This is a genomic window from Streptomyces polyasparticus, assembly GCF_014493765.1.
Lineage (GTDB): Bacteria > Actinomycetota > Actinomycetes > Streptomycetales > Streptomycetaceae > Streptomyces > Streptomyces polyasparticus.
In genome coordinates this window covers 113,796-169,814 of sequence record NZ_JACTVJ010000014.1, presented here as the reverse complement: position 1 = coordinate 169,814, position 56,019 = coordinate 113,796, and the positions used below count along the sequence as shown (strand labels likewise).

At 71.0% G+C, this 56,019-nt stretch carries 55 protein-coding genes (2 of these 55 running past the window's edge); 31 read left to right on the top strand and 24 right to left on the bottom strand.

From position 1 onward, the window contains the following. The 11 genes from H9Y04_RS28585 to H9Y04_RS28535 all read left to right on the top strand — a co-directional run. Positions 1-124, top strand: partial view of an acyl-CoA desaturase gene (locus H9Y04_RS28585; protein WP_187816939.1) — the final stretch only. 794 nt of this gene lie to the left of the window's left edge; the window shows 124 of its 918 coding nt (coding positions 795-918); its start codon lies beyond the left edge, outside the window; the stop codon is at positions 122-124. A 4-nt stretch (positions 125-128) separates the two neighbouring features. After that, positions 129-1,082, top strand: a complete 954-nt coding sequence (locus tag H9Y04_RS28580; protein WP_187816938.1) for an acyl-CoA desaturase — start codon at positions 129-131, stop codon at positions 1,080-1,082. Positions 1,083-1,136: 54 nt separating this feature from the next. Further along, positions 1,137-1,436, top strand: a complete 300-nt coding sequence (locus H9Y04_RS28575) for an acyl carrier protein (RefSeq protein WP_187816937.1) — start codon at positions 1,137-1,139, stop codon at positions 1,434-1,436. Between the two features lie 2 nt (positions 1,437-1,438). Continuing rightward, a complete protein-coding gene (locus H9Y04_RS28570) occupies positions 1,439-2,530 on the top strand; it encodes a fatty acid desaturase (RefSeq protein ID WP_187817092.1) in 1,092 nt (363 codons plus the stop codon). Then, a complete protein-coding gene (locus H9Y04_RS28565; protein ID WP_308801135.1) occupies positions 2,527-3,363 on the top strand; it encodes an alpha/beta fold hydrolase in 837 nt (278 codons plus the stop codon). Before H9Y04_RS28570 ends, H9Y04_RS28565 begins: the two co-directional genes overlap by 4 nt. Beyond that, on the top strand, positions 3,360-3,551 hold the full coding sequence (locus H9Y04_RS28560) for a rubredoxin (RefSeq protein WP_438818157.1): 192 nt from the start codon (positions 3,360-3,362) through the stop codon (positions 3,549-3,551). The genes H9Y04_RS28565 and H9Y04_RS28560 overlap by 4 nt, the downstream gene beginning before the upstream one ends. Before the next feature lie 90 nt (positions 3,552-3,641). Continuing rightward, the gene (locus tag H9Y04_RS28555; protein ID WP_187816936.1) at positions 3,642-4,877 is read left to right on the top strand and encodes a cytochrome P450; all 1,236 of its coding nucleotides are present in this window, start codon (positions 3,642-3,644) and stop codon (positions 4,875-4,877) included. Positions 4,878-4,925: 48 nt separating this feature from the next. Next, positions 4,926-5,816 carry an alpha/beta fold hydrolase gene (locus H9Y04_RS28550; RefSeq protein WP_187816935.1) on the top strand — a complete coding sequence of 297 codons (891 nt, stop codon included), beginning with the start codon at positions 4,926-4,928 and terminating at the stop codon, positions 5,814-5,816. Positions 5,817-5,833: 17 nt separating this feature from the next. Beyond that, the gene (locus tag H9Y04_RS28545) at positions 5,834-6,847 is read left to right on the top strand and encodes a methyltransferase (RefSeq protein ID WP_187816934.1); all 1,014 of its coding nucleotides are present in this window, start codon (positions 5,834-5,836) and stop codon (positions 6,845-6,847) included. A 135-nt stretch (positions 6,848-6,982) separates the two neighbouring features. Next, positions 6,983-8,149 carry a thiolase family protein gene (locus H9Y04_RS28540; RefSeq protein ID WP_187816933.1) on the top strand — a complete coding sequence of 389 codons (1,167 nt, stop codon included), beginning with the start codon at positions 6,983-6,985 and terminating at the stop codon, positions 8,147-8,149. Beyond that, entirely contained in the window at positions 8,146-9,303 is a 1,158-nt protein-coding gene (locus H9Y04_RS28535; protein WP_187816932.1) for an NAD(P)/FAD-dependent oxidoreductase, read from the top strand. The genes H9Y04_RS28540 and H9Y04_RS28535 overlap by 4 nt, the downstream gene beginning before the upstream one ends. 149 nt (positions 9,304-9,452) lie before the next feature. Here the strand turns inward: H9Y04_RS28535 and H9Y04_RS28530 are convergent, their stop codons facing one another. Then, entirely contained in the window at positions 9,453-10,265 is an 813-nt protein-coding gene (locus H9Y04_RS28530) for an acyl-CoA thioesterase domain-containing protein (RefSeq protein WP_236071574.1), read from the bottom strand. 213 nt (positions 10,266-10,478) lie between these two features. Between H9Y04_RS28530 and H9Y04_RS28525 the strand changes: the two genes are divergently transcribed. Further along, entirely contained in the window at positions 10,479-11,882 is a 1,404-nt protein-coding gene (locus tag H9Y04_RS28525) for an MFS transporter (RefSeq protein ID WP_308801134.1), read from the top strand. Positions 11,883-11,973: 91 nt separating this feature from the next. Here the strand turns inward: H9Y04_RS28525 and H9Y04_RS28520 are convergent, their stop codons facing one another. Both H9Y04_RS28520 and H9Y04_RS28515 read right to left on the bottom strand, forming a co-directional pair. Then, complete coding sequence (locus H9Y04_RS28520; RefSeq protein ID WP_187816931.1) at positions 11,974-12,489, bottom strand: winged helix-turn-helix transcriptional regulator; 516 nt, start codon at positions 12,487-12,489, stop codon at positions 11,974-11,976. Further along, a complete protein-coding gene (locus H9Y04_RS28515) occupies positions 12,476-13,645 on the bottom strand; it encodes a PucR family transcriptional regulator (RefSeq protein ID WP_187816930.1) in 1,170 nt (389 codons plus the stop codon). The genes H9Y04_RS28520 and H9Y04_RS28515 overlap by 14 nt, the downstream gene beginning before the upstream one ends. A 530-nt stretch (positions 13,646-14,175) precedes the next feature. Between H9Y04_RS28515 and H9Y04_RS28510 the strand changes: the two genes are divergently transcribed. Continuing rightward, complete coding sequence (locus tag H9Y04_RS28510) at positions 14,176-15,219, top strand: hypothetical protein (protein WP_187816929.1); 1,044 nt, start codon at positions 14,176-14,178, stop codon at positions 15,217-15,219. Positions 15,220-15,271: 52 nt separating this feature from the next. Further along, positions 15,272-15,655: a cold-shock protein gene (locus H9Y04_RS47825; protein WP_052579279.1), complete on the top strand. Its 384-nt coding sequence runs from the start codon at positions 15,272-15,274 to the stop codon at positions 15,653-15,655. A gap of 13 nt (positions 15,656-15,668) precedes the next feature. Here H9Y04_RS47825 and H9Y04_RS28500 read toward each other — a convergent pair whose 3' ends face one another. The 4 genes from H9Y04_RS28500 to H9Y04_RS28485 form a co-directional block, all read right to left on the bottom strand. Further along, positions 15,669-16,541 (bottom strand): 1,4-dihydroxy-6-naphtoate synthase, encoded by an 873-nt coding sequence (locus H9Y04_RS28500; RefSeq protein ID WP_187816928.1) that lies wholly within the window; start codon positions 16,539-16,541, stop codon positions 15,669-15,671. Then, positions 16,522-17,199, bottom strand: a complete 678-nt coding sequence (locus H9Y04_RS28495) for a futalosine hydrolase (RefSeq protein ID WP_438818156.1) — start codon at positions 17,197-17,199, stop codon at positions 16,522-16,524. The genes H9Y04_RS28500 and H9Y04_RS28495 overlap by 20 nt, the downstream gene beginning before the upstream one ends. 10 nt (positions 17,200-17,209) lie before the next feature. Beyond that, a complete protein-coding gene (locus H9Y04_RS28490; protein WP_187816927.1) occupies positions 17,210-17,698 on the bottom strand; it encodes a hypothetical protein in 489 nt (162 codons plus the stop codon). A 103-nt stretch (positions 17,699-17,801) separates the two neighbouring features. Further along, positions 17,802-19,166 (bottom strand): MFS transporter, encoded by a 1,365-nt coding sequence (locus H9Y04_RS28485; protein WP_187816926.1) that lies wholly within the window; start codon positions 19,164-19,166, stop codon positions 17,802-17,804. A gap of 278 nt (positions 19,167-19,444) precedes the next feature. On the opposite strand from H9Y04_RS28485, the gene H9Y04_RS28480 reads away from it, so the two are divergent. From H9Y04_RS28480 to H9Y04_RS28470, 3 genes are all read left to right on the top strand, one after another. Beyond that, complete coding sequence (locus H9Y04_RS28480) at positions 19,445-20,392, top strand: DUF3027 domain-containing protein (protein WP_187816925.1); 948 nt, start codon at positions 19,445-19,447, stop codon at positions 20,390-20,392. Positions 20,393-20,884: 492 nt separating this feature from the next. Next, positions 20,885-24,010, top strand: coding sequence for a sacsin N-terminal ATP-binding-like domain-containing protein (locus H9Y04_RS28475; RefSeq protein WP_187816924.1), 3,126 nt, complete (start codon positions 20,885-20,887; stop codon positions 24,008-24,010). Positions 24,011-24,162: 152 nt separating this feature from the next. Continuing rightward, entirely contained in the window at positions 24,163-25,059 is an 897-nt protein-coding gene (locus H9Y04_RS28470) for a hypothetical protein (protein ID WP_306660187.1), read from the top strand. 90 nt (positions 25,060-25,149) lie between these two features. Here H9Y04_RS28470 and H9Y04_RS28465 read toward each other — a convergent pair whose 3' ends face one another. After that, positions 25,150-27,615: a cation-translocating P-type ATPase gene (locus H9Y04_RS28465; RefSeq protein ID WP_187816922.1), complete on the bottom strand. Its 2,466-nt coding sequence runs from the start codon at positions 27,613-27,615 to the stop codon at positions 25,150-25,152. Positions 27,616-27,702: 87 nt separating this feature from the next. Beyond that, positions 27,703-28,053 (bottom strand): DUF2530 domain-containing protein, encoded by a 351-nt coding sequence (locus H9Y04_RS28460; RefSeq protein ID WP_187816921.1) that lies wholly within the window; start codon positions 28,051-28,053, stop codon positions 27,703-27,705. 153 nt (positions 28,054-28,206) lie between these two features. On the opposite strand from H9Y04_RS28460, the gene H9Y04_RS28455 reads away from it, so the two are divergent. Next, positions 28,207-29,652: an NCS2 family permease gene (locus tag H9Y04_RS28455; protein ID WP_187816920.1), complete on the top strand. Its 1,446-nt coding sequence runs from the start codon at positions 28,207-28,209 to the stop codon at positions 29,650-29,652. Here H9Y04_RS28455 and H9Y04_RS46980 read toward each other — a convergent pair. After that, entirely contained in the window at positions 29,622-29,963 is a 342-nt protein-coding gene (locus tag H9Y04_RS46980; protein WP_236071572.1) for a hypothetical protein, read from the bottom strand. The genes H9Y04_RS28455 and H9Y04_RS46980 overlap by 31 nt on opposite strands. 168 nt (positions 29,964-30,131) lie before the next feature. Here H9Y04_RS46980 and H9Y04_RS28445 point away from each other — a divergent pair, with 168 nt between their 5' ends. The 5 genes from H9Y04_RS28445 (at position 30,132) to H9Y04_RS28425 (ending at position 33,739) form a co-directional block, all read left to right on the top strand. Beyond that, a complete protein-coding gene (locus H9Y04_RS28445; RefSeq protein ID WP_187816919.1) occupies positions 30,132-30,569 on the top strand; it encodes a MarR family winged helix-turn-helix transcriptional regulator in 438 nt (145 codons plus the stop codon). A gap of 41 nt (positions 30,570-30,610) precedes the next feature. Beyond that, on the top strand, positions 30,611-31,951 hold the full coding sequence (locus tag H9Y04_RS28440; protein ID WP_187816918.1) for an MFS transporter: 1,341 nt from the start codon (positions 30,611-30,613) through the stop codon (positions 31,949-31,951). Between the two features lie 187 nt (positions 31,952-32,138). Further along, a complete protein-coding gene (thpR, locus tag H9Y04_RS28435) occupies positions 32,139-32,732 on the top strand; it encodes an RNA 2',3'-cyclic phosphodiesterase (RefSeq protein WP_308801133.1) in 594 nt (197 codons plus the stop codon). 477 nt (positions 32,733-33,209) lie between these two features. Next, the gene (locus H9Y04_RS28430; RefSeq protein ID WP_187817086.1) at positions 33,210-33,485 is read left to right on the top strand and encodes a type II toxin-antitoxin system Phd/YefM family antitoxin; all 276 of its coding nucleotides are present in this window, start codon (positions 33,210-33,212) and stop codon (positions 33,483-33,485) included. Next, positions 33,482-33,739 (top strand): Txe/YoeB family addiction module toxin, encoded by a 258-nt coding sequence (locus tag H9Y04_RS28425; RefSeq protein WP_187816917.1) that lies wholly within the window; start codon positions 33,482-33,484, stop codon positions 33,737-33,739. The genes H9Y04_RS28430 and H9Y04_RS28425 overlap by 4 nt, the downstream gene beginning before the upstream one ends. A gap of 49 nt (positions 33,740-33,788) precedes the next feature. On the opposite strand, the gene H9Y04_RS28420 is transcribed toward H9Y04_RS28425, so the two are convergent. After that, positions 33,789-34,778 carry an aldo/keto reductase gene (locus tag H9Y04_RS28420; RefSeq protein WP_187816916.1) on the bottom strand — a complete coding sequence of 330 codons (990 nt, stop codon included), beginning with the start codon at positions 34,776-34,778 and terminating at the stop codon, positions 33,789-33,791. 29 nt (positions 34,779-34,807) lie between these two features. Beyond that, the gene (locus tag H9Y04_RS28415) at positions 34,808-35,506 is read right to left on the bottom strand and encodes an NUDIX domain-containing protein (RefSeq protein ID WP_187816915.1); all 699 of its coding nucleotides are present in this window, start codon (positions 35,504-35,506) and stop codon (positions 34,808-34,810) included. Between the two features lie 47 nt (positions 35,507-35,553). Here H9Y04_RS28415 and H9Y04_RS28410 point away from each other — a divergent pair, with 47 nt between their 5' ends. Continuing rightward, on the top strand, positions 35,554-36,312 hold the full coding sequence (locus H9Y04_RS28410; RefSeq protein ID WP_187816914.1) for a DeoR/GlpR family DNA-binding transcription regulator: 759 nt from the start codon (positions 35,554-35,556) through the stop codon (positions 36,310-36,312). Positions 36,313-36,322: 10 nt separating this feature from the next. On the opposite strand, the gene H9Y04_RS28405 is transcribed toward H9Y04_RS28410, so the two are convergent. Both H9Y04_RS28405 and H9Y04_RS28400 read right to left on the bottom strand, forming a co-directional pair. Then, positions 36,323-37,651, bottom strand: a complete 1,329-nt coding sequence (locus tag H9Y04_RS28405; protein ID WP_308801132.1) for a sensor histidine kinase — start codon at positions 37,649-37,651, stop codon at positions 36,323-36,325. Then, complete coding sequence (locus H9Y04_RS28400; protein ID WP_187816913.1) at positions 37,648-38,316, bottom strand: response regulator transcription factor; 669 nt, start codon at positions 38,314-38,316, stop codon at positions 37,648-37,650. Before H9Y04_RS28400 ends, H9Y04_RS28405 begins: the two co-directional genes overlap by 4 nt. A gap of 131 nt (positions 38,317-38,447) precedes the next feature. On the opposite strand from H9Y04_RS28400, the gene H9Y04_RS28395 reads away from it, so the two are divergent. Together H9Y04_RS28395 and H9Y04_RS28390 are read left to right on the top strand one after the other, a co-directional pair. Beyond that, the gene (locus tag H9Y04_RS28395) at positions 38,448-39,893 is read left to right on the top strand and encodes an ABC transporter permease (protein ID WP_187816912.1); all 1,446 of its coding nucleotides are present in this window, start codon (positions 38,448-38,450) and stop codon (positions 39,891-39,893) included. 1 nt (position 39,894) lies between these two features. Continuing rightward, complete coding sequence (locus tag H9Y04_RS28390) at positions 39,895-40,560, top strand: ABC transporter ATP-binding protein (RefSeq protein ID WP_187816911.1); 666 nt, start codon at positions 39,895-39,897, stop codon at positions 40,558-40,560. Between the two features lie 293 nt (positions 40,561-40,853). Here H9Y04_RS28390 and H9Y04_RS28385 read toward each other — a convergent pair whose 3' ends face one another. Next, complete coding sequence (locus tag H9Y04_RS28385) at positions 40,854-41,531, bottom strand: GDSL-type esterase/lipase family protein (protein WP_187816910.1); 678 nt, start codon at positions 41,529-41,531, stop codon at positions 40,854-40,856. An 84-nt stretch (positions 41,532-41,615) separates the two neighbouring features. On the opposite strand from H9Y04_RS28385, the gene H9Y04_RS28380 reads away from it, so the two are divergent. Continuing rightward, complete coding sequence (locus H9Y04_RS28380) at positions 41,616-42,596, top strand: TolB-like translocation protein (protein WP_187816909.1); 981 nt, start codon at positions 41,616-41,618, stop codon at positions 42,594-42,596. Here the strand turns inward: H9Y04_RS28380 and H9Y04_RS28375 are convergent, their stop codons facing one another. Further along, complete coding sequence (locus H9Y04_RS28375; RefSeq protein ID WP_187816908.1) at positions 42,597-43,007, bottom strand: PPOX class F420-dependent oxidoreductase; 411 nt, start codon at positions 43,005-43,007, stop codon at positions 42,597-42,599. Positions 43,008-43,039: 32 nt separating this feature from the next. Then, entirely contained in the window at positions 43,040-43,843 is an 804-nt protein-coding gene (locus H9Y04_RS28370) for a TetR/AcrR family transcriptional regulator (RefSeq protein ID WP_187816907.1), read from the bottom strand. 110 nt (positions 43,844-43,953) lie between these two features. On the opposite strand from H9Y04_RS28370, the gene H9Y04_RS28365 reads away from it, so the two are divergent. After that, positions 43,954-44,934: an ATP-binding cassette domain-containing protein gene (locus H9Y04_RS28365; protein WP_187816906.1), complete on the top strand. Its 981-nt coding sequence runs from the start codon at positions 43,954-43,956 to the stop codon at positions 44,932-44,934. After that, positions 44,931-45,788 carry an ABC transporter permease gene (locus H9Y04_RS28360; RefSeq protein ID WP_187816905.1) on the top strand — a complete coding sequence of 286 codons (858 nt, stop codon included), beginning with the start codon at positions 44,931-44,933 and terminating at the stop codon, positions 45,786-45,788. The genes H9Y04_RS28365 and H9Y04_RS28360 overlap by 4 nt, the downstream gene beginning before the upstream one ends. Before the next feature lie 59 nt (positions 45,789-45,847). On the opposite strand, the gene H9Y04_RS28355 is transcribed toward H9Y04_RS28360, so the two are convergent. From H9Y04_RS28355 to H9Y04_RS28330, 6 genes are all read right to left on the bottom strand, one after another. After that, a complete protein-coding gene (locus H9Y04_RS28355) occupies positions 45,848-46,465 on the bottom strand; it encodes a class F sortase (RefSeq protein ID WP_187816904.1) in 618 nt (205 codons plus the stop codon). Then, a complete protein-coding gene (locus tag H9Y04_RS28350; protein ID WP_187816903.1) occupies positions 46,458-47,576 on the bottom strand; it encodes a hypothetical protein in 1,119 nt (372 codons plus the stop codon). Before H9Y04_RS28350 ends, H9Y04_RS28355 begins: the two co-directional genes overlap by 8 nt. Before the next feature lie 340 nt (positions 47,577-47,916). After that, positions 47,917-49,035, bottom strand: coding sequence for a phosphoserine transaminase (gene serC, locus H9Y04_RS28345; RefSeq protein ID WP_187816902.1), 1,119 nt, complete (start codon positions 49,033-49,035; stop codon positions 47,917-47,919). Between the two features lie 175 nt (positions 49,036-49,210). After that, positions 49,211-50,176 (bottom strand): EamA family transporter, encoded by a 966-nt coding sequence (locus tag H9Y04_RS28340; protein ID WP_187816901.1) that lies wholly within the window; start codon positions 50,174-50,176, stop codon positions 49,211-49,213. Between the two features lie 106 nt (positions 50,177-50,282). Next, a complete protein-coding gene (locus H9Y04_RS28335) occupies positions 50,283-53,063 on the bottom strand; it encodes an FAD-binding and (Fe-S)-binding domain-containing protein (protein ID WP_214661694.1) in 2,781 nt (926 codons plus the stop codon). A gap of 73 nt (positions 53,064-53,136) precedes the next feature. Further along, positions 53,137-53,670, bottom strand: a complete 534-nt coding sequence (locus tag H9Y04_RS28330; protein ID WP_187816900.1) for a PadR family transcriptional regulator — start codon at positions 53,668-53,670, stop codon at positions 53,137-53,139. Between the two features lie 142 nt (positions 53,671-53,812). Between H9Y04_RS28330 and H9Y04_RS28325 the strand changes: the two genes are divergently transcribed. Continuing rightward, the gene (locus H9Y04_RS28325; protein ID WP_187816899.1) at positions 53,813-54,583 is read left to right on the top strand and encodes an alpha/beta fold hydrolase; all 771 of its coding nucleotides are present in this window, start codon (positions 53,813-53,815) and stop codon (positions 54,581-54,583) included. Between the two features lie 113 nt (positions 54,584-54,696). Here H9Y04_RS28325 and H9Y04_RS28320 read toward each other — a convergent pair whose 3' ends face one another. After that, entirely contained in the window at positions 54,697-55,269 is a 573-nt protein-coding gene (locus H9Y04_RS28320; RefSeq protein WP_187816898.1) for a dihydrofolate reductase family protein, read from the bottom strand. Positions 55,270-55,465: 196 nt separating this feature from the next. On the opposite strand from H9Y04_RS28320, the gene H9Y04_RS28315 reads away from it, so the two are divergent. After that, positions 55,466-56,019 carry the 5' portion of a TIGR03084 family metal-binding protein gene (locus H9Y04_RS28315; RefSeq protein ID WP_308801131.1) on the top strand. It continues 337 nt past the right edge of the window, so only the first 554 of its 891 coding nucleotides appear in the window; the start codon lies at positions 55,466-55,468; its stop codon lies beyond the right edge, outside the window.

Sequence of the window (56,019 nt, the reverse complement as noted above, 5' to 3'; positions counted from 1 at the left end):
GCACCGGTTCTGGCAGCTCGACATCGCCGGTGCGGTGATCAGGCTGGCCGACCGCGCGGGCCTCGTGACGAACGTGCGCTACCCGAGCGGCGGCAGGCACTCCGCCGAGAACGCAAGGAGGTAGTCCCATGGCGACCACCGTCGGTCCGGCGCCGGAGCCGGCCATCGTCAAGCTCGACCCGGCAAGCCGAAGGACCAAGTGGATCACGGCGTTCACGTTGATGACGCTGCCCGCGCTCGGTTTCGCCGCGGCCCTGTACCTGCTCTGGAAGGGACAGGTCAGCGCCCTGGACTGGACGCTCTTCGGCGTCATGTACGCCGTCCACATGGGCGGCATCACCATCGGCTTCCACCGCTATCTCGCGCACAAGTCCTTCAAGACATCCCGCTTCTTCGAGGGTGTCCTCATGATCGCGGGATCCATGGGCGGCCAGGGCCCGATCATGTTCTGGGTCACCACGCACCGCCGCCACCACCGCTTCAGCGACCACGAGGGCGACCCGCACTCGCCGAACCTGCACGGCCCCGGCGTCCTCGGCAAACTGCGCGGCCTCTGGTACGCGCACATGCCCTGGATGCTCAGCGACGAGACCTCCCGCTGGACCGTCTTCGCGCCCGACGTGCTGCGCGACCGCCGGCTGATGTTCTACCACCGCACCTATCTGCACTGGCTGGCGCTCGGCCTGCTGATCCCGGCAGTCGCGGGGCTCGTGATCGGAGGAAGCCTGACGGCCGCCTTCACCGGGTTCGTCTTCGGCGGCCTCGCCCGCGTCTTCGTCGCCAACCAGGCGGCCTGGTGCGTCGGTTCGATCTCGCACATGTGGGGCGGCCGCCCGTTCGACAACGGGGACCGCAGCGCCAACAACTGGCCGGTCGCCGTCTTCACCTTCGGGGAGGGCCTGCAGAACAACCACCACGCCTTCCCCGGCTCGTACAAGCACGCGGTACGCGCCTGGGAGCCGGACCTCTCCGGCTGGGTGCTCACCGCCCTCGGCAAGGTGCGCGTCGTGCGGGACCTGCGCCAGCCGGACAAGGCCACCATCGCCGCCCGCCGCAAACACGCCCGCGCGTCGCAAGCCTGAACCGGCGCTCCGCAAGCCCGACTTGGCGTTCCGCAAGCCTGAAGGAGATCCCTCATGTTCAAGCGCAGTCGCAAGCAGTCCCTGCCCGAGGGCCCGGTCACCGAAGAGGTGCTCCGCGGCTGGCTCGTCGAGCATCTGGCGGGCCGTGTGAACATCGGCGTCGACGAGGTCGACACCGCCGCGTCATTCGAGTCGTACGGCCTCGACTCGCGGGCCGCGGTCCAGGTCTCCGGCGCCCTGGAGAAACTCGTGGAGCGCCGCCTGTCGCCCGCGCTGCTCTACGAGCACCCGAACATCGACGCGCTCACCGGCTTCCTCGCCAAGGAGCTGCGGCTCACCGGACAGGCGGGATGACCATGGCGGCCTACTCCTTTCCCACCGCGCCGGGACCCGAGTTCAGCGAGTTCATGCGCAAGTCGGACCAGCTCAAGGGGGTGCGGCTGCAGGAGGCCGTGCCCAGCGAGTACCTCAAGCCGAACGTGGCCCGCGGTCTGCTCGGCTTCGCCCTGAGCTGGCTGCTGTACGCGGGTGGCGTCGCCGGTACGGCGCTGGCACCCGGCTACCTCTGGCCCGTCCTGTGGACCGTCGCCGGCCTCGGCGGCTGGGGTCTGCACTGCATCGCCCACGACTGCGGGCACGGGTCGTTCTCCCGCTCCCGCCGTCTCAACTCGGTGATCGGACACATCGCCCTGCTGCCGCTCGTCTACCCTTTCCACGCCTGGCGGCATGTGCACAACCTGCATCACGCGCACACCAACAACCTGGAGCTGGACACCGACTGGCGGCCGCTGCCCGGCCGGATGTACGAGGGCATGCCGCTGCGGCAGAAGATCGTGTACAAGGGGACACGGACCTTCGCGTTCTGGTTCGGCACGGTCAACTACTGGCGTGTGTCCGGATTCCGCCCCGGCTTCTTCCCGAAGCGGCAGATGCGCCGTGACGTGGCCCGTTCGATCGTCGTGGTCGCGGCCGTCTGCGCGGTCTATCTCCCCGCGCTCGGCTACTTCTTCGGCGTCGAGGGACTGCTCACCATGTTCCTGGCCCCGTGGCTGTTCATCCACGCCTGGTTCAGCGCCACCACGCTCATGCACCACAGCACCAGCGACATCCCCTATCTGTCGGGGGAGCACTGGACGCGCAACGCCAGCCGCCTCCTTGTGACCACGGACTACACGTATCCGCGGTGGCTGCTCTTCCTCACCCACAACATCTCGATCCACACGGCCCACCACGTGATCCCGGCGGTGCCCTTCTACCACCTGCCCAAGGCCCAGGAAGCGCTCAAGGAGGCCTATCCGGGCATGGTGCGCGAGCGCCGGTTCACGTTCGGGGAGCTCTGGCGGATCCTGCGGGACTGCCACTTCTACGACACCGAGTCCGGCTTCTACACCGACTTCGGCCACAATCCCGTACCGGCGCAGGACCCGTCCAAGGTGTCCGCGGCGTGATCGGGCGCATGGCGTACGCGGTGACCGGCGCCCTCACGCCGGGGGCGGCGGGCCGCCGGGCCACCGACGCGTTCAGCACCACCCGCGCCTTCGGTATCCACCCCGCCGACCTGCCGCCGCTGGGCGCGCGGCCGTTCCCCGTACCGGGAGCGCCGCGCGTACGCGAGGGCTATCTGTGGGGTGACGAAGAGCTGCCCACCGCGCTCCTCGTCCACGGCTGGGGAGCCGACTCCAGCAGCATGCACAGCCTCATCGGCCCGCTGCGGGAGCTCGGTTACCGGGTGGCGGCCTTCGACGCGCCCGGGCACGGGGTGTCGGCGGGCACGCAGGCCACCATGACCGAGTACACGCAGGCGGTGGGGGCGGTCCTCGACACGCTCGGCCCCGTACGGGCGGTCGTGGCGCACTCCCTCGGATCGATCGTGACGGCGGCCGCGCTCGCGGCCCGCCCGGAGCTGCGGATCGACAGCCTCACCCTGGTGGCGCCGACCCGCACGCTCAGCGGGGTCCTCGACCGGTGGGCGGCCGGCCGGCTGCCGGCGCGCACCGCCGGGCTGATCCGCGCCGAACTGCACCGGCGCAACGGCGTTCCCGTCACCCACTGGGACGTGCTCGCGCACGGCCGCGCGCTCACCGCGCCGGTCCTTGTCGTGGCGGATCCGCGCGACCCGGTGGTGCCGTTCGCGGAGGCCGAGGCGATCGCCGCCGGGCTGCCCGGCGCCCGGCTGCGGAGCGTGCCCGACAGCGGACACCTGGGAATTCTGATGTCGCCCGTGACCAAGGAGACGACGGCGGCCTTCGTCGCCGAGCACGCGGAGGAGAGCGTCCTGTGAGCACCCCGACCGGAGTCGTCCGCAGCCGGGCCTGGATGTGCCTGATCTGCGGCTGGGTCTACTACGAGGACCTCGGCCTGCCCGAGGAGGGCATCCCGCCGGGCACCGCCTGGGAGGACATCCCCGACGACTGGAGCTGCCCGGACTGCGGCGTGAGCAAAGCGGACTTCGTCGTGGCCCCGCTGTAATCCGCTCTGCCATCCGCGTCCTACGCGACGCCGGAGCCGCGGCGACCGCAGACCGGCGAGCCGCGCCGCCCCCACAGACCAGGAGTGAACATGACCGCTGCGACCACCCTGCGCGACCCGCTGGACATCATGGTCCAGCTGCTGTCGTACGAGGGGAAGCAGAACCCCTATCCGCTGTACGAGGAGATGCGGGCGCACGGCCCGCTGGTGGACGTGGGCGGCACCCACGTCTTCGTCACCGGTCACGCCGAATGCGCCAAGGCCCTGCGTGAGCCGGCGCTGCTGCTCTCCACCGACGACGCGGTCCAGGATCTGCGTCTTCCTGGTTGGCGCGATCACGCGTCATGGCGCTGGCTGACCAGGAACATGCTGTTCAGCAACGATCCGCGGCACGAGCGGCTGCGCCGCTTCTTCGGCAACGCCTTCTCCGCCCAGCGCGTGGTGGCGCTGCGCGAGATGGTCGACCGGCTCGCCACGGAGGCCGTGGAGCACCTCGCCCGTGCGGGTGCGGACGGCAAGGCCGTCGACCTGGTCGAGGAGTTCTCGTACCGCTACGCGATCGGCGTCATCGGGGAACTCCTCGGCATTCCGCCCGAGGACCAGCCGGGCATGCGGGAGGACATCGGCGCCATCACCCTCGCGCTCGACCCGATCGGCGACCTGAACGTCCTGGTCCCCGGCGACGAGGCCATGGAGCGGTTCGCTGCGTACTTCTACGCGCTCGTCGCCCGGCTGCGGGCCGCTCCGGGACCGGACATGACCAGCGGCTGGATACGGGCCATGGACGACGGCGGTGAGATCACGGAGGAGGAGCTGGTCGCCAACCTCATGCTGCTCCTGGTCGCGGCCACCGAGGCGCCGATGGACCTGATCAGCAACACCGTACGGCTGGCGATCGAGCATCCGGACCACCACGAACGGCTGCGCGGCGACCGCGAGTTCACCGCGGGCTTCGTGGACGAGTCCTTCCGTTTCGACCCCGCCGTGCAGGCGCTGAACCGGGTCGCCTCGCAGGACTTCGAGTTCTTCGGGCTCCCCGTGGCGAAGGGCACCCCGCTGACCCTGCTGATCGCGGCGGGCAACCGGGACCCGCGGCGCTTCACCGACCCCGGGGTCTTCGACCCCACGCGCCGGGACAACCAGCCGCTGACCCTCAGCGCCGGCAGCCACTACTGCCTGGGCGCCGCACTGGCCCGGATGTCCGTCGAGTCGATGCTGCCGCGGCTCTTCGAGCGGCTCCCCGGCCTCGCGCTCGCCCACGGTGCCTCCTTCCGCGACCAGATCGTCCAGCGCGGGCACGAGCGTCTGCCCGTGACCGTCAAGTAGCGCCCGGCTCCGCACAGTCCGACACCCACACGGCACACAGGAGTGCAGATGTCCACGGAACACCCCATCACCGACCAGGAGTTGGCCTCCTCGCTGGGTGCGTTCACCAGCGAGTTCGCCGAGGTCAACGGCGTCCGCCTGCACTATGTCAGCGGGGGCGAGGGTCCGCCGCTCGTGCTCCTTCCGGGCTGGCCGGAGACCTGGTGGGAGTACCGCAAGCTGATGCCCGAACTGGCCCGGCGGCACCGGGTGATCGCCGTCGACATCCGGGGCATGGGCTCCTCCGGCAAACCGGAGTCGGGCTTCGAGAAGAAGTCGATGGCCCACGACATCAAGGAGCTGATCCACCACCTCGGTTACGAGCGGGCCGCGATCGCCGGCCACGGGATCGGCGCCATGATCGCCTACGCCTGCGCGGCCAACCACCCGGACACGGTCACGAAGGTCGCGATCCTCAACACCACCCATATCGACGAGAGCTACTACGAGTTCCCGATGGTGCCGCGCCCGGGTGATGCCCCGCCGCACCGCTGGTGGCTGGCGTTCAACCAGGTCAAGGAGTTGCCGGAGCAGCTGCTCGCCGGGCGGTCCCGGCACATCATCGACTACATGTTCGGCATCAGCCTGGTGAACCCGGACGCCATCACGGACTTCGACCGGCGGGTCTACGCCCAGGCCTATGACGCCCCCGGGGCGATCCGGGCCTGCACCGGCTGGTTCCAGACCTATCAGCAGGACATCGCGGACTTCGTCTCGTACCCGAAGGTGACCGTCGAGATGCTCGGCCTCGCCTACGGCCCGTTCTTCGCCTACATGGAGAAGGCGCTGACCGCCTCGGGTACGAACGTCCGGGTCGCCGAGATCAAGGGCTCGCGCAACTACCTGGTCGAAGAACAGCCCGAGGCCGTCCTTGCCGCGTTCGCCGAGTTCTTCAACTAGCCACCAGGAGTCCGAAGATGGCGCGCTCACCCCTGACCGACATCGCCTGGGAGTACATGTCGGCGCAGATCCTGCACGTGGCGACGGATCTGGAACTCATCGACCGGCTCGCGGAAGGGCCGCGGTCCAGTGCCCGGCTGGCCGAGGAGACCGGCACCCACGCCCCGACCGTACTGCGGCTGCTCCGGTCCCTCGCGACGCTCGGTGTCGTGCGGCAGACGGAGCCCGACCGCTTCGAACTGACCGAGCTCGGCGGCGATCTGCGCACGGGCACCCCCGGCAGCGTCCGGGACGTCTTCCGGTTCCTCTGCTCGGCCGGTGCCTGGTCCTCATGGGGCGACGTGGCGCACTCCTTGCGGACCGGAGGCACCGCCTTCGAGCACAACTACGGCACCACCGCGTTCGCCTACCTCGGCGAGCACCCCGAGGAGGCCGCGAAACTCAACGGCGCCATGGGCCGGATGACCAGCGAGACCGCCGCCGGACTCATCGAGGGCTGCGACTTCACGCGGTTCCACACGGTGGTCGACGTCGGCGGAGGCAGCGGGGTGTTCCTCGCCGAGATCCTCCGCTCCGCTCCGCGGACGGCCGGCACGGTGTACGACATGCCGACCGGCGTGACGGAGGCGGCCCGGACGCTGGCGGCCGCCGGTGTCGGGGACCGTGCCACCGTGACGGCGGGGAACTTCTTCGAGTCGGTGCCGGAGGGCGCCGACGCGTACGTCATGAAGCTCATCCTGCACGACTGGGACGACGAGAAAGCGCTGCGGATCCTGCGCGGCATCCGGGAGGCGGTCAAGCCGGACGGCCGTCTGATCATCTTCGAGCGGGTGATCCCCGATGTCGTCGGTGCCGAGCACCGCCGTGCCCTGCTCGCCGACCTCCTGATGCTCGTCCTGACCGGCGGCCGGGAGCGGACCGAGGACGAGTACCGGGGCCTCCTCGCGCAGGCCGGCTTCACGCTCGACTCGGTCAGCGGCCCGCTCGGGGAGCTGGGCTTCACCCGGCTCGAAGCGGTCCCGTCCGCGTAACGGACCACCATCACCTGGCTCTTCACCCGTACATCCCGTATCCCGCATTCCCCATCCCGCATTTCCCGTACATGCACATCCCGCACGGCTCGCACATCCCGTGCATCCCGTGCAACTCGTATATCTGGAGGACACGTGCGCAACGCAGTGGTCGTCGAGGCCGTCAGGACCCCCATCGGCAAAGGCAAGCAAGGAGGGATGCTGACCGACGAGCACCCGGTCGCGCTGCTCGCCGGCACGCTGCGCGCGCTGGTCGAACGCACCGGCATCGACCCCGCCCTGGTGGACGACGTGATCGGCGGCTGCGTCTCCCAGGTGGGCGACCAGTCGCTGAACCTCACCAGGTCGGCCGTGCTCGCGTCCGGGTTCCCGGAGAGCGTGCCGGCCACCACCGTCGACCGGCAGTGCGGCTCCTCGCAGCAGGCGGTGCACTTCGCCGCTCAGGGCGTCATCTCCGGGGCCTACGACATCGTCATCGCCTGCGGTGTCGAGTCCATGTCCAGGGTGCCCATGGGGTCCAGCGTGCTGCCCGGCAGCAATCCGTTCGCCCCGCTCGACGAGCGCTACCCGCAGGGTCTGGTCGGCCAGGGGATCAGCGCGGAGCTGATCGCGGCCAAGTGGAAACTGGACCGGTCCGAACTGGACGCGTTCGCCCTGCAGTCGCACCAGCGCGCCACTGCCGCCTGGGAGGCGGGGGAGTTCGACCGTGAGGTGACCGTCAAGGGGGTGCGGGACGAGACGGTGCGGCCCGGCACCTCGCTGGAGGCGCTGGCCGGGCTGCGGGCGGCGTACCACACGCCGGAGTACGAGCAGCGCTTCCCGGAGATCGGCTGGCAGGTCACGGCCGGCAACAGCTCGCCGATCAACGACGGCGCCGCCGCGGTGCTCATCATGGGCGAGGAGGTCGCGCAGCGGCTCGGGCTGCGGGCGCGCGCACGGCTGACCGGGTTCGCGGTGGCCGGGGACGATCCGCAGCTCATGCTGACCGCGGTGATCCCGGCCACCTCCAAGGTCCTTGAGCGGACCGGGCTTTCGCTCTCCGACATCGATCTCTTCGAGGTCAACGAGGCGTTCGCGTCGGTCGTCCTCGCCTGGCAGCGCGAAACCGGCGCCGACCTGGCGAAGACCAATGTCCGCGGCGGCGCCATCGCGCTCGGCCATCCGCTCGGCGGCAGCGGCGCCCGCATCCTCACCACCCTGCTGCACGCCCTGGAGGACCGGGACGCCCGGTTCGGTCTGCAGACCATGTGCGAGGCGGGCGGTCTGGCCAACGCACTCGTCCTGGAAAACCTGCGGGCATGAGAATCATCGTGGTCGGGGCCTCCGCCGCCGGTGTGTCGGCGGCCGAGGCCCTGCGCCGGGAGGGGTTCCGCGGGCGGCTGACGCTGGTCGGTGCGGAGCGGCATCTGCCGTACGACCGCCCTCCGCTGTCCAAGCAGTTCCTGTCGGGCGCCTGGCCGGCCGAGCGGACCGCCCTGCGGCCGGCCGGGCGCTACCAGGAGCTGGACGCCGAACTGCTCCTCGGGCGGCGGGCCGTCGGGCTCGACCCCGTGGCCCGCCGGGTCCGGCTCGACAGCGGGGAGCGCCTCGACTACGACCAGGCGCTCCTCGCCACTGGCGTACTGCCGCGCCCGCTGCCGTCGGTGCCGCATCCCCTGGCCGGGGTGCATGTGCTGCGCACCCTGGACGACGCGGTGGCCCTGCGCGCCACGCTGGCCGGGCGGCCGCGTCTGGCCGTGGTCGGCGGCGGGTTCACGGGTACCGAGGTGGCGGCCACGGCACGTGGCCTCGGCCTCGACGTCACGCTGGTCTGCCCCGAGCCCGCCCCGCTGGCGGCGCGGCTCGGACCCGAAGCAGGCGCGCTCGTGGGCCGGTTGCACGTCGAGCGGGGCGTGGCGCTGCGGACCGCGGTGGCGGTCGGCGGTCTCACGTCGGCGCAAGGGCGCGTGACCGGGATCCGTCTCGACGACGGGAGCGTGGTGGCCGCCGAGGCGGTCGTGGTCGCGGTCGGTTCGACGCCCGCGACCTCCTGGCTCGCGGACAGCGGCCTGGAGCTTGCGGACGGCATCGTGTGCGATCCGACGCTGCGGGCCGCGCCCGGTGTCTTCGCGGCGGGCGATGTGGCCCGCGTGCGGCATCCGGTGCACGGACCGCTCGTACGGCAGGAGCATCGCACCAACGCCGCTCTGCAAGGCGTCGCTGCGGCCCGCAACCTTCTCGGCGCCGGGCAGGCCTTCCACGCCGTGCCGTATGTCTGGACGGACCAGTACGACGTACGGATCCAGCTGCACGGAACCTGCCCGCCGGACGCGGAGCTTGAGGTGCTCGAAGGCAGGCCGGGGGACGGGGCGTTCGTCGCGCGCTGCACCCGGGGCGGCGTGACGACCGGCCTCCTGGGCTGGAACAGCCAGCGGCAGCTGGCCGGTTACCGGCGGGAGCTCGTGGGCATCGCCTGAGCGCCGTACGGCCGTACGGCTTCGAGTCCCGCTGTGCGACGTCGAGGCGTGCCGTACGACGTCGAGTCCCGCTGTACGACGACGAGTCCGCTGTACGAAGTCGAGCCCCGCCGGATCGCCGGCGGGGCTCGACTCGTGTGCTGTGTATGTCAGTTGGCGGACGGCGGGCGCACGAGTCGCAGTTGGTAGCCGGAGCCGAGGTGGGTGCCGGACTCGTCCCAGGCGTCGATGTGCTCGTCGACCCAGCCCCCCGCGTCGGCACGGTGGGTCCTGGCGTGCAGCAGGATCCAGGGCGAGGAGGCCTGGGCCAGACCGGGTGCGGGGCGCACGGTGAGCTCGAGCGTGGGTACGAGCCGCAGGTCGGTGAGGACGGCGGCGTAGGACGGCGCGAGCGCGTCGATCAGGGTCAGAAAGCGGCCGGTGTCCGGGGGCAGATCGTCCTCGGTGAACCGGATCCAGGCGGTGAGTTCGGGCTGTGCGCAGCCGGAATAGGGCCGGTTGGGGCCGACGGGGCGGATCTCCATGAAGGTGGAGATCGGCACGAACTCGGGCGGGATGGTGAACAGTTCGCAGTCCTGCGGCGGCGGCGCGGCCGGCGGTGCGGGACTCATCGGCACGGTGCCGGCCGGACGCCTCGGGGCGAAGGTCGCGGTCGCGTCGGCCTCGGGGCCCGGCCCGCCGTCCGCCCGTACGGCGCGGGCGGCGAGCGTGGTGACCGTGCCGGGCCGCAGCACCGTGCTCTCCACGTCGAAGCGGTCGGTGAGCGACCGGTGGAAGCGGGCTGTCACGGTGCGCAGTTCGGCCTCGGCCGGCACCGAGCGGTGCATCGCCGAGGTCAGCAGAGCCAGTGCGAGCCCGCCGTGCAGGCCGCCGAAGCCCCACAGGTGGGGCCCGGCCTCGACCGGGCCGTCGAGTCCGCGCGCCAGCAGGCGGCCGGGTGAATCGGGCAGAGCGGTCGTCAAGGCCCACTCCTCGTCAGTTGGAAGTTGCGACCGACCGTAGGGAAACGGCGCCTCCGGCGCAATGCCGCCTCCTTCAACTGCCGTGTGATGTGGGGAAGTTCACGGTTGCCCGCAGCGGGTCCGAGTCGGTTGCCATGTCCAACGAACCCTGGCTAGCATCGTCCGCGCCCTTATTAGTTGGACTTCCCAACTCACTAGTAGCTGCGAGGTACCGTGACAGTCCAGGAATCGGCGGCCAAGCCGGCGGCCCTTGAGCCGAGCAGATTCGGGCCCGTGTTCGCCGTGGTGGCGGCGGGGGTCCTGATGGCCAACCTCGACCTCTTCATCGTCAACGTCGCCCTGCCGCAGATCGCCGACGACTTCGACAACTCCCCTCTCTCCTCGGTCTCCTGGGTGCTCAACGCCTACGCGGTGGTCTTCGCCGCGCTCCTGGTGCCGGCGGGCAACTTCGCCGACCGGTTCGGCGCGCGGGCCACGTATCTGGCCGGTACCGCCGTGTTCACCCTCGCCTCGCTGGCCTGCACCGTCGCGCCCAACATCTGGGCCCTCGTGGCCCTGCGCGGCCTGCAGGCGGCGGGGGCGGCCGCCCTCATCCCGGCCTCGCTCGGCCTGCTCCTCGCGGCGGCGCCGCCGGAGAAGCGTCTGGGCGCGATCCGGGGTTGGACCGCGGTCAGCGGTATCGCCACCCTGGGGCCCGCCGCCGGCGGACTGCTCACCGAGATCAGCTGGCGCTGGGTCTTCCTGGTGAACGTCCCGATCGGCCTGGCCGTCCTGTTCCTGGGACCCCGCCTGCTGCCCCGTACCCCGGCGAAGACCAAGGCCGATCTGCCGGACCTGTTCGGGGCGGCGCTCTTCACGGCCGCGATCGGCGTGCTCGCCCTCGGCCTGGTCAAGAGCCCCGAGTGGGGATGGACTTCGCCCGAGGTGCTCGGCTCGCTGGCCGGCGGCGTTCTGCTGCTCGGCCTCTTCGTGCTGCGCTCGGCGCGGGCCGCGTCGCCGGTGCTCCCCCTGGAGCTGCTGCGGCTGCCGACCTTCGCCACCGCCTCGTTCGCCAGCCTGCTCTTCGCCGTGCCGTTCGCCGCGCTGCTGCTCTCGTGCGTGCTGTGGCTGCAGGACGTCTGGCACTGGTCCCCGCTCGCCACCGGCCTCGGGCTCGCTCCCGGACCGCTGATGGTGCCCATCCTCGCCATCGGTGCGGCCGGGATCGTCCGGCGCTTCGGGGCGGCGCTCGTCTCCTTCGCCGGCTGTCTGGTGTTCGTGGCCGGTATCGCCTGGTGGCTCGGTGCGATGCACGCGGACTCCGGCTACGCGACCGGGATGCTGCCGGGCATGATGCTCACCGGCATCGGCGTCGGTCTGACGATGCCCACGCTGATCGGCGCGGGCGTCACCGCGGTGCCCCCGCAGAGCTTCTCCACCGGCTCCGCGGTGGTGACGATGGCCCGCCAGCTCGGCTCCGTACTGGGAGTGGCGCTGCTCGTGGCGATCCTGGACGCGGGGTCGGGCGGAGTGCTGCAGGCCTTCGACCGCGGCTGGTGGTTCACCGGAGGGTGCGCCGCGCTGACCGCGCTCGCCTGCCTCTGCGTGGGCCGCACCTTCCGGCGCAGTGCCGACTGAACGGCGGCGCCGGCCGAACGCCCGGGCCGGCAAGGCGGCTTGGCCGCCGGGCCGGCCCGGACGCTCGGTCCTGCACCGGCCCGGACGTTCTTCAGTCCTGCACCGGCCCCGACTTCTCCCAGCCGGGCGCCTGGAAGCGGGGTACCGCGGGACCGCCGCGGGTGTCGAGCCGGCCGCCGCAGTGCTCGCAGGCCGATACGACGCGCAGCTCGTGACCGCAGGTGTGCTCGACGACGGTCGGCTTCTCGTCGACCAGCCAGCGGTCGCCCCAGGTGCGCAGCGCCGCGAGCACCGGGAACAGATCACGCCCCGCCTCGGTGAGGTGGTACTGGTAGCGCGGCGGACGCTCGTTGTACAGGCTCCGGTAGAGCACACCGGCCGCTTCGAGCGAGCGCAGCCGCGCGGTGAGGATGTCCCGGGACGCACCGGTGTTGGTCGCGATCTGGTCGAACCGGTGGTTGCCGAATCCGATCTCGCGGACCGCGAGCAGTGCCCAGCGCTCTCCGACGATCTTCAACGCCGCGGCGATCGAGCAGGGCCTGCCGGGTGCGCCCGGGGTGTCGACGCGTTCCGGAAGCCGGTTCTGCGGAAGGTCAGGAGTTCCCATGGGGATAGGTTGTCATGTCCAACTGACTTGAGGGAAACGGTGGTGCCCCGGATTCCCGGTGTGCGGTCCCGCCTCCGTGCGTCAGCTCGAACGCCTCTGCCGCCAGGACGATTTCGATCATCTCCTGCGGTGACGACAGGGAGCGACGGGTCAGCCGCTCCAGCTTGCGCAGCCTGTACAGAACGGTGTTGCGATGGCAGTAGAGCGCTTTGGCCGCCTCGGCCATCGAACCGTCGGCATCGCGCCAGGCGCGCAGGGTGCCGAGCAGGACATCCCGCGTCGCCTCGTCGAGGTCGAGCACCGGAGCGAGCACCCGGGACTGCATCTGCAGGGCGACGTCGGGGGCCGTCGTGAGCATCGCTTTCGTCAGGCGCCCCTCGAAGTGCGCGACACCGGTGCCGCGCCCCAATGTCCGCTCCGCGAGCTCGGCTTGGCGGCGTGCCCGGCCCAGCTCGGTGAGGCCGGGCACGGCGGCGCTGACCCCGATCCGTGCACCGGTGACCGGCAGGCCGTCCCCGAGCGCCGCGGCGGCGGTGTCCTTCAGGACCACGACACCGAACGCGACATCGTGCTGCGCCCGCCACACGGTGCGCAGACCCGAGATCCACGTGGGCAGTTCGGCAAGCGGCCGCGGCGCACCGCCCGGTGCGCCCGGGCGCAGCACGATCACCGCGTACCGGCCGTGCTCGGGCAGCGCCAGCTCCCGGGCCAGCTCACCCGCCACGACGGCGCTGGTCTCTCCGTTCAGGAGTGCGTGCAGCAGACTCTCCGCGGCCGGGACGGGCGGCAGGGAACGCCACAGCTCCTGGTGGGCCTCGATGGCGGCGCGGCTGTGCTGCTCCGCGACCGTGAGGACGGTGTCCATGAACGCGGCCGACCGCTCCGACGCCAGGCCCTGCTCCGCGGCCCATTGGGCCACGGTGGCGTTGATCAGCCGGCCGCCGACGTGGTAGGCGCGGGCGAGTGCCGCGACCGGCACTCCCTGCCGGGCCCGGCGCGCCCCGGTGGTCCGGGCCACGGGCAGGGTCTCGGCGATCTCGTCCACCGATCCGAGCGACATGGCGTCGAGCGCGGCGCCGACCGACCGGCTGATCCACATCGGCGGCTCGACCGGCGGAATGGTGCCGTTCCGATAGGCGAGCTGCGTCGTACGCAAATCGTTGAGAATCGACTCGGTCAAAAAGGGCAGACGGCTCGTGAGTGCCCGTCGGCATTCTTCGGGAACGGGCACGTACGGATGTTGCTCGGGCATGGTCCCCCCTGGCGTATTCCCGTCTTGATGGCGCGCGAGTTGGGCAGGTGACTTCCTGAGAATGACAGATTTCAAGGGCTTGTTGTAGTGACGTACGCCACCCCTGAATTTCTGCCGCGTGACGGGTGGCCGAAAATCCACTTCGCTCGTCACATCCGCATGAATGCCCGGAGGAGGCCTGTTCCGGCGGCGATTCTTTTCGGTCAGAATGTCCGGGTGTCATTGCGCTGGATCAGCTCTTTGGTATTGAGTTGGCGACGCCATGCGAACCAGTCGGTAACATCCGGTACGTATGGACTCCAATGTGTTGCAGAATTTCCCACCCCTGCCTTGTTGATATTGCTGACCATTTATCTGGGAGTCTCACGGTGATAACCGTCCGCCCTGATTCCTGCCGCCAGTACCCGACGGGCAGGAGCCGGTTCGCACTCGTCATGGAACACAGGCTCTCGGACCTCGTCCGCATCGACCCTCCGCGCCGCTACCAGGACTGGCGGAAGGTGACCGCGAGCCCCGGCAGCACGCTGACCGAGGTGCTGCGCTCGCAGGTCCCCGACGACAGCGATGTGCTCGTCGTGGCCGGTGACGACCCGCTCCTGACGGCGCCCGCGCACGAGGTCGGACCCGGGCGCACGGTTGCCGCGCTGCGCGTCGGTACCGGGCCGCTCACTTACGACCGGCTGCGCGTCCTGCTCCGTTCACTTGAGGCGAGCGACCCGGTGGTCATCCGGCGGACCGCCGAGAAGCTGGCCGACGCGCTCGCCGGGGCGGCGGGCCTTGTCCTGACGGACCCGCTGACCCGTTCGCTGGCGACGGTGACCGGCGCCGGCCTCGGCCCCGTGGGACCGGCCGCCGGAAGCTTCCGGCCAGGGGTCGTGCAGGCGGCGCCGGCCGGCCGCCGGCGGTCGGCCGACGCCGTGGTGGACGGCCGGGTGGCCGTCAAGGGACGTCCGGTGGTGTTCGGCCGCGGGCCCGTGCCGGGACCACGGCAGGAGTGGTACGAGAGGCTCTCCGCGCTCTCCCACTATCCGCTGGTCCTCACGGTCGAGGACGGGACGGTGACCGGGATGAAGGCGTCGGAGTCCGGGTCCGCGCTCGCGGCCGGGGCCCTGTCGGGGCTCTTCGCCGCCGACCCCGGCCATGCCCGCGTCACCGCTCTCGAGTTCGGGCTCAACCCCACGGCGCCGCGGCTGCCCTTCAGCACCGAGTCCAACATCGCCGCCGCCGGCGGCGGAACCGCGTCCGTGCATCTGGTGCTCGGCTCGGAGCTGACCGAGTATCAGCTCGTCCTCGGCTGCGCGACCAGCACGCTCACCGCGGTGGGCAGCCCCGTTCCACTGGCCGGCGCCGGTACGGCACCCGCACCGCCCGCGGACGCCCCGGCTCCGGCGCACCGCCCGTCCGTCCGTGCAGGACAGGGGGCTCTGCGCCTGATGACGGCTGATGGCCTTTGGGATAGCTTTCCCGTGGGTACGTAACCAAGGGCGCTCGGGGCACAAGCACAGAGCGGTAGCGAGAGGGGTCGGTGCTTTGCCTACCGGCAAGGTCAAGTGGTTCAACAGTGAGAAGGGCTTCGGCTTTCTCTCCCGCGATGACGGCGGCGACGTCTTCGTTCACTCTTCCGTGCTGCCTGCCGGAGTCGACGCCCTCAAGCCCGGCCAGCGCGTGGAGTTCGGCGTGGTCGCCGGACAACGCGGTGACCAGGCCCTTTCCGTGACTCTGCTCGACCCGACGCCGTCGGTGGCCGCGGCCACGCGCCGCAAGCCCGACGAGCTGGCGTCGATCGTGCAGGACCTGACGACGCTGCTCGAGAACGTCACGCAGCAGCTGGAGCGCGGCCGCTACCCCGACAAGGCGCACGGCGCCAAGATCGCCGGGATGCTGCGGGCCGTCGCGGACCAGCTGGACGTCTAGGAGACGCCGGCAGTCATACGAGATTCAGCGCATCGCGGCCGAGGGGCGGGACGAGCCCCTCGGCCGCGGCGCGTGTGAGCAGTCCGCGGATCGCCGCGTGGCCGTCCTCGCCGAGGTCGGCCGTGAACTCGTTGACGTAGAGCCCGATGTGCTGGTCGGCGACCGCCGGGTCCATCTCCTGTGCGTGCTCCAGTACGTACGCGCGCGAGGCAGCCGGGTCGTCCCAGGCCATCCGCACCGACGAACGGGCCGCGTCGGCGAGGGACTTGAGCGTCTCCTCGCCGAGCGAGCGCTTCGCGATGATCGCGCCGAGCGGGATCGGCAGACCCGTGGTCTGCTCCCAGTGGACGCCCATGTCGGCCAGGCAGTGCAGCCCGTAGTTCTGATACGTGAAGCGCGCTTCGTGGATGACGAGACCTGCGTCCACCCGGCCGTCGCGCACCGCGGGCATGATCTCGTGGAAGGGCAGCACGACGATCTTTCCCACACCGCCGCCGGGCAGCGTGTCCGCGGCCCACAGCCGGAAGAGGAGATACGCGGTCGACTTCTCGCTGGGCACGGCGACTGTCCTGCCCGTCAGGTCGACGCCCGGCTCCCGCGTGAGCACCAGCGGCCCGCAGCCCCGGCCGAGCGCACCGCCGCAGGGCAGCAGCGCGTACTCGTCGAGCACGTACGGCAGCACCGCGTACGAGACCTTGAGGATGTCGAACTCGCCGCGCTCGGCCATGCCGTTGGTGATGTCGATGTCCGCGAACGTGACGTCGAGCTCCGGGGCGCCGGGGACCAGGCCGTGGGCCCAGGCGTGGAAGACGAAGGTGTCGTTCGGGCAGGGCGAGTAGGCGATCCGCAGCGGTCGCGCGGCGAGGTCAGTCACGGGGTCGGTCATAGGGGTTCCAACTCTCCAGTACGGGCGCCGACTTCCCGAACCCGGCGGTGAGTGCCTGCAGCGCGTCCCCGATCCGCCAGGCGGAACGGTCGCGCGGACCCACGGGGTTGGAGACGGCGCGTATCTCCACGACCGGGATGCCCTGCGCCACGGCGGCCTCGGCGACCCCGAAGCCCTCCATCGCCTCGATCAGGGCCCCGGGATGGCGCGCGAGCAACTCCTCGGCGCGTGCGGCGGATCCGGTGACGGTGGAGACGGTGAGCACGGTCCCGGTGCGTGCTCCGGTGGCGGCCGCGAGCTCCCGTACGAGAGAGGCGGGCGGCTCGTGGCGGACCGTGCCGAAGCCGAGCTCGGTGACGGGCACGAAGCCCTCCGGGGTCTCGGCCCCGAGGTCGGCGGCGACGATCGCGTCGGAGACGGCGAGCGCCCCGACGGGGGCGTGCGGCGCGAAACCGCCGCCGATGCCGGCCGAGATCACCAGCCCGTAGGGCCGCCCGCCGAGTGCGGCGGCGGTCAGCTCACGGGCCGTGGCGGCAGCGGCGGCCGCGGGGCCGACGCCCGCGGCGAGCACGTCGAGGCCGGGTGCGCCCGCGGCGACGGCTTCCGCCTCCGCCGCCACCGCGGTCACGACCAGGACGCGCATCGCCTCGTGCTGCATGGGCGGGCTCTTACGCGTCCGCGTTCTCGAGCTTGAAGTTCCAGACGCCCTTGACCTTCTTGCCCATCTCGTCCTGCTCGACGACGCTCACGTACAGGGTCTTCGGCGCGGGCTGGCCCTGCTGCGGGGCGAACAGGTCGATGCCCTCGAAGGAGTAGTACGTCTTCTTGTACGGGTTCGTGGCCTGCTGGCCGTTGATCCACAGCGCCCAGCCGGTCTCGGCGACCTTCGGGTCCACGCCCACGCGCAGCGTCTCGCCCGACTTGACCTTGATGGTCTTCGTGGACTTCTTGAGGGCGCAGGCCGCGGCTTCCTTCATGCCGAGGTTCTTGCTGTGCTCGTAGCAGGTCGCGTCGGTCGACACCGAGTCGCTGCCGAAGGTGACGGTCGCGACGGGGCTCGGCTTCTCGCACGCGGAGAGCACGAGCAGGCCGGCCGAAACAGCGCCAAGAGTGGCCGCGACGCGGCGGCTCTTGGCAGAGAAGCGCAGGGAGGTCATGGCCGAAGGCTATCGGGAGGCCCGGCGCGTACGGCCAGGTGGGTACGGCGTGGCGATCCTCACGCCCGGAGTCCGCGCGGACGCACGCTCGAAGCCTGCGGCGCTACGCCACCCGTGGGTGGGCCGACCCGTGCCGGGCCGCGCCGAGCAGCCCCCGTACGGTCAGGAGCCAGGCGCCGCCGACGATCGCCGCGGCCACCGCGAAGCCGAGCACACCGTGCAGCGGCAGGACGATCCCGATCGCGCCGCCCACCACCCACGCCATCTGGAGCAAGGTCTCGGAGCGGGCGAAGGCGGAGTTGCGGACCTGCTCGGGCACATCGCGCTGGATCATCGCGTCGAGCGCGAGCTTGGCCAGGGCCTGGGCGGCGCCCGCGACCGCGCCGAGCGCCGCCACCAGCGGGGCGCCGAAGAACACGGCCGCGGTGATCGCCACACCGGTGGCCGCGGCCACCACGGTCACGATGATGAGCTCCGGCGCCCGGCCCTTCAGGGCGGCACCGACCGCCGTGCCGAGTGCGTTCCCGATGCCGGCCGCGACCGCGACCATGCCGAGCGAGACGGCGGCGCTCTGCCCGGGGAACGGGTCCTCGCGCAGCAGGAACGCCAGGAAGAAGATCAGGAACCCGGACAGACAGCGCAGCCCCGCATTGGCCGCGAGCCCGTGCGTGACCCCGGGCCCGACCGTCCGGAGGCCCGGCTTCTTGTGCTCGCGGTGCAGATGGGTCTCGTCCGCCGCGAGCAGCGCCTTGTCCTCGCCCTTCGACGAGTCGACCTTGTGCGGCAGCGTGAAGGACAGGAACGTACCGACGACGAAGACCGAGAACGCGGCGTACAGCGGCCAGCGCGGCCCGAGCTGGTGCAGGCCCGCACCGAGCGGCGCCGCGAGACCGGTGGCGAGCAGACCGCCGAGCGTCACCCGCGAGTTCGCCTTCACCAGCGAGAACCGCGGTGGCAGGAGCCGGGGCACCACGGCGCTTCTGACCACGCCGTACGCCTTGGACGCGACGAGCACGCCGAGCGCCGCCGGATACAGCTCCAGGCTGCCCGTGACGACCGCGCCGCCCAGCATCAGCGCCAGCAGCGCCCGGGCCAGCATCGCGGCGGCCATCGCGGCGCGGCGGCCGTGCGGAAGCCGGTCGAGCAGCGGGCCGATCACCGGGGCGAGCAGGGTGAACGGCGCCATCGTTATGGCGAGGTAGAGGGCGACGCGCCCGCGTGCCTCGTCCGTCGGTACGGAGAAGAAGACCGTGGAGGCGAGGGCGACGGTGACGAGCATGTCGCCGGCGCTGTTCACCGCGTGCAGCTCGATCAGTTTGTTCAGGCCGGACTCGCCCGCGCCGTGCGCGCTGGTGACCTTGCGGATCCCGCGGCCCGTTTTCGCGAAGGGCGCGGTCAGGACGCGGCCCGCGGTGCGGCCCGCCCTGCGCACCGCATCGCCCGAAGCCCGTGAACCCGAGACGGTCACCCCGACATAGTGCCCCAACCCGCCCGGCCCTCACCCCGTGGAGAGCGAACCGACGGTGCCATGTGGGCCTCGGCCCCAGGAGGAGGTAGCGTGCCTAACGCGCCTGCGGCGGTTGGTCTTGGCCGCGCGCCTCTTCGCGATCCCGCAGAATGGATGGCGTAGGTGCGCCCGAGAGTGACCGGGCGCGGACGTCGACGCGGCCCTTCGGTCCGCTCCGTCCGCCCCGTCGCCGGGCTGTGGCGCACCCGAGGACAAGGCGTAGGAGAGAAGCGATACCTGTGAGCGCAGCGACAACGCGAAGCCGCACCCCCGACCGCCTGTGCGCCGAGGCGGTCGATCTCGCCAGGGAAGCCGCCGAGGAGGCGGCCTACCCCGGAGTCGTCGGAGAGCATGTCTCCGCGGTCTCCGAGGGCGACCGGGTGGTCACCCACTTCTTCGAGTGCAAGGAACCCGGCTACCGGGGCTGGCGCTGGGCGGTGACGGTCGCCCGCGCCTCGCGTGCGAAGTTCGTCACCCTCAGCGAAACGGTGCTGCTGCCCGGCACGGACGCCCTGCTCGCCCCCGAGTGGGTGCCGTGGAGCGAGCGGCTGCGGCCCGGCGACATGGGTCCCGGCGATCTGCTGCCGACCGAGGCCGACGATCTGCGCCTGGAGCCGGGCTTCACCGGCGAGGACGTGCCGCCGCCGAACTCGGCGCTCTCCGAGGAGATGGCCGAGCGGGTCGCGGTCTCCGGTGAACTGGCCGATCTCGTCGAGGCGGAGGACGTCGAGGTCACGCCCGGACCGCCGGCCGCGCTGCCGCTGCGCGGGTCGATCGTGTCCGTGGCCGAGGAGCTCGGCATGCGCCGGGCGAGGGTGCTCTCGCGGTACGGGCTGCACGTGGCGGCCGACCGCTGGGAGGAGTCCTTCGGGGCGAAGACCCCGATGGCGCAGGCCGCGCCGGCCTCCTGCGTGTCCTGCGGCTTCCTGGTCCCGCTGGCCGGCTCCCTGAAGCAGGCCTTCGGTGTGTGCGCGAACGAGTTCGGTCCCGCGGACGGGCATGTGGTCTCGCTGTCGTACGGGTGCGGTGGGCACTCGGAGGCCGCGGTCATGCCGAAGCCGCCGGTGCCTTCGCGTCCCGTGATCGACGAGTTCCAGGTCGACCCGATGCCGCTGCGTCCGGACGCGGACTCGGGCTCGGTGTCGGTGAACGCGGGTTCCGGGTCGGAGGACCTCGGGCACTCGTAGCTCCCGTCCGTCGAGTGCGGTTGCGCTGACGGGTGGTTGGCGCTTGCCCCGCGGTACGGGGGTGCAGGGGGCGGAGCTCCCGCGTGGGCCACAGTCTCGTTGCTGCCTGCTGCCTGCTGCCTGCTGCCTGCTGCCTGCTGTCCGCCCCTCCGCCGTCGCAGTTTCGGTGCTGCCGCCCGAGCCGTGGGGTGCGCGCCGTGGCGCCTGCGGCGGGCCTTCCCCCGCCCCGCCCCTTCCCGGCTGTGACATGTGCGGCTTTGCCGCGTGGGGGGCTCCGCCCCGGACCCCGCATCCGAACTCCGTTCGGATCTCCTCAAGCGCCGGAGGGGCTGGATTGGCGGTCCGCGCAGTGGGCTCACCCGCGCATGGGGCTCCGGAAATGAGCCGGGGCCCGAGCCCCCCGTTTCAGCAAGCGGAAGGCGGGGGAGGAGAGCCCGTCCGTAAGCGGTACGGTCACCGAGCCCCATCGCACCCCGGACGAAAGGCCCCACCGTGACGAGCAACGTCGTGCGCCCGGCACAAGAAGGGAACGACCCCTTCGGTACCGCGCGACTGCGCAGAGGCGTGCTCGACGCGTGGTCGGCCTCGTCCGCGAGGTTCCGTGAGGACGCCAACGCCGAGGAGGACCTCGCCCTCGGCGGCTACCGCGACCGCGTCATCGTGGAGCTGGCGCAGAACGCCGCCGACGCCGCCGCCCGCAAGGGCACGCAGGGCAGGCTGCGCCTGACCCTCAGGGACGGCGTGCTCGCCGCCGCCAACACCGGCGCCACGCTGGACGCCGCGGGCGTCGAATCCCTCAGCACCCTGCGCGCGAGCGCCAAACGCGAGGACACCGAAAGTGCCGTGGGCCGCTTCGGTGTCGGATTCGCCGCCGTGCTCGCCGTATCCGACGAGCCCGCCGTCATCGGGCGGCTCGGCGGCGTGCGGTGGTCGCTGGCCGAGGCCCGGGCGCTCGCCCAGGAGACGGCCGCCCAGCACCCGGACCTCGCGGACGAGCTGCGCCGCCGCGAGGGCCATGTGCCGCTGCTCCGGCTGCCGTTGCCCGCGGAGGGCGAAGCCCCCGGACCGTACGACACCGTCGTCGTCCTGCCGTTGCGCGACGGCGCCGCGACCGCGCTCGCCGAGCAGCTGCTCGCCGCCGTGGACGCGTCCCTGCTGCTCACGCTGCCCGGCCTCGCCGAGGTCGTGATCGAGACCGACGGGGACGTACGGACGATCACGCGCCATACGGAGGACGGCGGCCTGGTCCGTATCGAGGACACCCGCGACGGCACCACCCGCTGGCGCACCACCACGGAGCACGGCACCCTCGAGGCGGCGCTCCTCAAGGACCGCCCCGTCGAGGAGCGGCTGCGCCCCCACTGGTCCGTGACCTGGGCCGTCCCCGTGGACGCCGACGGCGCACCCGAACGTCCGCGCACCGCACCGGTCGTGCACGCGCCGACCCCGAGCGACGAACCGCTCGGCGTACCGGCCCTGCTCATCGCGTCCTTCCCGCTCGACACGACCCGCCGGCACGTCGCCCCCGGGCCGCTCACCGACTTCCTCGTGGGCCGCGCGGCCGCCGCGTACGCCGAACTGCTCGGCGACTGGCGCCCCGTCTCGACCGGCCTGATCGGTCTCGTGCCCGGACCGCTCGGCCAGGGCGAGCTCGACGGCGCGCTGAGGGCCGCGATCCTGGAGCTGCTCCCGCGCACCGCCTTCCTGCCGCCCGCGGCCGCGAGCGGCGAGGCGGACGACGAACTCCCCGTCGCCCTGAGGCCGTTCGAGGCCGAGGTCGTCGAGGGCGCCGGCGCCGAGACCGTACGGGTGCTCGCCGAGGTGCTGCCGACGCTGCTGCCCGCGGGCCTCGAACGCCGCACCGAACTGCGCACGCTCGGCGTCGCCCGAGTCCCGCTGCAGGACGCCATCGACCGGCTCGCGGGTCTGGAGCGCGCGGCCGGCTGGTGGTGGCGGCTCTACGAGTCCCTGGCCGGCGTCGACCCCGACCGGCTGACGGGCCTGCCCGTGCCGCTCGCCGACGGACGCACGACCATCGGACCCCGCCAGGTCCTGCTCCCGACCGCCGAAACCCCGGCCGACGCCGCCCAGTTGGCGCGCCTCGGGCTCAAGGTCACCCACCCCGACGCCGCCCACGCGCTCCTGGAGAAGCTGGGCGCGCTGCCCGCCACCCCCCGGGCCGTGCTGCGCACGCCGCAGGTCAGGGCCGCGGTCGCCGCGTCCCTCGACGGCGGGCTCGGAGACGTCTGGGACGAGGACGCCCTGAGCTCCGAGGAGTTGGCGGACATCGTCCTCGGCCTCGCCCGCGACGCCGCGCTCTCGCCCGGCGACGAACCCTGGCTCGGCGCGCTCGCGCTCCCCGACGACGAGGGCGAACTCGCCCCCGCCGGTGAACTCGTGCTGCCCGGCAGCCCGTTCGCCTCCGTGATCCGCCCGGACGAGCTGGGTGAGGTGGACGCCGACCTGGCCGAGCGTTGGGGCGAGCAGCCCCTGGCCGCCTGTGGCGTGCTGGCCAACTTCACCCTCGTACGCGCGACGGATGTCGTCCTCGACCCGGATGAACTCGAGCCGCGCGAGGGCGACTTCGCCGAACCCGACGACGCCGGTCTGCTCGACGCCGTGGACGTGTGGTGCGAGGACCTGCTCGACGCGCTGCCCGACACGCCCGTGCCGCCGGTCGCCACCGAGATCGTCGCCGTACGGGACCTCGAACTCGTCGACGACGCACGCTGGCCCCAGGCCCTCGCGCTGCTCGCCCAGCCGCCGCTGCGGGACGCGCTCACCCAGCGCGTACGGATCCTGCTGCCCGACGGCACGACGGAGACCGCCCGCCCGTACACGGCCTGGTGGCTGCGCGGCCACCCCGTACTCGACGGACGCCGCCCCGCGGGCCTGCGCGCGGCCGGGGGAGACCCGCTGCTCGACGGCCTCTACGAGGAGGCGGACGCCAGCGGTTTCGAGGACGAACAGGTCCTTCGCGCCCTCGGCGTGCGCACCACCGTGGCCTCACTGCTCGACGAACCCGGCGGCGCGGCGGAGCTCCTCGACCGCCTCGCCGACCCCTCGTCGACCGTGGGCGCCACCCAACTGCACGCCCTGTACGGGGCGTTGGCCGAGCTCGACCCCGAGCAGGTGACGCTCCCCGACCAGCTGCGGGCCGTGGTGGACGGCGAGGTGGTGATCGTGGACGCCGCGGACGCGCTGGTCGCGGACGCCCCCGACCTCCTGCCCTTCGCCGAGGGACGCCCGCTGCTCCCGGTCGCGCCCGCGCGCGCCGCCGACCTGGCGGAGCTCTTCCAGGTACGGCGCCTCAGCGCGGCCGTCACCGGCACGGTCACGGGCGAGGGCGCCACCCACGAGGTCCCCGAGTCCGTCCGCATCCTGCTCGGCCCGTCGACCCCGGCCGCGTACCGCGAGTACGAGGAGCTCCTGGTCGACGGCCTCGAAGTCGACTGGCACCGCGCGGCCGACGGCATGGTCCACGCGGCCACCCTGGAGGGCGTCGCGGCGGGCCTGGCCTGGGCGGCGGGCCAGTGGCCGCGGCGCTTCGAGGTGGCGGCGCTCCTTGAGGATCCCTCGCGTACGGAGGAGTTGGAGCGGGACCGCTGGTTCGACTGAACTCCTGTCCCGCAAAACTCATACGTCACTTCCGTACAACCTTCTCTTCGCCTTGGCGGTCTTGATCTCCGAGTCAGCAGACTCAGAGATCAATTCGGCTTTGCTGCAGGTCAGTGAGCCTTTGTCCAAGTGGGGGACACACAAACATGCGTATGCGTGCCACCGCGGCCGCCGTCACCGGCGCCCTGGCCCTCTCCGCTTTCCTCGTACCGGCGGCCGCTCAGGCGGAAGACAGCCGGCAGAGCCTTGCCGACGCAGCGCGGAGCGCACAGCCCGCGCCCACCACGCGGGCCGCTGTCGCCGCCCAGCTGCCCATCACCTTCTCGGGCGTGAAGGTCAACGGCGGCAAGCCGATCGTCGTCGGCACCACCAACATCGTCACCGTCCCGGTCACCTACACCCTGACCCACGACGGCTCCGTGGACATCTACGCGAGCGACTTCGTCACCGACGTCGAGCTCTTCCGCGGCGATCTCGCCACCGCGGACAAGTTCCTCTACGGCGACGTCATGGCCTCCTGCACCGCGCAGTCCGCCACCGTCGCCTCCTGCAAGGGCCAGCTCGACGTCTACCCGCAGCTCGAGCTGGACAACGTGGACGCCGGCAGCTGGAAGGCCGTGGCCACCGCTCTCGACTACAACGGTCAGGACCCCTCGGACCCGGACAACGTCGACTGGAGCCAGGTCGACTACGCGCAGAAGGACCTCGGCACCGCTGCCAAGCTCCAGCGCAACTCCCGCCTCACCGTCAACGCCGGCCCGGAGCCGGTGACCAAGGGCAAGAAGATCACCGTCACCGGTGACCTGACCCGTGCCAACTGGGACACCAACACCTACACGGGCTACACCAGCCAGCCCGTGAAGGTGCAGTTCCGCAAGAAGGGCACCAGCACCTACACGACCGTGAAGACGGCGTACTCGTCGAGCACGTCCCGCAAGATCAGCACCACCGTCACGGCCTCCGTGGACGGCTACTGGCGTCTGAGCTTCGCGGGCACCTCGACCACGGACCCGTTCACGACCGCGGGTGACTACGTCGACGTGCGCTGACCCGGCCAGGACCTCCTGACCGCGTAGAGCACAAAAGCCCGGTCCCCCACCGCATCGGTGGGGGACCGGGCTTCTGCTTTTCCGTACGGCCTACGCCGGGAACTTCTTGTCCACCCACCGGAACGCGAACTCGATCCCGGCCGCGGCAGCCGCCGCGATCGCCACCGCCGCCCACGGCATCGTGGTGCCCGCGAGCTTGAGTTGGAAGAAGTCCTGCAGCCAGGGCACGACCATGACCAGCATGAAGCCGAAGCCCATCGCGGCGATCAGGAGCAGCCGCCACCACGTGTAGGGGCGGGCGATGATCGCCAGGACCCAGATGGCCACGAGGAAGAGGCAGAGCGTGGCCGCGCTGGTCTCGGCCTCGCGCGCGCCCGCCCCCGAGTAGTGGCTGCGGGCCAGGACGTACGTGACGAACGTGGCCGTGCCCGCGATCACGCCGCCTGGGATCGCGTACCGCATCACGCGTTTCACGAAGTGCGGCTTGGCGCGCTCCTTGTTGGGCGCGAGCGCGAGGAAGAAGGCCGGGACGCCGATCGTCAGCGTGGACAGGAGCGTCAAGTGGCGCGGCAGGAAGAGGTACTCGACCTGTGTGCAGACCACGAGCAGCGCGAGCAGCACCGAGTAGACCGTCTTCACGAGGAAGAGGGTCGCGACCCGGGTGATGTTCCCGATGACCCGGCGGCCCTCGGCGACCACCGAAGGCAGCGTCGCGAAGCTGTTGTTGAGCAGCACGATCTGCGCGACCGCGCGGGTGGCCTCCGAGCCGGAGCCCATCGAGACGCCGATGTCCGCGTCCTTGAGCGCGAGCACGTCGTTGACGCCGTCGCCGGTCATCGCGACCGTGTGGCCCTTGGACTGCAGCGCGCCGACCATGTCCCGCTTCTGCTGCGGGGTGACGCGGCCGAACACCGCGTTCTCGTCGAGCACCTGGGCCATCTCGGCCTGGTCCTTCGGCAGCGTCCGGGCGTCGACGGTGTTCTCGGCGCCGGGCAGCTGCAGCTTGCCGGCCACCGCGCCGACCGAGACCGCGTTGTCACCGGAGATGACCTTGGCGGCGACGTCCTGCTCCTCGAAGTAGCGCAGGGTGTCGGCGGCGTCGGGGCGAAGGCGCTGCTCCAGGACGACGAGGGCGGTGGCCTTCGCGCCCTCCGCGACCCGCGGGTCGTCCAGCTCGCTCGCCTCGCTGCGGGCGAGCAGCAGCACACGCAGGCCCTGCTTGTTGAGCTCCTCGATGTCCGCGAGCGCCGGGTCGTCGGCGGGCAGGAGCACGTCGGGCGCGCCGAGCAGCCAGGTCGAGTTCTCGCCGTCGCCCTCGCTGAAGCTCGCGCCGCTGTACTTGCGGGCCGAGGAGAAGGGCAGCGACTCGGTGCAGCGCCAGTCCTCGCTGTCCGGGTAGGCGTCGATGATCGCCTTGAGCGAGGCGTTCGGGCGCGGGTCCGATTCGCCGAGCGCGCCGAGGACCTTGCGTACGTACGTCTCGTCCGCGCCGTTCAGGAGGCGCAGATCGGTGACGTCCATGCCGCCCTCGGTCAGCGTGCCCGTCTTGTCCAGGCAGACCGTGTCCACGCGCGCGAGGCCCTCGATCGCCGGGAGTTCCTGCACCAGGCACTGCTTGCGGCCCAGGCGGATCACCCCGATCGCGAAGGCGACGGAGGTGAGGAGCACCAGGCCCTCGGGGATCATCGGGACGATGCCGCCGACGGTGTACGCGATGGACTGCTTCAAGTCGTCGTCCTTGACGACCAGTTGCGAGATGACCAGACCGATCGAGGTCGGGATCATCAGCCACGTCACGTACTTGAGGATCGTGGAGATACCGGAGCGCAGCTCGGAGTGGACGAGCGTGAAGCGACTCGCCTCCTCGGCCAGTTGCGCCGCATAGGCCTCGCGCCCGACCTTCGTCGCGGTGAACGCGCCGCCGCCCGCGACCACGAACGAACCCGACATCACCTCGTCGCCGGGCTTCTTCAGAACGGGGTCGGCCTCACCGGTGAGCAGCGACTCGTCGATCTCCAGGCCGTCTGCCTCGACCACCTGGCCGTCGACCACGATCTTGTCGCCGGGCCCGATCTCGATCAGGTCCCCGAGCACGATCTCGGACGTGGAGACCTCGGCCGCGATCCCGTCCCGCCGTACCGTCGGCTTGGCCTCGCCGATGACGGCCAGGCTGTCCAGGGTCTTCTTGGCGCGCCACTCCTGGATGATGCCGATGCCGGTGTTCGCGATGATCACGAACCCGAAGAGGCTGTCCTGGATCGGCGCGACGAACAGCATGATGAACCAGAGCACGCCGATGATCGCGTTGAAGCGCGTGAACACATTGCCGCGGACGATCTCGCCGAGCGACCGGCTGCTGCGCACCGGCACGTCGTTGATCTCGCCCCGCGCCACCCGCTCGGCCACCTCGGCGGTGGTCAGACCGCGGGCCCGGTCGGGTGCCGCTTCGGGGGGCGGGACCGGGTGCACCGGATCGAGTTCGGCCCCGGCGTCGATCGCCGGTGGCCTGCCTCCGGGGTCGGGTCCGTCGGTGTCTAGCTGTGCCCGCTGCGTCATGAGTCAGACGGTACGGGGCCGGGGTTGCTCTTTCCCGTCGAGGGCGCGGGAATCAGGGGTACGGACCTGGAAGATCCGACCTGAGTACTACGCGCCGGCACCTTCGGTGGGCTCTTGGGTCCGAGCGTCCCGCTCGGCGGCTTCCCGCTCGGCGGCTTCCCGCTCGGCGGCTTCCCGCTCGGCGGTGTCGCGCTCGGCCGCGTGCCGCTTGAGCGCCGCGTCCCGCCCCCGCACGTACCAGATGCCGATGAGCCCGAGCCCGGCGCCGGCCAGGCAGGTCCACACCCACCAGGTCAGATCGCGGTCGTCGAACCAGCCGTAGAACGGGACCTGCACGAGAAAGAGAACGAACCAGAGGATCGTGCCGCCGGTGATGGTGGCGACGACGGGGCCCTCCAGGGGCTCCGGCGCCTCGTGCTTCGCTTCCCACTTCGCCATGACGTCAGCTTAAGCGCTGGTGCCCCGCGCCTCCGTGCCCGCCCCTCGTCTGCGGTGACGCGCGTAGATGGCTTTTCACGAGCTGTTTATTCATACTGAAACAGCTTTCTTATGGCCAGTTTCTTTCGTTGAATCGCACAAAAAAGGTCACGCATGTCCTCCTCGGCCCCCGCACCGGTCGATTCCCCGCAGCCCCCCTCGTATCCGAGCAGCGGGCTCGACCGTTTCTTCAAGATCTCCGAGCGTGGCTCGAGCGTCGCCCGAGAGGTCCGCGGCGGCTTCGCGACCTTCTTCGCGATGGCCTACATCATCGTCCTGAACCCGATCATCCTGGGCAGCGCGAAGGACATGTACGGCCACCAGCTGGACAACGGCCAGCTGGTCACGGCGACCGCGCTCACCGCCGCGTTCACCACGCTGCTCATGGGCGTCATCGGCAACGTGCCGATCGCGCTCGCCGCCGGACTCGGCGTGAACACCGTCGTCGCGCTGCAGCTCGCGCCCCGGATGAGCTGGCCGGACGCGATGGGCATGGTCGTGCTCGCCGGTTTCGTCGTGATGCTGCTCGTCGCGACCGGTCTGCGGGAGCGCGTGATGAACGCGGTGCCGCTGGGCCTGCGCAAGGGCATCGCGATCGGTATCGGCCTCTTCATCATGCTGATCGGCCTGGTCGACGCGGGCTTCGTCTCCCGTATCCCGGACGCCGCCCACACCACGGTCCCGCTTCAGCTGGGCGCCGACGGCCACCTCAACGGCTGGCCCGTCCTGGTCTTCGTGCTCGGCGCGCTGCTCACGCTCTCGCTGATCGTGCGCAAGGTGCCCGGCGCGATCCTGATCTCGATCGTCGTGATGACCGTCCTCGCGATGATCATCAACGCGCTCGCGGACATCCCCAGCTGGGGTCTGACCACGCCCGAGTGGCCGGGCAACCCGGTCGCCTCCCCGGACTTCGGCCTGATCGGTCAGGTCAGCCTGTTCGGCGGCTTCGGCAAGGTCGGCATCCTGACCGGTGTCCTCTTCGTCTTCACCGTGCTGCTCTCGTGCTTCTTCGACGCGATGGGCACGATCATGGGCGTCGCCGACGAGGCCAAGCTGGTCGACGCCGACGGCCAGATGCCCGGCATCAACAAGGTGCTGCTCGTCGACGGTCTCGCCGTCGCCGCGGGCGGCGCCAGCTCCTCCTCCGCCACCACCTGCTTCGTGGAGTCCACGGCCGGTGTCGGTGAAGGCGCGCGCACGGGTCTGGCGAACGTGGTCACCGGCGGTCTGTTCACGCTGTCGCTGTTCCTGACGCCGCTGGCCCTGATGGTGCCCTCGCAGGCCGCGACGCCCGCCCTGCTCGCCGTCGGCTTCCTGATCCTGTCCGGCTCGATCACCGCGATCGACTGGAAGGACTACACGATCGCGATCCCGGCGTTCCTGACCATGGTGATGATGCCGTTCACCTACTCGATCACGAACGGCATCGGCATCGGCTTCATCGCCTTCACCGTGCTCCGCCTGGCCGCGGGCCGCGGCCGCGAGGTGCCGGCCGCGATGTACGCGGTCTCCGCCGTGTTCGCCTTCTACTACCTGATGCCGGCGCTCGGGCTGACCTGAGCCGCCGGTGCAGCGTGACGGCCCGCCCGCTGCTGCAGACGACGAGACGACGGGGCCGGGGTACCTACGGGGAGCCCGGCACCCGTCGGAGGTGCTGCGGACGTGGGTTCCGGGAGCTCCTGTTCGTCGCTCCCGGCCCCGTAGAACCGCTGTGTCTCCTCGACGGCCGCCTTGAAGCGCTCGTCGAAGTCGTTCCGCACCAGGGCGCGGATCACATAGTCCTGGACGTTCATTCCCCTTATGCCGGCATGGTGACGGAGTCGGTCGAGCAGCTCTCCGTCTATACGCAGGCTGAGCACGCTGGTCCCCATGCGCTCCAGAGTCGCCGGGGCCCCTCCGGTTCCGTGTCACTTTCCGCGATCGGCTCACCCATATGGGTGATCTTCCCTTGTCATCGGCTTAGGAATCTTGGGGAAGTCTTGGGGCGCGCCGCGCCTTATGCGGTTTCTTTAGCCAGGGTAATGAGTTACTCTAACGACATGCCTGACCTTTCCCATGGCGACGACGCCGCCGCCGTGAACTCCCTGCGCTCGGCCGTGATGCGGCTCGGGCGCCGGCTCAAGCACCAGCGTGTGGACGAGTCGCTGAGCCCCACCGAGATGTCGGTGCTCGGCACCCTCGCCCGCTGCGGCTCCGCCACACCCGGCGAGCTCGCCCGCAAGGAGCACGTCCAGCCGCCGTCGATGACACGGATCGTGGCGCTGCTCGAAGCCAAGGGGCTCGTCAGGCTCGAGCCGCACCCCGAGGACCGCCGGCAGAAGGTGGTCAGCCAGACCGAGCAGGCCGAGGCCATGCTCGAGGAGAGCCGCCGCAAGCGGAACGCCTGGCTGGCCCAGCTCGCCGACACCCTCGACGAGGACGAGTGGGCGAAGCTTCGCGCCGCCGCCCCCGTACTGGAGAAGCTCGCGCACCTGTAACACCCGCCGTTGCCGTCCGACCGCCGAGGAGGCGAGCCCTTTTGAGTACGGGATCCGGAGCAGACTCCGCCCCCGCACCGACCACCCACTACTCCACCGCACCCACCAAGCCGTCGACCTTCTCCTCCCTGAAGATCCGTAACTACCGGCTCTTCTTCACCGGACAGGTCGTCTCGAACACCGGCACCTGGATGCAGCGCATCGCCCAGGACTGGCTGGTGCTCAGCCTCACCGGCTCCGCCATGGCCGTCGGCATCACCACGGCGCTGCAGTTCCTGCCCATGCTGCTCTTCGGCCTGTACGGCGGCGTCCTCGTGGACCGGCTGCCGAAGCGGCCCCTGCTCTTCTTCACGCAGTCCGCGATGGGCCTCACCGGCCTCGCGCTCGCGGTCCTGACGCTCACCGGACACGTTCAGGTGTGGCACGTCTACCTGACGGCGTTCGTGATGGGTCTGGTCACGGTCGTCGACAACCCCGCGCGGCAGACCTTCGTCTCCGAGATGGTCGGCAAGGACCAGCTCGCGAACGCGGTCAGCCTGAACTCCGCCAACTTCCAGTCCGCTCGCCTGATCGGACCCGCGGTGGCCGGTGTCGCGATCGCGGCTGTCGGCAGCGGCTACGCGTTCCTCTTCAACGGACTGTCCTTCATCGCGCCGCTGGCCTCGCTCGCCCTGATGCGCACGTCCGAGCTGCACAAGGTCGTCACGACGCCGCGCGCCAAGGGCCAGCTCAAGGAAGGGCTTCGGTACGTGGCCGGGCGGCCCGAGCTGGTCTGGCCGATCGTGCTCGTCGGGTTCATCGGCACGTTCGGGTTCAACTTCCCGATCTGGCTGTCGGCCTTCGTGGACGATGTCTTCCATGCCGGCGCGGGCACGTACGGCATGCTCAACTCCCTGATGGCGGCCGGTTCGCTGGCCGGCGCGCTGCTCGCGGCCCGCCGGGGCACGGCCCGGCTGCGTGTCCTGGTCGGGGCGGCGATGGCCTTCGGGCTGCTCGAGGTCGTGGCGGCTCTGGCGCCCTCGTTCTGGCTCTTCGCCGCGCTGCTCGTGCCGCTCGGCATGTTCGGCCTCACGGTCAACGTGACCGCGAACTCCTCGGTCCAGATGGCCACGGATCCGGTGATGCGGGGGCGGGTCATGGCGCTGTTCATGATGGTGTTCACCGGCGGTACGCCGGTGGGTGCGCCTCTGGTCGGCTGGGTCACGGACACGTACGGCGTGCGTGTGGGCATGGCCTCGGCCGGTCTCGTAGCCCTCGCCGCCGCGACGGCGATCGGGGTGGTCCTCGCCCGGGTCGGTGACCTTCGGCTGCGGCTCGGGTGGCATCGCGGGCATCCGCATGTGCGGTTCGTTCCGCGGGAACAGATGGCTGCGGCTGCGTAGTTTTTCGTACGGGGTGGGGGTGGGCGGATCGTTGCCGGGTGCGGGCCGTTGCGCCTGCGGCGGGCCTTTCCCCCGCCCCGCCCCTTCCCGAAACCGGGGCTGCGCCCCGGACCCCCCACGCGGCGGAGCCGCACAATGTCACAGCCGAGCTTCGCTCGGATCTGCTCAAGCGCCGCAGGGGCTGATAGTGAGACTGTTCGTAGCAGTGTTGCCGCCGGAGGCCGCCGTCGCCGAACTGGCGGAAGTCACCCGGGAGTTGAAAGCCCTTCCCGGAGCCGACAAGTTGCGGTGGACCGAGCCCGCCGGGTGGCACTTCACGCTCGCGTTCCTGGACGAGGTGCCGGACACGGTCAGGCCCGACCTGGAGGAGCGGCTGCGGCGGGCCGCCCGGCGCACCGCGCCCTTCGAGCTGCAGCTGTACCGCAGCGGGCGGTTCGGGCAGCGGGCGCTGTGGGCCGGGGCGCGTGGCGAAGTGGCCACGTTGCGGCGGCTCGCCGAGCGGGCGTATGCCGCCGGCAGCAAGGCGGGGCTCGCGATGGAGGACACCCACCGGTTCGTGCCGCATCTCACGCTCGCCCGCAGTGGGGCCGGGCGGCGGCAGACCCATCCGCCGTTGGTGGATCTGGTGCCGTACGCCGCTGAGCTGGACGGTTTCGCGGGTACGCCCTGGACCGTCACGGACCTGAGCCTCGTCCGCAGCGTGCTTCCCGTGAGCGGGGTGGCGGGGGAGCGGCCGCGCTACGAAGAGGTCGGGCGCTGGCCGCTGCTGGGGAACGGCTAACCTCGACGTGTGGACCCGAAGACCAGGAACCGGATCATGGCCGGTGTGCTCGTGCTGATGTTCGCCGTGATCGCGGTGGCGGCGGCGGTCGGCTGACCCGTCGCTCCGCGGCCCTGGCTGCGTGTGGTCGGCTTCGTCGCGGTCTGCGGGCGCGTTGCGCCTGCGGCGGGCTGATTTCCCCTACCCGCCCCTTCCCGCTGTATCGATTTGCGGCTCCGCCGCGGGCGTGGGCTGCGCCCCCGGACCCCCGGTGGGTGGGCCTCTTTGGGGCTGCGCCCCTTGCCCCCTTGTCGCGCCTGAACGGCGCTTGTCCTCAAACGCCGGACGGGCTGGAGTTGGACGCTCCGTCCAGCGCACCCAGCGCACCCAGCGCACCCAGCGCACCCAGCGCGCGGTGTCGCCCTCTTCGCTACCTGTACCGCTTTTCGGTACCAGTGCGGTACGAGGTTTCGGTACGTCGAGGAGAGGGTGGCCGAGATGTCCATAAGCGCCAGCGAGGCCCGGGCGACCCTGTTTCCGCTCATCGAGCGGGTCAACACGGATCGCGCGCCGGTGCGCATCACTTCCAAGAACGGTGACGCCGTTCTCATGTCCGCCGACGACTACGACTCCTGGCAGGAGACCGTCTACCTCCTGCGTTCGCCCGCCAATGCCAAGCGTTTGATGGAGGCTGTGGCCCGTGACCGCGAGGGCTCATCCGTTGTGGCGAGGACGGTGGATGAACTGCGCGAGCTGGCCGGAGGCGAGGAGTGAGGAGCGTTCACTTCGACCCGGATGCCTGGGAGGACTTCCAGTACTGGCTGGCTTCGGACAGGAAGATGGCGCGCCGGATCGTCCGCTTGATCGCCGAGATTCAGCGGGACCCGTTCACGGGGATCGGGAAGCCCGAGCCCTTGAAGGGTGACCTTTCGGGTTACTGGTCCAGGCGGATCGACGACGAGCATCGGCTTGTCCACCGGGCGGACGACAAGGAAGTGAAGGTCCTCAAGGCGCGCTATCGCTACTGATCCGGAGGGGTGCGCCCCGACCGTTGGCCGTGGCGCACCCGCCCCGGGCCTACCAGGCAAACGCCTCCGGCGACGGCCCCGTGCCCGGGAAGATCTCGTCCAGGGACGAGAGGAGTTCGGGCGAGAGCTCCAGCTCAAGGGCGCTCAACGCCGACGTGAGCTGTTCCGCCGTGCGCGGGCCCACGATCGGACCGGTGACGCCAGGCCGCGTGAGCAGCCAGGCCAGCGCCACCTCGCCCGGAGCCAGACCGTGCTTGTCCAGGAGGTCCTCGTACGACTGGATCTGCCCGCGGATCGTGGAGTCGGCGAGCGCCTCGGCCGAGCGGCCGGAAGCGCGACGGCCCGACGTGGCCTCCTTCTTCAGGACGCCGCCGAGCAGACCACCGTGCAGCGGCGACCACGGGATGACCCCGAGCCCGTACTCCTGCGCCGCCGGAATGACCTCCATCTCGGCACGCCGCTCCGCGAGGTTGTACAGGCACTGCTCGCTGACCAGGCCGACCATCCCGCGCCGCGCCGCGACCTCGTTGGCCTGGGCGATCTTCCAGCCGGGGAAGTTGGACGACCCGGCGTACAGGATCTTGCCCTGCTGGATCAGGACCTCGATCGCCTGCCAGATCTCGTCGACCGGAGTGGACCGGTCCACGTGGTGGAACTGGTAGATGTCGATGTAGTCCGTCTGCAGCCGCTTCAGCGAAGCGTCCACCGCGCGGCGGATGTTGAGCGCCGAGAGCTTGTGGTGGTTGGGCCAGGTGTCGCCGTCGCCGGCCATGTTCCCGTACACCTTCGTGGCCAGGACGGTCTTGTCCCGGCGCCCGCCGCCCTGGGCGAACCAGGTGCCGATGATCTGCTCCGTACGGCCCTTGTTCTCGCCCCAGCCGTACACATTGGCGGTGTCGAAGTAGTTGATGCCCGCGTCGAGCGCGGCGTCCATGATCGCGTGACTGTCGGATTCATCCGTCTGCGGACCGAAGTTCATCGTGCCGAGGACGAGGCGGCTGACTTCGAGTCCTGTGCGTCCGAGCTGCGTGTACTTCATGGTGATTCACCCAACGCCTTCGAGTGCGCTCAAGGCAAGAGCGCCTGCGGCGGCGACGCGAACGGCCCCTCCAGGGCGGCCCATTGGAGCAGCATGATCGTCTTGCCGTCCGCGATCCGCCCGTCGCGGATCATGGCGAGGGCCGTGGTGAAGGGGAGTTCGAGGACCTCGATGTCCTCGCCGTCCTCCTCCAGGCCGCCGCCCGCGCCCGTGCGGTCGGCCGGCGTGTACGGGCCGGCGAAGAGGTGCAGGCGCTCGGTGACGGAGCCCGGGCTCATGTACGCGTCGAAGACGTGGGTGAGCGGGCCGAGTTCGACGCCCAGCTCCTCGGCGCTCTCGCGGCGCACCGCGGTCAGCGGGTCGTCGGCGTCCAGGAGCCCGGCGGCCGCCTCGATGAGCATCCCGTCCGGGTGGTCGTTGACGTAGGCGGGGTAGCGGAACTGGCGGGTCAGGAGCACACAGCCGCGGGTGAGGTCGTACGGCAGCACGACGGCGCCGTTGCCCCGGTCGTACGTCTCGCGTGCCTGGGTCTCCCAGCGCCCGTCGCAGCGCCGGTAGTCGAAGGTCGTACGGCGCAGGACGTGCCAGCCCCGCGAGGTGAGCTCGACGTCGCGGACCACGACGTCCGGGTTACGGTCCAGGTCGCGTCCCGCCCGGTCGAGGCCGGTGCGGCCGCGGTGGTCGGGGAGGTCGATGCCCGGGAGGCGTGTTTCGTCTGTAGCGTGCATGGAGCTAAACTACATGCAGAAACGTGCAAGAACAGGAGAGAGTGCGCATGCTGGCTGCCGAACGGCGCGACCATCTGCTCGGGCTGCTCGCCCGCGAGGGAAAGATCGTCGCCAAGGAGGTCGCCGCCGACCTGGGCCTCTCCGAGGACAGCGTCCGCCGTGACCTGCGCGATCTCGCCGCGGAAGGGCTGTGCCAGCGGGTCTACGGCGGAGCGCTGCCGGTGTCGCCGGCCGTCGTCGACTACGGCGCCCGCCAGTCGGTGGCCCCGGACGGCAAGCGGAAGGTCGCCACCGTGGCCGCGGGTCTCGTACGGGCGGGCGGTTCGGTGATCCTCGACGGGGGCACGACCGCGTTCGCCGTGGCCCGGGCCCTTCCCAAGGACCTCGACTGCACCGTGATCACGCACAGCCCGACCATCGTCGCGGCCCTCATCGACCATCCGCGCGCGGAGCTCTTCCTGCTCGGCGGGCGGATCTTCAAGCACTCGGCGGTGGCCTGCGGGGCCGCCGCGGTGGAGGCGGCGCAGAACGTGTCCGCCGACCTGTGTCTGCTCGGGGTCACCGGCGTGCACCCCGAGGCGGGCCTGACCACCGGGGACGCGGAGGAGGCGGCGATGAAGCGGGCCCTGTCGGCGCGGGCGGCGGACACCTACGTGCTCGCGTCCTCCGAGAAGCTCGGCACCGCCTCGCAGTTCCGCGTCCTGCCCTGGGAGAAGGCCAGCGGTCTGATCACCGACGCGGACCGCGAGGACGCGGTGGTGCGGGAGCTCGTCGGGCTGGGCGTGGAGATCCTGAGCGCCGGCTGAAGCGCCGTGCTCAGCAAGGGAGTTCGACGCGTACGGTCAGGCCGCCCGCCGGATTCGCGTACGCGTCGAGCGTGCCGTGGTGTGCGGCGGTGACCGCCTGCACGATGGCGAGTCCCAGGCCGTGACCGCCGCCCTCGCCCGCGACCCGGGCCTGCGCGCGGTAGAACGGCTCGAAGAGGCGGGTGAGCTGGACGTCGGTGAGCCGGGGTCCGGTGTTGGTGACTTCGAGGACGGCGGTGTCCTCGGTGTCCTTGCGGCGTCCGTCCTTGTGGCGCGTGTCCGGGTGGCGCGTGCCCTTGTGACGCCCGTCGTGGCCGGCCCGGGTGGTACGGCGCCCGTCGTGGCCGCTCGCGCCCGTACGGTGGCTGAGCAGGATCTCGACCGAGCCGCCCGGCTCATTGTGGGTGAGCGCGTTGTCGAGCAGGTTCGCGGTCAACTGCTTTAGCAGCGTGGCGTTCCCGGGCACGGAGATGCCCGGCTCGACACCGGACGCGAGCGCGATCCGGTGCGCGGCCGCGCGGCCGGCCCGTTCGCCGACCGCCGCCGACACCAGCTCCGAGAGGTCGACCGGCGCCGCGTCGAACACCGCGTTCTGCGCGCTCGCCAGGTCGAGCAGCGCGTGCACGATCCGGATCCCGCGCTCGTTGGTCTCGCGCAGCATGGGGAGCAGCTCGGCCAGCTCCTCGCGCGAAGGCGCGTCGCCCGCGACCTGGAGGGCGGCGCGGGTGGTGGCCAGCGGGGTGAGCAGTTCGTGCGAGGCGTTGGCGGCGAAGCGCTGATGGGCGGTGAAGGACTCCTCCAGGCGGTCGAGCATCTCGTCGAAGGTGTCGGCGAGCCGGTGGAGTTCGTCGGGCGGTCCGGTCGCGGCGATCCGGTCGCCGAGGTTGCCGTCCGCGGCTTTGCGGGCCGCTTCGTCGATGGTGCCGAGCGGGGCGAGCAGCCGCTTGGAGAGGAACCAGCCCGCGCCGAGCCCGAGCGCGCCCACGAGCAGGACACCGCAGGCCGACACGGCAAGGACGGTGTTCCAGACGTCCTCCTTGCTGCTGATGTCCGGATGTTCGCCGCTCGCCGGCAGCCGCCGGCCCGGGGCCACGTCGACGGTCGAGGGGTCGACGACCACGGTCTCCGAGAAGCCGTACGTCGGCAGGAAGCGCATCCCCACGTAGATGACGGCGACCATCAGCGCGGCGCAGGCGGCCAGCGCGCAGGCGAAGCCGAGGAAGAGGCGGGCGTGGATGCTCAGCGGCGGCAGCCGCAGGCGGCGGGCGTTCGCCGAGGGGCCCGGCCGAGGTGGACGCGGGCTCGCCGAGGGGCCCGGCTCAGGTGGACGCGGGCTCACCGCGGGGCCTGCCCCAGGTAGTAGCCCGCGCTGATCGCCGTGTGTACGAGCTGCGGTTCGCCCAGCTTCTTGCGGAGGGTGTGGACGACGAGACGTACGGCGTTGGTGAACGGGTCGGTGTGCGCGTCCCAGGCCTTGTCGAGGAGGTACTCGGCGCTCAGGACACCGCCGTCCGCGCGCATCAGGAGCTCCAGTACGGCGAGCTCCTTCGGCGTCAGCCTCACCTCGGTGCCCGCCCGCGTGACCCGCCTGCGGTGGGTGTCGAAGGCGAGGTCGGCGAAGGTGAGGACGGGGGAGTGGGTCATGGGGCTGCGGCGGTACAACGCCCGCAGCCGCGCGACGAGTTCGGGGAAGTCGAAGGGCTTGGCCAGATAGTCGTCGGCGCCGAGCCCCAGGCCCGCCACCTTGTCGTCGAGCCGGCCCGCGGCCGTGAGCATCAGGATCCGGCAGCCCAGATCCATGGCGACGATCCGGCGGCAGACCTCGTCGCCGTGCACGCCCGGCAGATCGCGGTCGAGGACCACCGCGTCGTAGTCGTACACCGTGACGCTCTCCAGGGCGCTGTCGCCGTCGTGCACCACGTCGACGGCGATGGCCTCGCGCCGCAGGCCCAGCTCCAGGACGCGGGCCATGTACGGCTCGTCCTCCACCACCAGCACCCGCACGCCGTGCCCTTTCCGCTGAATACCGGATTCCACTGTCTGATACGTCCTATCAGACCCGGTATTTGACCGGTGTATGAGAAGCCCGGCCGCACAAACACGGTTCAAAGGGCCGGCTTCCTAGCGTGAGGGCCATGAATTTGTTCAAGCGGGCCTGGTGGCGACTGTGGGCGCATCCGGGCAAGACGGCTCTGCTCACCGGACTCTTCACGGTGATCTGCACCCTTGTCCTGTCCGGATTCCTCATCCAGTCGGCCGCGGCGCGCGCCGCGGAATCCGCCAAGCGCAGCGTCGGTGTCGTGGCCACGATGCAGCTCGACCTCAACGCGCTGATCGCTTCGGGCGGCGGCTCCGAGAACGACGGCGCACAGCCCGGGGTCATCGGACCCGGCGGTGACCTGCGGCGCAGCCTCGTGGACAAGATCTGTGCGTCCTCGGCCGTGGCGCGCTGCAACTACACCGCCGAGTCGGTCGGCCGCCCGGGCGACGACCGGAAGCTGTACCAGCCGGTGCCGCCGCCCGCCGGTCAGGACGCGGAAGGCACGGACTTCCTGAAGGCCGACGGCGTACGGGAGTTGAGCGAGGTGTCCGCGTTCCGCAATGGCGACGCGAAACTGACGGCGGGCAGCGGAATCACCAAGGACTCGAAGGCGGACGAGGTCGTCATCGAGGAGCGGCTCGCCGAGGCGAACAAGCTGAAGGTCGGCGACACCTTCACCATGAAGGAGGGGAACTTCCCGCCGCCCGGCGAGAAACGCGACGACACCGATATCCCGTACAAGGTCATCGGCATCTACAAGAGCGGCACCGCCGACTCCGGCAGCTATGTGCCCGCGATGATGGATCCGGCGAACCAGATCTATCTGACCACCGACGGGGTGAGCCGGCTCGACGGCAGGAAGGTCGCCAAGGACGGCGGCGTCGTCAAGCAGGCCACGTTCACGCTCAACGACCCCGAGCAGCTGGGGCAGTTGAAGAAGGACGCGAAGGCGGCGGGCGCGGATCCGGAGATCTTCCCGCTCAGTGTCAACGACAAGCAGTACAAGACACTCGTCGGTCCCATCGACAAGACCGCGGGCTTCGCCACCGTCACCGTCTGGCTGGTCGCCGTGGCCGGCACCGTGATCCTGGCGCTGATCATCGCGTCCGCGCTGCGGGAACGCCGTAAGGAACTGGGCATCCTGCTCTCGCTCGGCGAGAGGAAGCCACGGCTGCTCGGCCAGCATCTCGTCGAGGTCGTGGCCTGCGCGGTGATCGCGGTCGGACTCGCCGCCGCCTGCAGCCAGTTCGTGTCCCAGGCGGTCGGTGACCGGCTCCTCGCGGGCGAGGTGTCCTCGGCGAAGCAGGACGCGGCCGACGACGGGCCTCGGCAGGACCTCAGCAATCCGATGGGCGCCGGCGCACCGCCCGAGCAGACCCCCGAGGTCGAACCCATCGACTCCATGGACATCCGGACCGGCCCCGCCGACCTCGCCAAGGTGGGCGCCACCGGCCTCGGCATCGCGGCCCTCGCCACGCTCGTGCCCGGCGCACGGATTCTTCGGCTCAACCCGCGCGACATCCTCACGAAGGGCGACTGACGTGACCACTCCGGTTCTTGAACTGACCGGCCTGACCCGCTCGTACGAGAGCGGCAACCGGCGCCGTACGGTCCTCAAGGGCGTCGACCACGCCTTCGAGGCGGGCCGTATGTACGCGATCGTCGGCCCCTCCGGCAGCGGCAAGTCCACGCTGCTCTCGCTCGCGAGCGGTCTGGACTCCCCGACGGCGGGCACGGTCCGCTTCCGCGGCGAGGACATCGCGGAGCTCGGCCTCGGCCGCTACCGCAACCGGCATGCGGCCACCGTGTTCCAGTCCCTGAACCTGCTCACGTACATGACGGCCGTCCAGAACATCACCTCCGCGATGGAGATCACCGGCGTCAAGGGCCCGCGCAGGAAGCGCGCCGTCGAACTCCTCGATCTCCTCGGCGTGGAGCGGCAGGACCAGCACCGCCGCACCCTGCAGCTCTCCGGCGGCCAGCAGCAGCGCGTGGCCATCGCGCGAGCGCTGGCCTGCGAGGTGGACGTCCTGTTCGCCGACGAGCCGACGGGAGCGCTCGACCAGGAGACGGCCGCCGGGATCATCGAGGTGTTCCGAAAGCTCGCGCACGACGACGGCAAGTGCGTGATCGTGGTGACGCATTCGCGCGAGGTCGCGAACGCCTCCGATGAAGTGCTCCAGCTCAAGCGGGGGCGGCTGACCTAGGCCCTGATCCGGGAGAGGCCCCTAGGGCGTCTCTTTCGGATCTTGCCGGGGGCGCGGGGTCTGGCACGCACATCTGCGGCGTTGTCGTCGGTCTTCCCCAAGCTCTCGGCTTCGCTCGAACAGGGGAGGCCCCATTCGCTCCGCGTCGACTCCCTCCTCCGCCTGTCAGTAGTGGGGTCTCCCCTGCTCGGACGGAGCGCAGCGCAGTTGAGAGCTTGGGGAAGCACCAGACCCCGCGTCGGCAGCCGTCGAAGGCGACGCTTCCGTGGCCGGCAAGATCCAAAAGAGACGCCCTAGCCCTGCGCGTAGGGCGCCCCCAGCTCCCACGCCTGATGCATGGCGTCCGCGAAGGCCGCCGCCAGCTTGTGTTCGCCGCTCGTGTTCGGGTGTGTGCCGTCGTAGGTGTCGTGATGGATCTCGTACGCGGCCGGGGGCGAGGCGAGCAGCAGCGGGGAGCGGTCCGTGTCGAGGTCGGCGACGGCCTTGGCGAGCAGCTCGTTGAACCGGGCCACCTCGAGCGCGAAGCCCGGGTCGTCCTGGGCGCGGGTGTTGGGGATGACCGGGAGGAGCACGGCGGCCACGTCCGGGTTGGCGGCGCGGGCCTCGGCGATGAAGGTGCGGGCGTTGGCCGCGGTCTTCTCGGCGTCGGTGTAGAAGCCCAGGTCGATCAGGCCGAGGGAGACGAGGAGCAGATCGGCGCGCGTGGCCCGGACGGTCTCGCCGATCAGCGGCGCCATGTGCAGCCAGCCCTCGCCCCAGCCCGCGAGATGCTCCTGCGGGAAGTCGGGGTCCGCGTACTCGTACGAGACGGGGGCGTCGGCGGCCTTGTCGTACAGGGCGGTCCGCGGGCCGACGATCTTGAACGGGGCGCCGTAGGAGGTGCGCAGATGCTGCCACATCCGATAGCGCCAGGTGTGCTCGCCGGCGCTGCCGATGGTCATCGAGTCGCCGACGAATAGGAGCCTGAGCATCCGCTCATCATCGCGGATCACGAGGACCGCCGCGCTGTGAGGCTGCCCACCTCGAAGGCCCGTCCGGCCACGTACGGTGGCCCCATGCGTCTGCTTCTCGGTGCGGCGGTCACGGCCGCTCTCGTCCTGGGTCCGGTCTCCGCCGCGCGCGCGGACAACGAGGGCTTCACGATCGAGGATCCCCGGATCACCGAGTCCAGCGGTCTCGTCGCGAGCAAGAAGCACCCGGGCGTCTACTGGACGCACAACGACAGCGACGACGGATCGCACCTCTACGCCGTGGACAGCAAGTCCGGCAGGACGGTCGCCCGCGTCACGATGCAGGGCGTGGGCCAGGCGCGGGACGTCGAGGGCATCTCGATCGGCCCCGACGGTGATCTCTACGTGGGCGACATCGGCGACAACCTCGGCGGCACCTGGGACCACGTGTGGATCTACCGGCTGCCCGAGCCGGACAGGCTGGGCGACCAGACCGTCAAGGCCACGCAGTACGACGTCACGTATGCCGACGGTGCCCGTGACGCCGAGGCGATCATGGTGCACCCGAAGACCGGCCGGGTGTACATCGCCGACAAGCAGCGCGACGAGAACGGCGGCCTCTACGAGGGCCCCGCCGAACTGCGGCCCGGCAAGGGCAATGTGTTCACGCGGATCGGCGACATCGATCTGTGGACCACGGACGGCGCGTTCTCGCCGGACGGCGGCAAGCTCGTCCTGCGCAGCTACTTCGGGGCGCAGGCGTATGACTGGAAGGACGGCCGGATCCGGGGCGAGGGCGAGCGCGTGGACGTGCCCCTGCAGCGGCAGGGCGAGTCGGTGGCCTACTCGCCCGACGGCACGAAGCTGATGTACGGCAGCGAGGGCTCGGGCAGCCAGGTGGAGCCCGTCGACGCACCGGACGCGCCCAAGTCGCCCGGGGGCGGCGGCGGTTCGGGCAGTGACCGGGCGTCGGACGACGCAGGGGCGGACGGCGATGGCACCGACTTCACGTCCGGCGCCATCGCCGTGGCCGCGGTCCTGCTCCTCGTCTTCGGCCTGAAGGGCCTGCTCCGCAAGAAGAGCTGATCATTCGCCGAGCAGCCGCACCTCGTAGTGCAGCGTCCGGTACTTCCTCAGCCGGTGGAAGACCGGCACGAACACCCCTTGCAGAATGCGGTGCTTGCGCTGCAGCAGCTTCGCCGCGCGCCGCGCCTCCTCGCTCCCCGCGTCGAGCAGCCGCACCCGAGCCTTGAACGGCGGCCCGGTGGGCACCCCGCGCGCGGTGGACGGGGAGATCTCCACCTCGGGGTTGTTCCGCATCCGCTTGGCCTTCCAGGCCTTGTCGTACGTACGGATGTAGGCGTGGTCGCCGTCGACCGCGATGTTGACCGGTGTGCCCACCGCCGTGCCGTCCCGTTTGTACGTGGTGAGCAGGATGTTGCGCTGCTTCACGAACGGGGCGAGCCCGGGGGCCGGGGTCTCACTGGCAGAAGTCATGCCTTTCATGCATGCACGGAACGGGGGCTCTGTCACGCCCCCGCGTCGGCCACGTCGGCACGCCCGGCGTCGGACGCCCCGCGCGCCTCCACCAGTGCCGCGAAACCGTCGACGAGCCGCGCGAGACCGAACTCGAAGTGGTCGAACTCGTAGCTGAAGGTGTCCTCGGACAGCGAGGCCATCTGCGGGAACTCGCCGCTGAGCATGGCCCGTTCGAGGAAGGGACGCTGGCTGCCCCAGAACTCCTCGTCGCTCAGACCGGTCTCCTTGACCGCTTCCAAGGTGTCGGCCTCGGTCCGTGCGTGACCCGTCACCCAGTTCGTCACGGCGATGATCACCGAGAGGAGTTCGGGGTCGGAGAGCCCCATGGTGCGCAGCGGGGCGATCACCACCTCCATGCTGCGGAGGGCGCTGGGGCCGAGCACCGTACGCCCCGTGTTGACCTTGAGCAGCCAGGGGTGGGCGCGGTACAGGGCGAGCTGTCCGCGGGCCATGCCCTCGACGCAGGCGCGCCAGTTCCCGGGGATGTCCGCGCCCTTGGGCACCGCCTCGCCCTGCACCCGGTCCAGCATCAGATCGAGCAGCTCGGCCTTGCCCGGCACGTACCGGTAGAGCGACATCGTGCCGGTGCCGAGCTCGGTGGAGAGCCGGCGCATCGAGACCGCCGCGATCCCCTCGCGGTCCGCGAGCTCGACCGCCGCCGTCACGATCCGGTCGAGCGTCAGGGCCGGCTTCGGGCCGCGTGTGGCCCGCTCCCCGGTCCCCCACAACAGGTCGAGGCTGCGCCGGATATCGCCGCTGCCGCTGGTGGTCGTGGCGCTGTCCTTGCTGCTCATGGGCTCACCCTATGCCCTCTCCGTCCGCCCTCGCCGAATAACTGAGTACGCTGTACTCGAATTAGGGTACGGTGTACTCAGATGACTGGCGAGACCCCGGGAGGGACCCAGTGGAAACCCATGCGGTGCGGGCGGAAGGCCTGCAGAAGAGGTACGGCGAGAAGCGCGCCCTGGACGGCTTCGACCTGACCGTCCGCCGCGGCACCGTGCACGGGCTGCTCGGCCCGAACGGCGCGGGCAAGACCACCGCGGTGCGCGCCCTTGCCACCCTGCTCGGGCTGGACGGCGGCCGCGCCGAGGTGGCGGGCGTCGACGTCCGCAAGGACCCCCGTGGCGTACGGGCGAGGATCGGCCTCGCGGGGCAGTACGCGGCGGTGGACGAGATGCTCAGCGGGCGGCAGAACCTGGAGATGTTCGGCCGGCTCTTTCACCTCGGCGGGCGCCGCGCGAAGCTGCGCGCGGCCGAACTCTTGGAGCGGTTCGACCTGGTGGACGCCGCCGCCAAGAGCGTCGGCGACTACAGCGGCGGTATGCGCCGCCGGCTCGACCTCGCCGCGTCGATGATCCTCGCGCCCGAGGTGCTCTTCCTGGACGAGCCGACGACGGGCCTCGACCCGCGCGGGCGGGGTGAAGTCTGGGCGGCGGTAAGGGCGTTGGTCGAGGGCGGCACCACCGTGCTCCTGACCACGCAGTACCTCGAGGAGGCGGACCGGCTGGCCTCCCGCATCACCGTGATCGACCAGGGCCGGGCGATCGCCGACGACACCCCCGCCGCGCTCAAGAGCGCCGTCGGCGGCGACCGGATCGAGGTGGTCGTCGCGGAGGAGTCCGAACTCGTCTCGGCGCTCGCGGTCGTGGCCCGGGTCTGCGAGGGAGAACCGTCCGTGGACCGCGCCGAACGCCGCGTCCACGCGGCGGTGAGCGACCGGGTCGCCGCCCTGACCGATGTGGCAAGGACCTTGCAGGACCAGGGAGTTCAGGTGGAGGACATCGGCCTGCGCAGGCCGAGCCTCGACGATGTGTTCCTGCGGCTCACCGGGCACCGTACGGATTCCGCAGAGCCCGCCGAGGCAGAGGCGGTGGCGGCATGAGCGCCGAACTGACGGCGGCCGGACCGGTCGACCTGAGCGTCGAATCCGGCGGACAGCGCCGCCTCTACTGGGCCGTGTCCGACTCCTGGAACGTGGTCCGCCGCACCCTCACCCACTACCGGCGCCAGCCCGTCCTGATCGTCTGGCAGCTGGGCTTCCCGATCGTCTCGGTGCTGCTCTACGCGTATGTGTTCGGCGGCGCGATGGAAGTGCCCGGCAGCGAACCCGGCGCCACCTACCGGGACTTCCTGATGCCCGGCATGTTCGTGATGACCATGGCCTTCGGTCTGATGAACACCGCGACCAGCGTGGTGCACGACGCCACCAAGGGCGTCATCGACCGCTTCCGCTCCATGCCGATGGCCCCGTCCGCGGTGGTCGGCGGGCGCGCGGTCACCGATCTCCTGGTGGCCTGCGCCGAGTTGACGATCCTGGCGCTCACCGCCCTCGCGATGGGCTGGCGCCCGGACGGCGAACCGCTCGCCATGGTCGGTGCCTTCGGGCTGATCCTGCTGCTGCGGTTCTGCCTGATCTGGGCGGGCGTGTGGCTGGGGCTCCTGGTGCCGAGCCCCGAGGCGGCCGGCGGCCTCTACGCCCTGATCTTCCCCGTCACCATGATCTCCAGCATCTTCGTGGCGCCCTCGACGATGCCGGGCTGGCTGGGCACGGTGGCGGCCTGGAACCCGATCTCCTCGACCGGTGCCGCGGCCCGTGAGCTGTTCGGCTATCCCGTGGCCTCGGACGGCAGCTGGATCCAGGAGCACGCCGTGCTGATGGCGGCCCTCTGGCCGCTGGTGCTCACGGCGGTGTTCCTGCCGCTGGCGGTGCGCAGGTTCCAGCGGCTCAGCCGTTGATACGCGTGTGGGGCGCCCTTCTTGCCGAAGGGCGCCCCACCACACGTGGATCAGGCTGATCAGGCTGTTTCCTCACCGGTGAGATGCGCGAACACCACGACGTTCGAGTCCCAGTGGCGGTCCTTGGTGAGGTCGCCGCCACAGGTGATCAGGCGGAGCTCCGCCTTGTCCGTCTTCCCGTAGACCTTCTGCGTCGGGAAGTCGGCCTTCTTGTAGGTCTCGACGTCGTCGACCTTGAAGACGGCCGTGGTGCCGTCCTCGCGACGGATGTCGATCTCCGCGTTCTTCTTGAGTTCCTTGAGGTTGTAGAAGACGGCCTTCTCGACCTGGGGCGTGTCCATGTGGCCGGCGATCGCCGCCGCGCCCTTCTCGCCCGGGGTCGGTCCGTCCTTGTACCAGCTGGCCTCCATCGGCTTGTCGAACGGCGGCGTCTGCATCGCGCCGCTGTTGTCGAGACCGACGGTGTCGAGGTTGGCGTCCACCTTGATCGAGGGGATCGCGATGTGGTCGGGCACCGAGGGCTGCAGCACGGACGCGGGCGTCACATGGGCCGCGTTCTGCGCGCTGTCGGCGGAGTCCTTGGCCCCCGCGGAACAGCCCGCGGCGGCGGCGACGGAGAGCGCCGCCACCACAGCGAACGTGGCCGCACGGGTGCGGCGGGTGCGGATCTCAGCCATTGCGGACGTCGACCCAGGCGGGGGCCATACCGGTGTTCACGGAACCGTGCGGGGTCTTGTGGTCCGACGGGTTCACGGGCTTGACGGCGCCGTTCTTGGTGACGGTGAAGCCGGTCTTGGCGCCGGTGCTGGAGTTGACGTCGTAGCGGCCGAGCTTCACGTCGGCCACGGTCGCCGTGCCGTGCCACTTGCCGTCCTTGCCGAGGGTCAGCGAGACCTTGCCGCCGAAGGCGGTCGAGTCCACGGTGACGTTGCTCTTCGGGTTGATGGACGGGGCGTTGACGGTGAGGGCGACCTTGTCGCCCGCCTTGCCGGAGCCCGGGTTCACGGCCACGGAGGACTGGCCGGGCTTCGGGGTCGGGTTGTCGTTGCCCTGCGTGCCGAACTTGGCGGTGTCGACCAGCGTGGAGCCGACGTAGCCCTTGACGCTGTAGTAGCCGTCCTTGACGTTGCTCGCGACGGTCGCGGTGCCGTGCCAGGTGCCCTTGGCCGACTTGTCCTGGACGAGGTTCACCTTGCCGCCGAACGCGTCGGACTGGACGTACGCGTCGCCCTTGAGGTCACCGGACTTGATGGTGATGCCGACCTTGTCGCCCACCTTGCCGCCGTCCGTGGACAGGGACATGGAGGCCTTGGACGGCTCGGGGGTGGGCTTGCCGCCGTCGGTGTTGACCAGGAACGTCGCGGAGCCCTGCGCGCCGGTGTCGCCGTAGTTCACGGTGACCGTCAGGTGGGCCGTGCCGATGCCGTAGCCGGACTTGACCGTGCCGGTGCCTTCGTACGTACCGGTGCCGATCTTCTTGAAGCTGATGCCGTTCAGGGCGTCGGAGGAGCCGGTGACCTTCGCGTCACCGGAGGTCTCGACCTGGACCTTGACCTGCTCGCCGGCCTTGTAGCCGGTCGGGTCCTTCGGGGTGGAGACGACCGCGACGTCCGCCTTGGCCAAGCCCTCGGAGTCCTTCGACGGCGTGGCGGAAGCCGAGGGGGACGGGGAAGCCGTCGCCGAGACCGAGGGGGACGGAGACGCGTCCGCGGCGAACGCGGTCGCCGGAGCGGCGATGGCCAGCGAGGCGGCGACTGCGATCGCCGAAACGGTGAATGCCTTGCGCATGGGTGAACCTCCTTGCAGGGCCGGGGATTTGTTCCCCGGTGCACTGTTCATGAGGTTCATCCTGGGTGTGCGGGTTCCGGCGCGCACGTCCCTGACCTGGGGTCTTCGCCGAAAGACCCGCGCTCCGACGGGCCGCCGAGCTGCGGGCTTTCCCCAACCCTTGGGGTGCGCTTTGCCCAGGTATTAGGGACCAAAGTCCTGTGCTTTTCGTGTGCCGTGCATAAGCGTCTTTGGGAAGCCTTAATGAATGCAACACGACCGCAACAAAGCGCTCATGAAAAAGGCGAAGGCCGGCACTCGGTGAGTGCCGGCCTTCGCCTGAATACGGCGGCGGTATCCGCTACAGCTTCTCGATCACGTAGTCGATGCAGGCCGTCAGGGCCTGGACGTCCGCCGGGTCGATCGCCGGGAACATCGCGATCCGCAGCTGGTTGCGGCCCAGCTTGCGGTACGGCTCGGTGTCGACGATGCCGTTGGCGCGGAGCACCTTGGCGATCGCGGCCGCGTCCACGTCGTCGTTGAAGTCGATCGTGCCGATGACCTGCGAGCGCTTGGCCGCGTCCGTGACGAACGGGGTGGCGAACTTGGACTCCTCGGCCCAGCCGTACAGGCGGTCCGAGCTGTCCTTCGTACGCGCGGTCGACCAGGCGAGACCGCCCTGCCCGTTGATCCAGTCCAGCTGCTCGGCGAGCAGGAAGAGCGTGGCGAGCGCGGGGGTGTTGTACGTCTGGTTCTTGCGGGAGTTGTCGATCGCCGTCGGCAGCGAGAAGAACTCCGGTACGTGCCGGCCGCTCGCGTGGATGCGCTCGGCGCGCTCGATCGCGGCGGGCGAGAACACGCCGATCCACAGGCCGCCGTCGGAGGCGAAGGACTTCTGCGGGGCGAAGTAGTAGACGTCGGTCTCGGTGATGTCCACCGGGAGGCCGCCCGCGCCGGACGTGGCGTCCACGAGGACGAGCGAGCCCTCGTCGGCGCCCTGCACGCGCTTGATCGGGGCGGCGACACCGGTCGAGGTCTCGTTGTGCGTGTACGCGTACACGTCCACGCCCGCCTCGGCCTGCGGCTCCGGGTGCGTGCCCGGCTCGCTCGCGATCACGGTGGGCTCGGCCAGCCAGGGCGCGAGCTTCGCGGCCTTGGCGAACTTGGAGGAGAACTCGCCGAAGTTGAGGTGCTGCGACTTGTTGTCGATCAGACCGTGGGTCGCGACGTCCCAGAAGGCGGTGGAGCCGCCGTTGCCCAGGATCACCTCGTAACCCTCGGGGAGCTGGAACAGGTTGCTCACACCGTCGCGCACGCGCCCGACCAGGTTCTTCACCGGGGCCTGGCGATGGGAGGTGCCGAGCAGGGAGGTGCCGGTGGCGGCCAGAGCGTCGAGCGCTTCCGTACGCACCTTGGAGGGGCCCGCGCCGAAACGGCCGTCGGCGGGCTTGATGTCATTCGGGATCTGGATCTCAGCCACGGCGCGAGCCTAGCGGCTCGTTGTCCCGCGTTGTCGGTTGGTCCATCCCGCGAGATGGTTGCTCCGCCGCTCCGCGGCGGTGGGTTGTTCTGGGGGCTGACGCCCCCAAGCCCCCGCTGGGCTGACGCCCCCAAGCCCCCGCTGGGCTGACGCCCCTGGGCGCCCCGGCCTCGCCCTACAGAGACGCCGACCGCGCCTGGGTTCGCACGGCCCCCATGCTCGCCACGATCACCAGCGCGATCGCGATCGCGTCCGTGACCGACAGCCCCTGGTGGAGGACGAAGAAGCCCGCCGCCGTCGCGAGCGCCGGCTCAAGACTCATCATGATCGCGAACGTCGACGCGGGAAGGCGCCGCAGCGCGAACAGTTCGAGCGTGTACGGCAGCACGGAGGACAGCACCGCGACCCCGAGCCCGAGCAGCATCGTGCTCGGCACGAGCAGCTTCGAGCCGGCCTCGGCGATACCGAGCGGCAGGCTGAACACGGCCGCCACACCCATCGCGAGCGCGAGCCCGTCGGCCGAGGGGAAGCGCCGCCCGGTCTTCGAGCTGAAGATGATGTACGCCGCCCACATCGCACCCGCCGCGAGCGCGAACGCCGCACCGACGAGATCGAGCGAGCCGAGGCCGCCCGCGCCGCCGAGCAGGAAGACACCGATGAGGGCGAGGCCCGCCCACACCGCGTTGACTGCGCGCCGTGAGGCGATCACGGAGAGCGCGAGCGGTCCGAGCACTTCGAGGGTGACCGCGATGCCGAGCGGGATACGGTCCGCGGCCTGGTAGAAGAGCGTGTTCATCGCGCCCATCGCCAGGCCGAACGCGACCACCGTGCCCCAGTCCGTACGCGAGTGCCCGCGCAGCTTGGGGCGGCAGACGAGCAGGAGCACCAGCGCGGAGGCCACCAGGCGCAGCGTGACCACACCGATCGCACCGGCGCGGGGCATCAGCATCACCGCGATCGCGGCGCCGAACTGCACGGAGAACCCGGCCGCGAGCACCAGGCCGATGGCGCCGACCGACCCCTGGCCGCCCCGCTTGCGGAGCCGGCCGAGCGCGCCGAGCGCCTCGGGTTCGGTGACGGCCGCTCCGGCGGCGACTGCGCGGTCGGCGACCTGGCTCTCGGTCCCCGGGTGTGCGGTCACGGTGCGCTCCCTGTCGGCTACAGTGCATCATCCTAAACTCGTGCGTCCAATGTACTGCACTCTGTCAGGCCTGTTCCACCACTTTGCGGCTGACGGGATCCGCATCTCAAGTCCGTTCGGGCGGCAGTCCTTCGGCGAGTACTTCCGCCAGATGCCGGCCCGCCCGTCCCGCCAGCTGTTCCAGCTGCGTACGGCACGAGTAGCCGTCGGCAAGGACGACCGCGTCGGCCGCGGCCTCCCGTACGGCGGGAAGCAGCTGGTCCTCCGCGCAGGCCGTGGACACCTCGTGGTGGCCGGGCTCGAAGCCGAAGTTCCCGGCGAGCCCGCAGCAGCCGCCGCTCAGCTCCCCGGTGAGCCCGGCCCGCCGGCGCAGCTCCTTGTCGGCGCTGTCCCCGAGCACCGCGTGCTGATGGCAGTGGGTCTGGCCGACGGCCGGGCGGTCCAGACGCGGGGGTGTCCAGTCGGGGGCGAGTTCGGCGAGGGCCTCGGCGAAGGTCCGTACGGACGCGGCGAGGCGGTGGGCGCGTGGATCGTCGCCGAGCAGCTCGGGCAGATCGGACCGGAGCGCGGCGGCGCAGCTCGGCTCCAGGACGACGAGCGGCCGGTCGGGCGATCCGACGTCAAGGGTGTCCAGGGTGCGGCGCAGGATCGCGCGGGCCTGGTCGAGCTGCCCGGTGGAGATGTACGTGAGCCCGCAGCAGACCCCCTTGGGCGGCAGCGCGACGCCCAGTCCGGCGGCTTCGAGGACGCGTACGGCGGCCTGGCCGACCGCGGGGGAGAGGTGCTCGGTGAAGGTGTCGGGCCAGAGGGTGACCGCGGGCTCCGTGTGCTGCGGGCGGCGCGCGAACCAGCGGCGGAACGTACGCGGCGCCAGGCGCGGGATCTCCCGCTCGGGCGCAATCCCCGCGAGCCGTCCCGCGAGCCTGGCGAGCGGCCGCACGGAGACGGCCGCGTTCACGACGCGCGCGAAGGGCGCGGCGAGCCGCAGCCACTTCGGCAGCCGCCCCAGCGTGTAGTGGGCGCGGGGCCGCCGGCGCCCGCGGTAGTGCTGGTGCAGGAACTCGCTCTTGTACGTGGCCATGTCGACCCCGACCGGACAGTCGGACCGGCACCCCTTGCAGGACAGGCAGAGATCGAGCGCGTCCCGCACCTCCTCGCTCCGCCAGCCGTCGGTGATCACCTCGCCGGCGAGCATCTCGTGCAGGAGCCGGGCCCGCCCCCGCGTGGAGTGCTCCTCGGCGCCCGTGGCACGGAAGGACGGGCACATGACGGACCCCGAACTCACCGTCGTATTGCGGCACTTGGCGACGCCCACGCACCTGCGTACGGCGGCCGAGAAGTCCCCGCCGTCGTGCGGATAGCCGAACGCGACCGGCACCGGCTCGCGCGGCAGCGGTGCGAAGCGCAGATTGGCGTCGAGCGGATCCGGGCGCACGAGCATTCCCGGGTTGAGCCCGTCGTCCGGGTCCCACACCCCCTTGACCCGCTCGAAGAGCCGTACCAGCTCCGGCCCGTACATCTTCGGAAGCAGCTCGGCCCGCGCCTGCCCGTCCCCGTGTTCCCCGGACAGCGAGCCGCCGTGCGCGACGACGAGCTCGGCGAGCTCCTCGGAGAAGTGGCGGAAGCGCGCGATCCCGGGCTCGGTGAGCAGGTCGAAGTCGATGCGCACATGGATGCAGCCGTCGCCGAAGTGCCCGTACGGGGTGCCGCGCAGCCCGTGCCCGGCGAGCAGGGCGCGGAACTCCCGCAGATACGGGCCGAGTCGCGCGGGCGGCACCGCGCAGTCCTCCCAGCCGGGCCAGGCCTCGGCGCCGTCGGGCATCCGGGTCGCGGTCCCCGAGGCGTCCTCGCGGATCCGCCACAGGGCGCGCTGCCCGGCCGGATCCTCGACCACCAGATGGTCGAGCGCGTCGGCGGCCCGGACGATCCGCTCGCCGTGCGCCCGCGCCTCCCGCGGACTCGCGCCGCCCGTCTCGACGAACAACCAGGCGCCGCCCTTGGGCAGTTGCTGCGGACTCCGTACGAGGTCCGCGGCCATCCCCTCCACCGTCAGCGGCCCGTACGGAAGCAGTCCGGCGGCGGCCTCGGCTGCGGCGCTCTCGTCGCGGTAGCCGAGCACGGTGAGCGCGCGGGCCTTCGGCGCCTCGACCAGCTCGACCGTGGCCTCGGTGAGCACGCCGAGGGTGCCCTCGCTGCCGCAGAAGGCGCGGGCGTGGTCGACGCCCTGCTCGGGGAGCAGGGCGTCCAGGGCGTAACCGGAGATCCGGCGCGGCAGCTCGGGGAACCCGGTCCGCAGCAGGGCGAGTTGCTCCTCGACGAGCGGCTTGAGCTGCTGCGGTGCACCGTCCCAGCCCTGCCCGAGCCGGAAGGACTCGCCGCCGTACGAGAGCACGTCGACGCTCCGTACGTTGTCGGCGGTCGTCCCCCAGGCCACCGAGTGCGAGCCGCAGGAGTTGTTGCCGATCATTCCGCCGAGCGTGCAGCGGCTGTGGGTGGAGGGGTCGGGCCCGAACGTCAGCCCGTGCCGGCCCGCCTCGGCGCGCAGCCGGTCGAGGACGACCCCGGGCTGTACGACGGCCTCGCGGGCCTCGGGGTCGAGCGCGACGATCCGGTCCATGTGCCGGGTGAAGTCGAGGACCACCCCGACCCCCGTGGCCTGCCCGGCGATCGAGGTGCCGGCCCCGCGCGCCACGACGGGGACGTGCCGCTCCCGGCATACGGCGAGTGCTGCCGCGACGTCGGCCGCATCCTTCGGGGCCACGACCCCGAGAGGCACCCTCCGGTAGTTGGACGCATCCATCGTGAACAACGCCCGCTGCCCGGCCCCGAACTCGACGTCCCCGCGAACGGCCCGCCCGAGCGCCTGCTTCAACTCGTGGATGTCCATGGGGTCCAGGGTGCCCGGCGCCCGGATCCGTATACGTGGGGGCTCGCGGGTCGGGGCCGGGTGCTCCGGACTCCTACTGGGCCGCCGCCTCAAGCTCGGCGACCGTGTCCCGCAGCCAGGCCAGCTCCGCCTTCGTGGTCGCCCGCGCGACGGTCAGGACGCCGCGGCGGAACGGGTCGTCCAACTCCTCGGCCCGCAGCGGGCGTTCACCGTCGTAGAAGAAGCTCGCCGGCGCTTCGAGGAAGGCCAGCCTGCGCCGCAGTACGGCGGCCTGGGCGGCCGGGTCGTCCAGGTGCCGCAGAAAACTGAGCAGCGTGAACCAGCGATTCTCGTCCGTCAGGTCCAGCTCCTCGGGTTCGGCGAGGCGCCGTCGCAGCTCCGCGCGGCCCGCGTCCGTGAGCCTGAGGACGTGCCGTGGTGCCGCGGCCGCGCCCTGCTGGGTCTCGCGGGCAAGGAGGCCGGCCTTCTCCAGCCGCTTGATCGCCGGGTACAGCGTGGACTCGCCGACGGGGCGGACGTGCCCGGTCAGGGCGGTGATGCGCTTGCGCAGCTCGTAGCCGTGCAGCGGGGCCTCGTACAGGAAACCCAGGAGGGACAGTTCCAGCATGCGTGCAGTGTCCCTCATCCAAGGGCTCTTCGGGGCCGTCGGGGTACATCGTTGACGTAGTACTACGTTGTCGATGTATGGTTCCGGCCATGGCGGTCCGCGAGGGGCGGGCCGGCCACCGGGGCGGACGAAGGAGGAGCCGGTGCGACAGGCACGGTTCGACGGGCGGAGCAGCATGATTCGCTGGACGGAGGCGTCCGGCGCCGAGAGCGAGAAGGCCGAGGCGACCGTGTTCGTGCACGGGCTCGGGGCGGCCTCGACCGTCTACCACGCCCATGTCGCGGCGCACCCGGAGCTCTCCGGCCGCCGGATGCTCTTCGTCGACCTGCCGGGGCACGGCATCAGCGACCGGCCGGACGACTTCGACTACGCGCTGGAGAGCCATGCGGACGCGCTGGCCGCCGCGCTCGACGCGGCGCAGGTGCGCGGCGCGGTGGTCGCGGGCCACAGCATGGGCGGCGCGGTCGCCATCGTCCTGGCCCACCGCAGGCCCGAGCTGGTGTCCCGGCTCGTCGTGACCGAGGGCAACCTCGACCGCTTTCCGGCGCCCACCGCGGGGAGCAGCGGGATCGCCTCGTACACGGAGGAGCAGTTCGTACGGGGAGGAGGCTTCGCGCGCGTCCTGGAGCACGTCGGCCCGCAGTGGGCGGCGACCATGCGGCTTTCGGATCCGCTCGCGCTGCACCGTACGGCCGCAGGTCTGGTGCGGGGCAGTGAGCCGGTGATGCGGGAGATGTTCGAGCGTGCGCGGATGGAACGGGTCTATCTGCAGGGCGAGTTGAGCGGTCCGCTGCCGGGCAGGGAAGGGCTTGAAGCCGCGGGTGTCCGGGTGCTCACGGTGCCGGAGGCCGGGCACAACGTCATGTTCGACAACCCCGGAGTGTTCGCGCGGGCGGTGGCGGGGCGGGGGTGAGCGCGGGCGTCGCGCGGTGAGCCCCCGTGGGCCGGGGGCGGTCGCGGGAGGCCGGGGATCGGCGCGGGCGGCCGGGGCGGGTCCGGGACCCGCCCCTGCGTTCCGACGCGGGGTCAGCGGACGACGTCGAAGACCATCTTCTGGATGCCGTTGGCGTAGGCCTCCTGCTCGACCAGCTTCAGCATCTGCTTGTCCTTGTCCGAGTCGCTGAACAGGCGCTTGCCGGCGCCGAGCAGCAGCGGGAAGACGAGCAGGTGGTAGCGGTCGATCAGACCGGCGTCCGAGAGGCTCCGGCCGAGCTCGGTGCTGCCGTGCATGCTGATCGGGCCGCCCTCGGTCTCCTTCAGGGCGGCGACCTCGTCCAGGGAGCGCAGGATGGTGATCTCGCCCCAGTTGTCGACGAGGTCCTCCTCTTTGAGCGTCGTCGAGACGACGTACTTGGGCAGCGTCTTGTAGCGGGCGAAGTCCTCCATGCCCGGCCACACGGCGCTGAACGCCTCGTAGCTGGCCCGGCCGAAGAGCATCGCCCCGGCCTCCTCCTGCTCGCGGGCCTTGAGCTCGTACGCCTCGGGCAGGAACTCCAGGTCCTTGAAGGTCCAACCGGAGCTGCGGTGGCCGGGCTCGCCGCCGGGGGCCTCCATGACGCCGTCGAGGGAAACGAAGGCCGTGCTGATCAGGGTGCGCATCTCAGGTTCTCCAAGGTCGTTTGTTCGTCGGTTACACCCTGTACGACGGCCGGTCCCGGCGAAAGTCATCGGTGGGGCCGGGATTTCCCCGGAGAATTTTCCAAGCACGCGTGCTTGTTTCTTCCTTTGCCCGCTGCCATGCTCGCCGCACACACCGTCACAGCGTCACCGACATCCCGCGAGGGGAGTGCGTGCCGTGTCCGAAGTGGTCCGTGCAGTGCTCGACGATCTGGCCGAGGAGAGCGGGGAACTCGACGCCCTGGTAGGGGAGTTGGGGGAAGGCGGCTGGGCGCGCGGCACGCCCGCCGAGGGCTGGAGCGTGGCGCATCAGATCGCTCATCTCGCGTGGACGGACCGGGTCGCGCTGATGGCCGTGACCGACCCCGAGGCCTTCGGCGCGGAGCTGGAGAAGGCGCTCGCCGCGCCGGAGACCTTCGCCGACCAAGGCGCCGAGGAAGGTGCGCGGAGCGCACCGGCCGAGCTGCTCGCCGGCTGGCGGGCGGGCCGCGAGCGGCTGCAGGAGGCGCTGCGGGCGGCTCCCGAAGGGGCCAGGTTCCCCTGGTACGGGCCGCCGATGAGCGTCGCGTCCATGGCGACCGGCCGGCTGATGGAGACCTGGGCGCACGGCCAGGACGTGGCCGACGCGCTGGGGGTGCTCCGGGTGCCGACGGCGCGGCTGCGCCATGTCGTACGGATCGGGGTGCGGGCCAGGGACTACTCGTTCATGGTGCGGGGGATCGAGCCGCCGGG

Bases quoted from the DNA above. Each gene is read 5' to 3' on its own strand.
- H9Y04_RS28580 (WP_187816938.1), top strand. From the start codon at position 129: ATGGCGACCACCGTCGGTCCGGCGCCGGAGCCGGCCATCGTCAAGCTC.
- H9Y04_RS28575 (WP_187816937.1), top strand. From the start codon at position 1,137: ATGTTCAAGCGCAGTCGCAAGCAGTCCCTGCCCGAGGGCCCGGTCACC.
- H9Y04_RS28570 (WP_187817092.1), top strand. From the start codon at position 1,439: ATGGCGGCCTACTCCTTTCCCACCGCGCCGGGACCCGAGTTCAGCGAG.
- H9Y04_RS28555 (WP_187816936.1), top strand. From the start codon at position 3,642: ATGACCGCTGCGACCACCCTGCGCGACCCGCTGGACATCATGGTCCAG.
- H9Y04_RS28550 (WP_187816935.1), top strand. From the start codon at position 4,926: ATGTCCACGGAACACCCCATCACCGACCAGGAGTTGGCCTCCTCGCTG.
- H9Y04_RS28545 (WP_187816934.1), top strand. From the start codon at position 5,834: ATGGCGCGCTCACCCCTGACCGACATCGCCTGGGAGTACATGTCGGCG.
- H9Y04_RS28535 (WP_187816932.1), top strand. From the start codon at position 8,146: ATGAGAATCATCGTGGTCGGGGCCTCCGCCGCCGGTGTGTCGGCGGCC.
- H9Y04_RS28520 (WP_187816931.1), bottom strand. From the start codon at position 12,489: ATGGGAACTCCTGACCTTCCGCAGAACCGGCTTCCGGAACGCGTCGAC.
- H9Y04_RS28510 (WP_187816929.1), top strand. From the start codon at position 14,176: ATGGAACACAGGCTCTCGGACCTCGTCCGCATCGACCCTCCGCGCCGC.
- H9Y04_RS28500 (WP_187816928.1), bottom strand. From the start codon at position 16,541: ATGACCGACCCCGTGACTGACCTCGCCGCGCGACCGCTGCGGATCGCC.
- H9Y04_RS28495 (WP_438818156.1), bottom strand. From the start codon at position 17,199: ATGCAGCACGAGGCGATGCGCGTCCTGGTCGTGACCGCGGTGGCGGCG.
- H9Y04_RS28490 (WP_187816927.1), bottom strand. From the start codon at position 17,698: ATGACCTCCCTGCGCTTCTCTGCCAAGAGCCGCCGCGTCGCGGCCACT.
- H9Y04_RS28470 (WP_306660187.1), top strand. From the start codon at position 24,163: ATGCGTGCCACCGCGGCCGCCGTCACCGGCGCCCTGGCCCTCTCCGCT.
- H9Y04_RS28465 (WP_187816922.1), bottom strand. From the start codon at position 27,615: ATGACGCAGCGGGCACAGCTAGACACCGACGGACCCGACCCCGGAGGC.
- H9Y04_RS28460 (WP_187816921.1), bottom strand. From the start codon at position 28,053: ATGGCGAAGTGGGAAGCGAAGCACGAGGCGCCGGAGCCCCTGGAGGGC.
- H9Y04_RS28455 (WP_187816920.1), top strand. From the start codon at position 28,207: ATGTCCTCCTCGGCCCCCGCACCGGTCGATTCCCCGCAGCCCCCCTCG.
- H9Y04_RS46980 (WP_236071572.1), bottom strand. From the start codon at position 29,963: ATGGGGACCAGCGTGCTCAGCCTGCGTATAGACGGAGAGCTGCTCGAC.
- H9Y04_RS28445 (WP_187816919.1), top strand. From the start codon at position 30,132: ATGCCTGACCTTTCCCATGGCGACGACGCCGCCGCCGTGAACTCCCTG.
- H9Y04_RS28430 (WP_187817086.1), top strand. From the start codon at position 33,210: ATGTCCATAAGCGCCAGCGAGGCCCGGGCGACCCTGTTTCCGCTCATC.
- H9Y04_RS28420 (WP_187816916.1), bottom strand. From the start codon at position 34,778: ATGAAGTACACGCAGCTCGGACGCACAGGACTCGAAGTCAGCCGCCTC.
- H9Y04_RS28415 (WP_187816915.1), bottom strand. From the start codon at position 35,506: ATGCACGCTACAGACGAAACACGCCTCCCGGGCATCGACCTCCCCGAC.
- H9Y04_RS28410 (WP_187816914.1), top strand. From the start codon at position 35,554: ATGCTGGCTGCCGAACGGCGCGACCATCTGCTCGGGCTGCTCGCCCGC.
- H9Y04_RS28395 (WP_187816912.1), top strand. From the start codon at position 38,448: ATGAATTTGTTCAAGCGGGCCTGGTGGCGACTGTGGGCGCATCCGGGC.
- H9Y04_RS28385 (WP_187816910.1), bottom strand. From the start codon at position 41,531: ATGCTCAGGCTCCTATTCGTCGGCGACTCGATGACCATCGGCAGCGCC.
- H9Y04_RS28380 (WP_187816909.1), top strand. From the start codon at position 41,616: ATGCGTCTGCTTCTCGGTGCGGCGGTCACGGCCGCTCTCGTCCTGGGT.
- H9Y04_RS28375 (WP_187816908.1), bottom strand. From the start codon at position 43,007: ATGACTTCTGCCAGTGAGACCCCGGCCCCCGGGCTCGCCCCGTTCGTG.
- H9Y04_RS28370 (WP_187816907.1), bottom strand. From the start codon at position 43,843: ATGAGCAGCAAGGACAGCGCCACGACCACCAGCGGCAGCGGCGATATC.
- H9Y04_RS28360 (WP_187816905.1), top strand. From the start codon at position 44,931: ATGAGCGCCGAACTGACGGCGGCCGGACCGGTCGACCTGAGCGTCGAA.
- H9Y04_RS28355 (WP_187816904.1), bottom strand. From the start codon at position 46,465: ATGGCTGAGATCCGCACCCGCCGCACCCGTGCGGCCACGTTCGCTGTG.
- H9Y04_RS28350 (WP_187816903.1), bottom strand. From the start codon at position 47,576: ATGCGCAAGGCATTCACCGTTTCGGCGATCGCAGTCGCCGCCTCGCTG.
- H9Y04_RS28335 (WP_214661694.1), bottom strand. From the start codon at position 53,063: ATGGACATCCACGAGTTGAAGCAGGCGCTCGGGCGGGCCGTTCGCGGG.
- H9Y04_RS28330 (WP_187816900.1), bottom strand. From the start codon at position 53,670: ATGCTGGAACTGTCCCTCCTGGGTTTCCTGTACGAGGCCCCGCTGCAC.
- H9Y04_RS28320 (WP_187816898.1), bottom strand. From the start codon at position 55,269: ATGCGCACCCTGATCAGCACGGCCTTCGTTTCCCTCGACGGCGTCATG.